This is a genomic window from Streptomyces sp. CNB091 (genome assembly GCF_000377965.1).
In genome coordinates this window covers 1-56030 of the sequence record NZ_KB898991.1, presented here as the reverse complement: position 1 = coordinate 56030, position 56030 = coordinate 1, and the positions used below count along the sequence as shown (strand labels likewise).

Here is a 56030-nt window from a genome sequence, read left to right as displayed (position 1 = left end):
CACATGAGGTTTCCTCCGGGTGGAGCCACGATCGGCCGTCGTCCGGCCGCACGACGTCGAAGCTATGCCCGCCCCGGCGCGGGAAGCCCTCCCGCCTTACGCGATGTTGACGGGCATCGCCCGGTTCTTACGCATCGCTGACGCTCACCTCCCCCGGACCGCCCTTCAATGGAATTCCGGAACGGGACGAGGCGGGAGGCCGGACGGTGCGGCAGAGAATCGTGGTCGGCGTGAGCGGCTCCCCGGGGAGCCTGGCAGCCCTGCACCAAGCCGCCGCCGAGGCGCGGGAACGCCATGCGGATCTGTACGCCGTGCTGGCCTGGCAACTGCCCGGCGGAGGTCTGGGCGGCCGTGCCACCTATGGCACCGCCGCGCTCCGGGAGCACCGGGAAGCCGCTGTCGAGGAGCTGCGCACCCTTCTTGACGGTGCGTTCGCCGTGCGGAGGCCGGGTGTCGCACTGTCCGGGCTCGCCGTGCGCGGCGAGCCGGGACCGGTTCTCGTCGAGGCGGCCGGGTCGGCCGACGGCCTCCTGGTCGTGGGTGCGGGCTCACGCGGCAGATGGCTGCCCGCCCTGCGCCCGTCGGTGGCGCGTTACTGCCTGGCGCACGCGGCCTGCCCCGTTCTCGCGGTGCCCCCGAACCCGCTCGAAGCCGAGCTCGCCGCCGTACGGGGCGACAACTGGACCCTGCCGCCCGGGCGGTAGGGGACGCCGGGGTGGTGGGAACGCCCCGGCCCTGAGGAACAGCCGGGCCTCGCTGTCAGGCCTCGCCGTCAGCCCCGGCCGCGGGCCCGGCGTGACATCACCGCGCGCAGGACCCGGCGGCCCTCCGTGGACAGGTCCAGCGCCTTGCGGAGTCCGGCGCCGCTGCCGGCCGTGCCGGTGGTCTCCGCCAGGATCTCCAGGATGCGGACCTGCCGTTCCAGCTCCCCGGCGACCAGGGGCCCCACGGCGGCCGGTTCACCGCCGCGGGCCGCCTCGATCAGCCGCTCCTCGTCCGGCGGCGTCTCCCCGTCCGGGGCGTCGAGCCGCCCGTGGATCCGCAGGGCGACCAGCGAACAGGCGTCCGCCCACCCCCGCAGCGGTACGGCGTCGAAGTCGGAGGGGGCGGCGCCGAGCATGGTCCGCACGAGCGCGGCCGGGCCGTCGGTGACGGGCTCGTGCTCCATCCCCGTCCGCACCGCCGCGAGCCGGACGGCCCAATCCTGTCCGTTCTCGCAGCTCGCCCAGAGCGGGCGCAGCGGCTCCGCCCCGGGCTCCGCGAGCAGCGGCAGGCACCGGTCCAGGCAGGCCAGCGCCCCGGCGGCCAGCGCGCGCTCGTCGGCTCGTTCGATCAGTTCCAGCAGACTCATCGACGTCTCCCTCGGTCTACCGGATACTGCGCCGAATGGCCGAAAATCGTCACTATGGGGCGGCGGGCTCCGGGGCGGTCACGGCCTGTCGGATGCCGGCCCGCTCCCCCCTGCATCCGGGTCACCGCACGCACGAAGAGGACGGCGAGCACCGCGGCCACGAGGTCCAGCGCGTCGGCGGCCGCGACGAGGGCCGCCGCGTCGGCGACCTGCTCCGGCTTCTGGGCCCGGTTCCACTGGCTCACGGCGATCCGGGAGGCGAGGACGGAGACGATCCAGCCGCCCCGCCACAGGTTCAGCACCGTTCTGGGCACCGTGCGCCACCCCAGGAGCGCGCGGTCGGCGGACCGTAGCCCGTGGGACAGCGACGCTGTCCCACGGGCTACGGTCCGCCGCCGGGGAACGCCCCCGGCCTCACCCCGCGCTGCCGGTCCGTTCCGCCAGGTCCTGGAACCGCGCCCAGCTCAGCGCCGGTTTCCGCGGATCCCACAGCTTCTGCGAGGTCGCCACCAGCGGCATCCTGATGCCGTCCGCCACCTGCTGGGTGGTCTGGGCGTTCGCCAGGTCGCCCCAGACGGCGAACCGGCCGCCGAGGATCTGCTGCGAGTAGCGCTCCGCCACGGGCTCGGTGCCGCGCATGACCAGCGGGGTCCACTGCTCGTAGATCCGCTCGCCGGTCGGGTAGACGAACTCGTTGGGCTCGCCGAGCACGTAGTAGAGGAACTCGTCGTTGAGGTTCAGCATCTTGTAGCCCGCGGCGAGGTACTCCAGCGGCGGGCGGGCGCCGATCTCCTTGCCGGTCCAGTACTCGATCTCGATGTTCTCGTCGGCCTTGACCTTCGTGTCCCGGAAGAGCCCGTCGTTCCAGGCCTTGGCGGTCCGGCCCTTCGGGACGACGACGGCCGCGCGGTCGTTCAGCCAGCCGGTGGCCAGGTCCTCGATCGAGGCTCCGGCGCCGTGCTTCTCCTCCGCCGCGCGCTGGAGCTGCGGATAGGAGGCGGCCGGGTTCTGGACGGTCAGCGCCTGGTACTCGTCCGCGCCCAGGTGCCAGAAGCGCCCCGGGAACAGCTCGGTGTACTCGTCGAGGAGTTCGTCGATCAGCTTGGCCGCGCCCGGCTTCGAGATGTCGATGGAGCCCTTCGACTCCACGCCCGCGGTGTTGCGCAGCTGGAGGTCGGGGTGGGCGGCCAGCACCGCGCCGAGGTGTCCGGGCGAGTCGATCTCGGGGACGACCTCGATGTGCCGGCTGTTGGCGAGGGCGACGATCCGGCGGACCTCGTCCTGGGTGAGGGCCTCGTCGGAGACCACCTCGGGGTGCGACTTCGACTCGATCCGGAAGGCCTGGTCGTCGGAGAAGTGCAGGCCGAGCTGGTTGAGCTTGAGGTCGCCCATCTCCCGTATGCGGTCCTCTATCCACTCCGCGCTGTAGTGCTTGCGCGCGATGTCGAGGTTGAGTCCGCGCTGTGGCCGGTCCGGCCGGTCGTTGACGACGCCCTCGGGGAGCGTGCCGTCCGCCTTGACCGACTGCTTCAGGGTGCGGGTGCCGTAGAAGACGCCCGACTCGTCGGGTCCGGTGATCTTCACCTTCCCGTCGCGCACGGTGAGCGTGTACGACTCGGTGGGGCCCGCGTCCTTGTCGCCGAGCGCCAGCTCGACGTCTCCCGTCCGCGCCGGCTCGGCGCCCCGGTAGCGGATCTTCAGCTCCTTGGCGAGCAGCTCCGCCTCGTCGGCGAGCACCTGGCTGCCCTTGGCGATGACGACGGTGCTGTCCTTGCCCGGCTGCCAGCCGGGCCCCCGGGCCGGGGTGTGCTCGCGCACCGCGGGGATCGTGCTCGGTGTGCTGGACATCGGGTAGCTGCGGGAGGGCGACGGGGCGACGGCCTCGGCGGAGGTGCCGGAGGGCGACGCGGTGTCGCCGGACGATCCGTTGCCGGACCCCTCCGGCCAGACGACGACGGTGAGGGCGACGGCGGCCGCGGCCGTGACAGCCGCGCCGGTGACGAGGGCACCACGCGTGGGCGACATCGGGCAGATTCCTCCGTTGAGGGGGCAGGAGCGGGTGAAACGAGTGAAGAGACGATGAAACGAGTGAATAGGGTGCAAGGTTGGCATTTCTGCCGGGGTCTCGCCCATCGAGGGCTCCGGGGGATCGAACAGAGCCCCGGTCGACGCAGGTCAGACACCTGTCACACGTTCCGAAACTCTCCCGTTCGGGTGATTTCCGCGCGGCCCGCCCGACGTCCGCCGATGGATCTCGCTAGCGTTGCGGCACATTCGTCTCTCCCTTCACTCCCGCCCCCGCGGAACTCACCCCCACGTCGGGCAACCTCGGTACGTCCTGATCTGTCTTCCAGGGACAGAAGGTTCCTTTCGGGGCCACGGAGTCATAGCTGTCGTTGATACGAGGAGTCCACGCTGTCCCGGTCCAGCGAGCCCCCCGCCGGCCTGCCGAAGCGATCCGCGCCCCCGGCCGGCCGTCCGGCCGTGCCCGCACAGCCGCGCCATCCGCTCCCGGCCGACGGCCCGGGAGGCCTGGGAGTTCCGAAAGGCCAGGAAGGCCAGGAAGGCCTTGGGGGTCCGGGAGGCCCGGGAGGCCCGGGAGCGCCGCCCACCGTCGCACCGCCGGTTGATCACGCCCTCGGCCTGGCCCATTTCAACAACCTTCCCTTCGCCGCCGCCGAAGCGGCCTTCCTGGAGTGCTGCGGCAGTCTCCGCTGGGCCCACCGGATGGCCGCCCACCGCCCCTACCCGGATCTCGGCGCTCTACTGGCCGCGTCCGACGAGGCGGGCTACGACCTCGCGCCCCGGGACATCGCGGAGGCCCTGGCCTCGGAGCCGGCCCCCTGCCTGCACGACGACGCTCCCCGCGCCGCCCACCTGGCGCTGCGGGCCGCGCACGCGGCGTACGAGAGCCGGTTCGGCCACGCCTTCGTGATCTGCCTGGACGCCTGCCGGCCCTCCCAGCACGTGGACCAGGTGCTGGCCGGGATCCGGGTCCGGCTGGCGCACGACCCGGACGAGGAGCGGTCCGTGACCGCCGAGGAGCTGCGGCGACTCGCCCGGAGCCGGATCGTCGAGCTGCTGGCGGCGGACCCGCGGCGGTAGGGGGTGCCGGAGGCGCGGCGGTAAGGGGCGCTCTAGCCCGTACGTGCCTGTTTGATTGCCACTTTGATCACACGGGAGGCCCCGGCGCGAACGAACCGACAATGCGTCGCTACGATGGCCGGGGCCGGTGGACCGTACCCGGCCGGGTCAGACCGACAGTCAAGCCGGCCGACCCTCATCCCCGCTCCCGGAGGGTTCTTCCGTGCCGGCTGGAACGCTGTACCGCGGCCGGGAAGGCATGTGGTCCTGGGTGGCTCATCGAGTCACCGGTGTCCTCATTTTCTTCTTCCTGTTCGTACATGTCCTGGACACCGCTCTCGTCCGCGTCTCCCCCGAGGCCTACGACGAAGTCGTGGCCACGTACAAGACGCCGATCGTCGCGCTCCTCGAATACGGCCTCGTGGCCGCGATTCTCTTCCACGCGCTGAACGGTCTCCGGATCATCGCCGTGGACTTCTGGGCCAAGGGCCCGCGACTCCAGAAGCAGATGCTCTGGACCGTGATGGGCATCTGGATCGTGCTGATGGTCGGGGCCCTGTACCCCGTCCTCGGTCACGCCGTACGCGACGTCTTCGGGAGCTGAGGCCCATGTCCAGCGAGACTTCTTCCGCAGCCGCGATCGGCGACGTCGAAGGCGTGAGCCTGTTCGACGTCGACCACCCGGCCCCGGTGATCGAGCCCCCGCGCAAGCGCACGGGCAAGACGCCCAAGGGATCGCGCACCAACTTCGAGATGTACGCCTGGCTCTTCATGCGCCTGTCGGGCATCCTCCTGACCGTCCTCGTCATCGGCCACCTGCTGATCCAGCTGGTGCTCGACGGCGGCGTCTCCAAGATCGGCTTCGCCTTCGTGGCGGGCCGCTGGGCCTCGCCGTTCTGGCAGGCCTGGGACCTCATCATGCTGTGGCTCGCCATGCTCCACGGCGGCAACGGCCTCCGTACGGTCATCAACGACTACGCCGAACGGGACAACACCCGCTTCTGGCTGAAGATGCTCCTGTACACCGCCACGGTGTTCACCGTCCTGCTGGGCACGCTGGTGATCTTCACCTTCGACCCGAACATCCGCTAGGCGCCGGGACAGAGGGACCAGAGGAAAACCATGCAGATCCACAAGTACGACACCGTCATCGTCGGCGCCGGCGGCGCCGGCATGCGCGCGGCCATCGAGTCGACCAAGCGCAGCCGTACCGCCGTGCTGACGAAGCTCTACCCCACCCGCTCCCACACGGGCGCGGCGCAGGGCGGCATGGCCGCCGCGCTCGCCAACGTGGAGGAGGACAACTGGGAGTGGCACACCTTCGACACGGTCAAGGGCGGTGACTACCTGGTCGACCAGGACGCCGCCGAGATCCTGGCGAAGGAGGCCATCGACGCCGTCCTCGACCTGGAGAAGATGGGCCTGCCGTTCAACCGGACGCCCGAGGGCCGCATCGACCAGCGCCGCTTCGGCGGTCACACCCGCAGCCACGGCGAGGCCCCGGTCCGCCGGTCCTGCTACGCCGCGGACCGCACGGGTCACATGATCCTCCAGACGCTGTACCAGAACTGCGTCAAGGAGGGCGTGGAGTTCTTCAACGAGTTCTACGTCCTGGACCAGCTGATCACCGAGGTCGACGGGGTCAAGAAGTCCTCCGGCGTCGTCGCGTACGAGCTGGCGACCGGCGAGATCCACGTCTTCCAGGCGAAGTCGGTCATCTACGCCTCCGGCGGCACCGGCAAGTTCTTCAAGGTGACGTCGAACGCCCACACCCTGACCGGTGACGGCCAGGCCGCCTGCTACCGGCGCGGCCTGCCGCTGGAGGACATGGAGTTCTTCCAGTTCCACCCGACGGGCATCTGGCGCATGGGCATCCTGCTGACGGAGGGCGCCCGCGGTGAGGGCGGCATCCTCCGCAACAAGGACGGCGAGCGCTTCATGGAGAAGTACGCGCCGGTCATGAAGGACCTCGCGTCCCGTGACGTCGTCTCGCGCTCCATCTACACGGAGATCCGGGAGGGCCGCGGCTGCGGTCCGGCCGGCGACCACGTGTACCTGGACCTGACGCACCTGCCGCCGGAGCAGCTGGACGCCAAGCTCCCGGACATCACCGAGTTCGCGCGGACGTACCTCGGCATCGAGCCCTACACGGACCCGATCCCGATCCAGCCGACCGCGCACTACGCCATGGGCGGCATCCCGACCAACGTCGAGGGCGAGGTGCTGGCCGACAACACCACCGTCGTCCCGGGCCTGTACGCCGCCGGCGAGGTCGCCTGTGTCTCGGTGCACGGCGCCAACCGCCTGGGCACCAACTCGCTGCTCGACATCAACGTCTTCGGCAAGCGCTCGGGCATCGCCGCCGCCGAGTACGCGACCAAGACCGACTTCGTCGAGCTGCCCGAGAACCCCGCCCAGCTGGTCGCCGACCAGGTCGAGCGGCTGCGCAACTCCACCGGTACCGAGCGCGTCGCGACCCTGCGCCTGGAGCTCCAGGAGTGCATGGACGCCAATGTGATGGTGTTCCGCACCGAGCAGACGATCAAGACGGCGGTCGACAAGATCGCCGAGCTGCGCGAGCGGTACCTCAACGTGTCCATCCAGGACAAGGGCAAGCGGTTCAACACCGACCTGCTGGAGGCCATCGAGCTGGGCAACCTGCTCGACCTGGCCGAGGTCATGGCGGTCTCCGCGCTCGCCCGCAAGGAGTCCCGCGGCGGTCACTACCGCGAGGACTACCCGAACCGCGACGACGTCAACTTCATGCGCCACACCATGGCGTACCGCGAGGTGGCCGCCGACGGCGCTGAGTCGATCCGGCTCGACTACAAGCCGGTCGTGACGACCCGCTACCAGCCGATGGAGCGTAAGTACTGATGGCTACCCCGACCCTGGACAAGACCGACGGGACCGCGAAGCCCGAGGCCGGCTTCGCCGACTCCCCGTTCATCACCGCCACGTTCCGGATCCGCCGCTTCAACCCGGAGGTCTCCGACGAGGTCCAGTGGCAGGACTTCCAGATCGAGATCGACCCGAAGGAGCGTGTCCTCGACGCCCTTCACAAGATCAAGTGGGAGCTCGACGGAACCCTGACGTTCCGCCGTTCCTGCGCGCACGGCATCTGCGGCTCCGACGCGATGCGGATCAACGGCAAGAACAGGCTCGCCTGCAAGACGCTGATCAAGGACATCAACCCGGAGAAGCCGATCACGGTCGAGGCCATCAAGGGCCTCACGGTCCTCAAGGACCTCGTGGTCGACATGGACCCGTTCTTCCAGGCGTTCCGCGACGTCATGCCCTTCCTCGTCACCAAGGGGAACGAGCCGACCCGCGAGCGGCTGCAGTCCGCCGAGGACCGCGAGCGGTTCGACGACACCACCAAGTGCATCCTGTGCGCCGCGTGCACGTCCTCGTGCCCGGTGTTCTGGAACGACGGCCAGTACTTCGGCCCGGCGGCGATCGTCGCCGCGCACCGCTTCATCTTCGACTCGCGCGACGAGGCCGGCGAGCAGCGGCTGGAGATCCTCAACGACCGTGACGGCGTGTGGCGTTGCCGCACCACGTTCAACTGCACGGACGCCTGCCCGCGTGGCATCGAGGTCACCAAGGCGATCCAGGAGGTGAAGCGCGCGCTCATCACGCGTCGCTTCTGACCCGCTCGTAGCACCTGTTACGTCGACAGGCCCCGCCCCCGCAGCCTTCTGCCGGGGGCGGGGCCTGTTGCTGCGCCGGGGCCGCGCGGGGCGGTACGGTTCAGCGGAGCTGATGACCGAAAGAGAACGGGGATCGTCGTGAGCGAGCCGAATCCGTACGCGGACGACGCGTACAAGTGGGGCCCGCCCCAGCAGCCGGGCCACCAGCCGACGGTGGCCGACGGCCCGGGGTACGGCCCTCCGGCGCCGGGCGCCCCGCCCGCGTACGGCTATCCGCAGCCGCTGCCGGAGTCCGCGACCCAACACGGCCCCGGTTACGGGTACCCCAACGCGGCGCAGCCGACGATGCCCGGCCAGTACTTCCCGGTGCCCCAGGGACCGCCCGGCCAGGGCGGGGTCCCGATGCTGTCGATCGGCGACATCACCGTGATGAGCGACGCGGTCGTCACCCCGTCCGGGACGATGCCGCTCAAGGGCGCCGTCTGGACGGCCACGGACATGTCGCGCACGGAGGAGAAGATCCCGACGCACGCGGTCGTGCTGGCGATCGTCTTCGCGCTGTTCTGCCTGATCGGTCTGCTGTTCCTGCTGATGAAGGAGAAGCGGACCACCGGCTTCATCCAGGTCACGGTCACCAGCGGCGGCCGGCACCACGCGACGATGATCCCGGCCATGGGCCCGCACACCTTCCCCGCGGTGATGGGCCAGCTCAACCAGGCCCGCTCCATGAGCGCCTGAGTCACGGGGCCCGCGCGTGGCGCGCTTCGAGCACACGGTCTCCGTCGCCGCCCTGGACCGCGGCTGGTTCGAGGAGGCCGCCGGAACGCTGCTGGACCTCCTGGACGCCTCCCGGGAGGGTGAGGGCGGGGCCGTTCTGCTGGCCGACGGGCGGCCCGTGGACGGCCTCCGGCTGCTGAAGGGGCGTCACCTGCGGCCGGGGGCCCGGTACGGGAGCACGCCGGAGCCCGTCGGGGCGGGTGACGAAGCCCCGGGGTCCGTCCCGGTGTCGGAGGCGACCGTCCTGCGCGCGTGGCGGCCCTCGCGTTCCATCGAGGTGGAGCACGTCCTGGAGGAGGCCTCCTTCTCCGTCCGGACGAAGATACTGTTGCGCGAACCGCTGACGCCCGGGGCCCTGGAGCTCTCCCTGTCCGGCCACAACCCCGAGGGCGGTTCGCTGTACCGCTTCTCCGGACGCGGCAAGGCCGATCCGGCCGCGTGGTGGGCGGCGGTGGACCGGCCCTCCTCCGCACCTCCGGCCGCCCGGCCCCCGGTGTCCGGCCGGGCGGTGCACCGGCTGGGCAAGGCCCGGCTGACCATCACCCCGCGCCCGGCCGAGGACGGTTCCTGGCAGGTCTCCGTGGTGCTGGCCGCCCGCGGGCGATGGCTGCTGCGGCCGGTCGGCGCGGTGGCGCTGTTCTTCGCCCGAGGCCCGGTGACGCGGGGCTTCCGCGAGGCGGTGGACCGTGCGGCCGAGGAGTGGAACACGGCGCTCGCGGAGCTGACGCCGCTGCACGGCGAGGCGTTGCGCGCGGAGATCGCCGAGGCGCTGACGGAGCCGCCGGAGCCGCCCGACCCCGACCTCTCTGGTCCCACCCGATTCGCCCGGCCCGCCTGATCCCACTGATCTGCCTCATCCCGGCTGTTCCCACTGATCTGCCTCATCCCGGCTGATGCCACTGATCCGCCTGATCCCGGCTGATGCCACCCCCTGACCCCTTCTTGAACATGTTCAGGAAGGGGTCTACAGTCACGCCCACAAGCATTTTTGAACGCGTTCAAGGGAGGGTGGGGCATGGACCTCACTGTTGTCGCGTACGTCATCTATCTGCTGATCACCGTGGCGCTCACCGTCTGGGTCGCGCGCACGCTCAGCCGCAACGGACGGATCTTCCTCGCCGACGTGCTGCACGGGAACGAGAAGCTCGCCGACGCCGTCAACCACCTGTTGGTGGTCGGCTTCTACCTGGTCAACCTCGGGTTCGTCACGCTCTACCTGAGATACGCCGGCGGGGTGGCCAACGCCCGTGAGCTGTTCGAGGCCCTCTCGGTGAAGGTGGGCGTGGTGCTGCTGGTGCTCGGCGTCATGCACCTGGGCAATGTCTGGGTGCTCAGCCGCATCCGCCGCCGCAGCGCCCTGGAGCGCGAGCAGACCCCGCCCGTACCGCCGGGGACCTGGACGCCGCCGGCCACCCAGGGACCGTGGGCCGCTCCCGCACCAGGGCGGTGAGCCCGGTGACCGAGGCCGCGCCCGCGGCGCCGGCGGGGCCCGCCTCGTACACCGCCGCCCGGCCCGCGCCCGTACGCCGGCTCACCGTGCTCTACGACGCGCGGTGCCCGCTCTGCGTCCACCTGCGGCACTGGCTCCAGCGGCAGCGGCAGCTCGTCCCGCTGGACCTCGTACCGGCCGGATCGGCCGAGGCGCGGCGGCGGTTCCCGGAGCTGGACCACGCCGCGACCCTGGCGGAGATCACCGTCGTCGGCGACCTGGGACAGGTCTACCGGGAGACCTCCGCCTGGATCGTCTGCCTCTGGGCGCTGGCCAAGTACCGCTCCCGGGCCCACTGGCTGACCACCCCGGCGGGGCGGCCCTTCGCCCGGGGCACCGTCCTGGCCGCCGCCCGCTACCGCTCCCTGGCCCTCCCGCCCTGCGCCCCCGGGGTCCGCGAGTGCGCCGCCCCGCCCGGAGGACCCGGGGGTCCCCGATAACCTTGGGCCCGTGGTGAAGGAAGAGAAGAACGTGCAGGAGACCAAACCGGCCAAGGCCGCGAAGAGCGAGCAGACCCGCACGCTGATTCTCGAAACGGCGCTCCGGCTCTTCGCGGAGCGCGGCTACGACCGGACGACCATGCGGGCCATCGCCCAGGAGGCGGGCGTCTCGGTCGGGAACGCCTATTACTACTTCTCCTCCAAGGAGCATCTGGTCCAGGGCTTCTACGACCGGATCGCCGGCGAACACGCGGCGGCGGTCCGGCCCGTGCTGGAGGGCGACCGGGATCTGACCGTACGCATCAGGGGCGTCCTGCTCGGCTGGCTGGACGTGGCGGAGCCGTACCACCGCTTCGCCGCCCAGTTCTTCAAGAACGCCGCCGATCCGGACAGCCCGCTCTCCCCGTTCTCCGAGGACTCGGTGGCCGCCCGCGACGCGGCGATCTCCATCCACGAGCGCTGCATCGCCGGAGCGGACGTCAAGAGCGACCCGGAACTGGCGCCACTGCTGCCGCAGTTGATGTGGCTGATGCAGATGGGGCTGGTGCTGTTCTGGGTGTACGACCGCAGCGAGGGCGCCGAGCGCAGCCGCCGGCTGGTCGAGCGGACCGCGCCGATCGCCGCCCGGGCGATCTCGCTCTCCCGGTTCCGGGTGCTGCGACCCCTGGTACGGCAGATCCACGGTCTGCTGGTGGAGTTCCTGCCGGGCACGGAGACGGCCGGACCCCAGGGGCGAGACGCCCCCGGGGCCCGGCCGGCCGGCTGACCCGTGCGGATCAGATCCAGCTGAGTTCCCACAGGCGCCAGGTGCCGGTGCCGTCGGAGAGGTACTGGGAGCCGGCGACCTCGGAGTTGGCGACGACGTAGTCCTTCTTCTGCCACAGCGGCAGCAGGGGGACGTCCTCGCCGACCAGCGACTGCATCTCCTTGAAGTCGCTGGAGGTCCGGCTGCGGTCGCTGAACTGCTGCGTGGCGGCGATCAGCTGGTCCATCTTCTTGCTGGAGTAGCCGCTGTGCAGGACGTTCCCGGTGCCGACGAGCGGCTGGCTGAAGGTGTCGGGGTCCGGGAAGTCGGGGAACCAGCCGACGGTGTACATCTCGTACTTTCCGGCCGCGTACCCCTTCTGGTACTTCGTCCACTCCACGGCCTCGACCGTGACGTCGAACAGCCCGTCCTTCTCCATCTGACGGCGCAGCTCGGCGGTCTCCTTGGTGTACATGTCGCCCTCGCGGTAGGCGAAGTGGACGGGGACCGGCGTCTCCACTCCGGCCTCCTCCAGCAGTTGCGCCGCGCGCTTGGGGTCGGAGGAGGGGTAGGCGTCGAAGAAGGGGGTGCTGTGGCCGATGTAGCCGGTGGGGATCAGCGAGTACAGCGGGTCGACCGTGCCCTGGTAGACCTTCCGGACCAGGGGGCCCCGGTCGAGGAGCGTGGCGACGGCCTGGCGGACCTTCTTGTCCGCGAACGGCGATCCCTCGCGCTGGTTGAAGATGATGTTGCGGATCTCGGCGCTGGCGGCCTCGGTGACCCGCACGTCCGGGTCGTTCACGTTCAGTTCGGCGAGCGTCTCGGACGGCAGCTGACGGTGGGCGATGTCCACATCGCCGCTGTCCCAGGACGTCTGCAGTTCCTCGGAGGTCTTGAAGTAGCGGATGGTCACCGCCTCGCCGGTCTTCTTGAGCGCGCCCTTGTACTTCAGGTTCGGCACCAGCTCGGCGCTCTTCCCCGACTCGTACGACTTCAGGACGTACGGTCCGGAACCGTCGACCTGGTTGCCCTTGCGGAGCTTGTCCTTCGGGTACTCGGTCGGGTCGACGATCGCGGCGGCGCCGGTGGCGATCTTCTGCGGGAAGGTCGCGTCCTTGCCGGACAGGTTGAACGTGATCGTGCGACCCTCGGTCGTCACCGTGTCGAGCGTGGGGAAGAGACCCGCGGGGCCGACGTCCGACTTGATCGTGAAGATCCGGTCGAAGGAGTGCTTGACGTCCTCGGCGGTGATCTTGCGGCCGTTGGAGAAGGTCAGGTCGTCACGGAGCTTGCACTGGTACGTCTGGAGCTTCTGCCCGACGAATCCGCAGCTCTCGGCGGCGTCCGGTTCCGGCGTGACCGCACCGGGCTTGAAGGTCATCAGCGACTGGTAGATGTTGCTGTAGATCGCCCAGGAACCCGCGTCGTACGCACCGGCCGGGTCGAGGGAGGTGACGACGTCCGACGTCCCGACAGTGATCGCGTCGGTCTTCGCCTCCCCCGACGGGAGCAGTTGCCAGGCACCGACGCCCGCTATCACCAATACCGCGAGAATCGCGAGAATCCGTACCCGGACCGACCGCATTGCCGTGCTCTCCCTTACCAGCCCCACCTCGGCGGTCGCGTTTGTGACGCGCACATCGCCGCATGTTCGCGCTTACCCAATCACACGATTTTCACATCTGGAAGAGTAAATGGGGCGCTCACAGCCTTTTATTGGACACGCGCCCGAACCTCTGTCCGAAAAGGCTGTTTCGCGCTTCCTACCTGCGGGTTTCCGTAGCTGACGGTGACTCTGCGGTGTGGATTTCATGACGAGGCGCCCAGGGCTCCCGGAACGTCGCACCCGCAACGGAGGCGGACGCGCCCTACGACTACGCCTGACGGGAGGCCAGCTCCACGACGGTGATGTCGGAGGGGGCGCCCACCCGGACCGGCGGGCCCCAGGCGCCCGCACCGCGCGAGACGAAGAGCTGGGTGTCGCCGTAGCGTTCGAGTCCGGCGACGGTGGGGTTGGCCAGCTCGGCGAGGAGGTTGCCGGGCCAGAGCTGTCCGCCGTGGGTGTGGCCGGAGAGCTGGAGGTCGACGCCGTGCTCGACGGCGTCGTGGATGACGACGGGCTGGTGGGCGAGGAGGACGGCGGCCCGGCCGCGGTCCCGGTCGCCCAGTGCGCGGCCGAAGTCGGGCCCCTGCCCCTCGATCTCGCCCGCGATGTCGTTGACGCCGGCGAGGTCGAAACCCTCGATCTCGACCCGGGCGTTCTCCAGCGGGATCAGGCCCAGTTCGCGGACGTGGTCGACCCACTGCTCGGCGCCGGAGAAGTACTCGTGGTTGCCGGTGACGAAGAAGCTGCCGTGCCGGGCGCGCAGGGCGGCCAGCGGTTCGGCGGCGGAGCCCAGGTCCGCGACGGACCCGTCGACGAGGTCGCCGACGACGGCGACCAGGTCGGGCGAGGTCGCGTTGATCGTGTCGACGATCCGGCGGGTGTGGGCGCGGCCGAGGATCGGCCCGATGTGGATGTCGCTGACCACGGCGATCCGGAAGCCGTGGGCGGAGCGGGGCAGTTTGGCCAGCGGGACGGTGATCCGCCGGACGCTGGGCCCGCGCAGCACGCCGTACGTGCCGTACCCGACGGTGGCGAGTCCGGCGGCGGCGGCCGCGCCGCCGACCACCCGGGAGACGAAGAGCCGCCGGGAGGAGCCGGGAGCAAGGACGGGAGAGGTGGCGCCCTGGGCTTCCGCGGAGGGTTCCGCTTCCGGTTCCGCCACGGGCTCCGGGGCCGTACGCGCGACGGCTTCCGAGCCGTTGGGGGCACCACCCGACCGGGACGGCACCAGCTCTTCGGCACGAGGACGGGTCTCGCCCGGGACGTCGACGAGGACGCCGGAAGCCGTTCCGCTTTCCGCCGCGCCCGCCCCTGCGTCACGCCGGGCGAGGAGCCGCCGGAGAAGGGGGCGTACCGCCTCGCCCACGAGCAGCGCCAGCGTCAGGTAGAGCAGACAGGCCAGCCAGAGGAAGCCCGGCCAGGCCAGCACCTGCTGGAGCCAGAAGGGGGCTCCCACCCGGCCGGACGTCATGGCGCCGACGGTCAGCAGGGGCAGGACGAAGGCCGCGACGGTGCCCGCCCGGCGCAGCGGGCTGCCCGGCGCGGTCGTGTCACCGACGAAGCGGCGCCACAGATACCGGTGCACGGCGCCGAGCAGCGCCAGCACGAAGAGCCCCACCAGAGCGAAGACCACTGCTGCCATCCGAGCTTCCCCACGTTCCCGTCGTCATGCGCGGTCGTCCGTCATGCGCGGTCGTCGCGCAAAGCCCTCACTCCGCGCAACCCGATCACGCCGACCGCCGTCCCCAGAGACAAGGACGTGATGGCGAGCAGCAGGTGCACCCAGAAGTACCCGGTCGGCTCGCCCGCGTCGTCGAAGGCGAGCCCGCTGCCGTCCTGCCACAGGTTCTTGAGAGACCCTGCCGCAGGCTCGTGGCAGGCCCGTTCGATACTGGCAGGCACGGCCACCCCACTCCGAAGGACACCTCATGAAGCTCAGCCGCCGCGTCTCCTGGTTCCTGCTCACGTTCGGCGTCTGGTCTTGGGTGATCTGGGTGACCTTCGCGAAGAACCTCTGGAAGGACGGGAGCGGTCTCGCCTTCGACGACGCGGGAAACCCGACCGCGTACTTCTGGGTCCACCTCGCCCTCGCTGTCACGTCGTTCATTCTAGGGACGGCCGTCGGAGTGATCGGCTTCCGGGGTGTCCGAGCGAGCAAGAAGTAAGGCCCCGCCGATGCGCCACGGGGGGAGACGCACAGGCGGGGCGGGCTTGCGGGTCAGCCGGTGAGGGGAACGGGCTGACCGGGATTGTCCAGCCACGCGGACTCTCCCGTGGTGGTCACGGTCAGACCGAACCGCTCGGGTCCGGGACGTCCGTGCAGCAGCCACCACGTGTACGCGGCTTCCGCTTCGTTCCAGAGCCGCCGTGGTCCGTGCTGCCACACCGTGTACTGGTCGTCCGACTTTTCGTCCCAGTCCTCGGCTGACCACGAGGTGGCGTCCGTCGTGGCGAGCCACAGTCGGGATGCCACGCCTTCTACGTCGGGCTTGTCGTGCCATGTCCACCACACGTCACGGAGCTGTAGCCCCATGGCGAACTGCGCGGCGTGATCGTCACCAGCTACCCGCCACGGCGGCAGGGTGGTGGTCGACTCGTCGGGCTGGTGGTCGTCGCGCACGACGTCCCGGAAGATCCGTAGGTCGGCCCGCTGGTTCCGCATGAGCATGAACGCGGAGTGCGGCGAGAATCGGCCCGACGCGCCTCCGGGCTCATCCACGGTCAGGTGAAGCAGCCCGTAGCAGAGCCAGGGCGAATCCCACGGCGTGAGGATGACACCCCCGGGCTTCACCTGTTCGAGCCATGGGCGGGGGACGGAGCGCACGGAGCACGTGGCAACGAGTCGGTCGTACGGGGCGTGGTCCGCGTACCCCTCGGCCCCGTCTCCGGTCACCACGTGTGCGGTGATTCCCTCCTTCCGCAGCCGGTCCCGGGCTTCGGACGCCAACGCGGGGTCCACTTCGACGCTCGTCACGTTCTTCGGGCCGGCGACGTAGGCCAAGAGACCCGCGTTTTACCCGGTTCCGGTACCGATCTCCAGGACCCTGTATTCCGGGGCCACATCGAGCATGTGCAGCATCCGGAACACGATGGACGGAGCCGAAGCGGACGACGACGCCCACCGCTCCCCGTCCTTGGGGTCCTCGCCGTCGTTGATCTGCGTCACCACGGAGTCGTTGGCATAGACCATGCGGAGCCAAGTTTCCGGGGCGTTGGCGCGGTCGCACGGCTTCAGCTCGTCGCCCAGGTAGACACGTTCGGGAACGAACGCGGATCGGGGAACGGCCCATGCCGCGCGCTCCCACTCGGGGCGCATCGGCGCGTCTGTGTCGGCTTTCACTGCGCCGAGCAAACCGCGGATGGCGATCTGCTCGGACGCTGCGAGATTCGGTGTCGTCACCGGCGCTAGTCCTTCTTGTGCTTCGGCGGGTCCTTCGGCTTGGCCGTGTCGCTCGACGGTTTGGACGTGCCCGGGTCCTTCCCTCCGGAGTGCTGTCCGCTGCCGCCGCTTCCGCCCTTACCCGTTCCCCATCCCATGGTGTTGCTCCTGTCGGTTACGGACTTTCTGCGAAACCCGCCCGATGGTCTTCCGTCCCCACGGAAGTCCCATCGGGCGGCGTGCTGCTCCCGGACGCGAGGGTGTGAGTCGGACAGGCTGCGTCCGGGGCGTTCGGTTCCGAGACCCGGCGGGACGCCGGTCTGATTCGTCGCGTCCGCCCGCTGCCGGGGGTCGGACTCCGCCGAGTCTCGGAAGTCTTGAGGTGCGCGGGGAAATGCGCCGCCGCGTCCCGACGGGACCACTGGTGGCAGGGCCTCACCGGGGGTCGGGGGTCTCAGACGGGCGTCAAAGCGTCCGGCGGGACCGGCCACTCACGGCCCCCGCCCTCGGGCCAGACAAACGCCGTGGGTAGCTTCCTGCGTTCCCCTGGCAGGTCGGCCGGGTCCTCGTAGTCCCGGATCACATCGCGCAGGATGCCGACCCTTCCCGCGTCGTCTCCCACGCGACGGCCGACATCCTTGGAGCTGACCACTACGGGCACTTCGGCGCGTGCCGGTAGACGACGACCGGGGGGCCCGACACACGCCCCAGAGAGCCCCGGCGTACCGGCTCAAGCGTCCTGATCGCCTTCATGCACACCGGGCACGTCTCACCCGCCGGCGCAAAGGTCCCGTACTCGTCATTGCTCGCGTCTGTGTCGATCACTGTGGCCATCGATGCTGTCCCCTCGGTGTCGGCGATGCGTATCGACGCTAGGAGGACGCCCATTCGGGGCTCTACAAAGTTGCATGAGTTTGCACATCAATTCCCACGAGTGATAGCGGTATTGACGCTGTCTCTACTGTTCAGCGAAGCTTGTGCAAGCCCGAGCAAGCACCTAGACCAGGGAGCCAGCCATGGCCGTAGAGTTCGTCGGCATCGACCCGAACACCGATCGGGATCACTGCCCGACGGTGTGGGCGGACGCGGAAGCTCAGGAGATCTTGTTGCAAGGATGGAAGCCGGACGCCAGGACTCAGACCCGGTGCGAGGCGACCAGCCCGGCGAACGGATCGGTCCCTGAGAGCGAGGCCGTCGTGCGGATCCCCGCCCGCATGATTCCGATGATCAGGGAGGCCTGCGATGCCGTCGAGCGCGCCCAGCTTCGCTGAGCTGCTCGGGCGGTGCGAGCGGGTGGCCGTCCACCTGGAGATGCGTGACTCCTACGCGTCTACCGACCGGTTCGACGCATGGAAGCGGGGCGAGCGAATCAACTGGGAAGACCGCGAGTCCTGGTGGCACCCGTACGACCAGTTGATCACGGACACCGTGGCGCGGGGTGTGTCGATCCGGCGGGCCCGCATCGTCTCCGAACCGGTGACGGAGTACATCCACTGGGAGCACTACGTGACACAAGCAAACGTCACGGCGGGGGAGGAAGTCCGATGGCTACCGCGACGACGGGCCACGGACATCCCCCTCCCGGGAAACGACTTCTGGCTCTTCGATGGCGAGCTCCTGCGAGTGCACCACTTCTCAGGGGACGGCGCTGTGGTCGAGGATGAGATCACCTCGGACGCGGAGATCGTGAAACTCTGCTCGTCGGCCTTCGAAGCCGTCTGGGAGCGATCAGTCCCGCACCACCTGTACGCGATCTGACGAAAGCCAGCTTCATGCCCCCGCACCCCTCATCGAGTGTTCAGCAGGCCCGGGAAGAACTGGCGGGCCTGCTGCGCAATCTCCGCAGGGATGCCGGAATCAGCGGGCGGGAGCTGGCCGTCAGGTGCGGCTGGTCGGATGCGAAGGCGTCGCGCATCGGAAACGCCAGGACGCCACCCTCCGACGCCGACATCCGAGCGTGGTGCCGAGCCTGTGATGCCGCCGACCAGGCGCCGGACCTGATTGCGACGAACAGGCAATCCGCGGAGGCCCACATTCAGTGGAGACGGCTCCAGCGCACCGGCCTCCGTCGGGTTCAGGAGTCCACCGAGAGCCTGTACCAGCGAACCCGTCTGTTCCGGGTCTACGTCTCCGACGTGATCCCCGGATTCCTCCAGACGCCCGGGTACGCTACGGCACTTCTGTCTTCCATCGCGGAGTTCCGAGGGGCACCCGACGACGTGACCGATGCCGTCAAGGTCCGCATGAGACGTAATGCGGTGCTGACCAACGGTGCACACCGGTTCTCGTTCGTTCTGGAGGAATCGGTCCTGCGCTATCGGCTGTGTACGGTCGAGACCATGGCTGCGCAGCTAGGCCACCTCTTGGGGGTCATGGATCTCCAGAACGTGGCCGTGGGAATCGTGCCGTTCTCGGCCCAACGGACCGTATGGCCCATGCCGACGTTCACGATGTTCGACGATGCCAGGGTGCACGCGGATACTTTGGACGCCGCATCCACCCTCACACAGCCGAGCCAAGTGGACCTGTATGCGCAGGCATTTGGACGCCTCTCGCAGGGTGCGGTGCGGGGAGGCGCCGCACGTTCTCTCGTGGCCTCTGCCCTGGCTGCCCTTGGGTAGCCCGAGGTCGGCAGCGGGCGCATGACAAAGCCCCCGCACTCGTCGCCCTGGTGTGGCTGACGAGTGCGGGGGGGGCGCGGCATCAGCCGTTCAGTACACCCGTAAGGCGGGGCTACCGCCCTGCCGCCGAAGAATGCGCCACCGACGCTACGAACGCAAGGCCGACCACTTCCTCGCCTTCACCAGCATCGCCTGCACCCTCATCTGCTACCGCAGGCTCGCCAAATGAGACGACTTCTAAGCCTCCGTCGGTCCGTGAGGTCACGTCGTACCGTCATGGCTCCGCCCGCTGGTCACCCCGCTGCGGACACAGCAAAGCCCCGGCGGCCCGCAAGGGACAACCGGGGCTCGGCTCGGGCGTCAGAGGGCGGCCAGCGTCTCTTCGTCGTCCTGGTCCCCATCCGACTCAAGGCGACGCCAGTTGAGCGTCACCCGGTTATCGACAGCGATGTACTTCCGGGTCTCCGGGTCCCGGCCGGGACCGACGGAGACACCCTCAAGGAAGAGGTCGAGGAACTCGCGGCGCTTGAACACGTCCCACGCCGCCCACGGGGAACCGGGGCCCAACGGGTCCTCCCCCGGTTCGCGCCAGTCCGACGGAACCTGAATCGCTGCGGCGGCCATCTCGTTCAGTTCTTCCAACTTGGCCGAGCACTGGTCCTCGAAGCTCCGGTACTGCTCCATCGTCGCCCGCCACGTGGCCAGTTCGTCCCGCCCTCGGTAGAGCCCCGCCGTGCGGTTTGCCTGAAGTTCGGCGATGGAGTTGCGGACGTGCTCAAGGTGGGCTTCCGCCTCTCGTCGTTCCTCCTGGACTCCGGACAGGTCACGCTGGAGCGCGAACCGGAGTGCCGCCTGCGCGAGCCACTCCCTGTCCTCGTCGTCATCGGGGTCCGCGCCGGTAAGTCGTGCCCAAACGCAGCGGGCCACGTGGTCGTCGGCGTCCTTGCGCTTGATGCTCAGGCCACCGTGCCCCTTGGGGTTGGCGCACATGTAGTAGTCCTGTCCGCCGTTGTTCTTGCTCTGCCCCAGAGAGCCCGTGCAGATCTCGCAGGTCGCGAAGCGCCATCCGCTCAGGAGGGTGGGCGTGGCCTCCCCGCCGGGCTGTCTGTTGGTCTTCGTGCGCTTGCTGCGCTTCTCCTGGAGCTCCAGCCACCTGGCCCCCACGACGACACCTCTGTGAGGGGCAAGGAGCGCCCCGCCCTCGTCCCGGGCGATGACGTTCACGTACGCCTTGCCCCGCTTCACTCGTTCGCTGGCAAAGCCTCCTACGGCCGGGTGGGAGAGGATCCAGCGCACTGTCTGCGCGCGCCACCGGATCGGACTTTCCTCGTTCGATACGCGGCGCTTCTTGATGGACTGCATCCGCTTCTCGGTGGCCCGCCGTTCGGCCTCGCCGGGGGCCGGTGCGTCTTCTGACTCCAGTATCGTCGCGATCTTGTTGTCGGAGATTCCGGCGAAGGACATCTCCACCATGCGCTCGACGATCTCGACGTGCTCCGGGTTGTCTTCGTCCGGCTCAAGGACGGACACGACAAGGTTGCCGATCTTCTCCCGGACAGCGCGCATGCCATACGGGGCAGAGCTGGAGTGCCGGCCGCCGACTGCCCTGATCTCGTCCTTGGCTCCGCGCAGGCGCTCCGCCTTGATGTCGCTGTCCTGCTTCGCAAGTGCCGCGATCAGCGTGAAGATCGCGACGCCGATCGGATTCGACGTGTCGAGGAACGGTTCGAGTACGGAGACGAAGCGGACGCCGTACTTCTTGAACTCCTTGTCGATCTCCAGCGCGTCGTGGGCACCCTTGCGGGTCAGCCGGGACAGTTCGTTGACCACCACCACGTCGACCTCGCCCGCGCGCACAGCGGACATGAGGTCTTCGAACGCCGGGCGGATCGCATGTGGATCCCAACCGGACCTTCCGACGTCTTTGAAGGCGTGAACGACCTCCCACCCTCGGCTCGCCGCCAGTGCCTCACCGGCTGCCATCTGTGCTTCCGGCGACGCCTCGGACGAGTCCGGGCGGGCCTTGGACTGTCGGGCGTACAGGGCCACTCGCACCGTGTCGAGCTGCTCGGCACCCACGGCCGAAACGAAGAAGGTCAAGGCCTCTCACCTGCTCTTTTCTGTCGTTGAAACTCTGCCGGTTAGTTACATATAGAAAGTGAGTCAGATGAACCAGCTCCACACCCCGAACGCGAGCAGGAACCAGGACACGCGGCGGCTGAGCTTCATGGGTCCAGTATCGCCGCCGCCTCCCGGTCCCCTCCCCCGGGGTGGCGTCCGAACGGGGCCGTCCCGGCGTTCCCTGCGGCGGGTCAGCCGGTCCGGGTCCGCATCCACACCCTCGCCCTGTACGTTTCCGACCGTGCCTGCTCTGAAAAAGATCGCCCTCACGGTCACCTCCGCCGCCTTGTTGTCCGGTTTCGTCCTGAGTCCCGCCGCGGCGGCCGACAAGGACAAGAGCGACGGCAAGCAGCCCAAGCCGCCGAGCACGATGTCCAGCCTCGGCGGGGAGCAGCTCGCCAAGGCCGGCACCCAGGTCAATCTGGGCCCGGGGGCGCCGGTGCTGCCCAAGAAGCTGACCGGCCGGTCCTGGATCGTCGCGGACGCGGAGAACGGCGACGTCCTGGCGGCGCACAACTCGCACTGGCGGCTGCCGCCCGCCTCCACGATGAAGATGCTCTTCGCGGACACCGTCCTGCCCGCGCTCCAGCCCACCTCCCTGACCCACAAGGTGACGGAGGGCGAGCTGTCCGGGGTCGGCGAGGGCAGCAGCCTGGTCGGGATCAAGGAGGACCACACCTACACGGTCCACGACCTGTGGCTCGGGGTGTTCCTGCGGTCGGGCAACGACGCGGTACACGTCCTGTCGGAGATGTACGGCGGCATCCCGCAGACGGTGGCCGCGATGCAGAAGCACGCCGAGGAGCTCCAGGCCCTGGACACCCGGGTGGTCTCGCCGGACGGGTACGACGCGCCGGGCCAGGTCTCCAGCGCCTACGACCTGACCCTGATCGCCCGCAGCGGACTCCAGAAGAAGGACTTCCGTGAGTACGCGGCGACCGCGTCGGCCGACTTCCCCGGCGAGGAGAAGAAGGGGAAGAAGCGCGACTCCTTCGAGATCCAGAACACCAACCGGCTGATCACCGGGGACCTCGGCGTGGACCCGTACCAGGGCATCGCGGGCGTCAAGAACGGCTACACCACCCAAGCGGGCAACACCTTCACCGGCGTCGCCGAGCGCAACGGCAAGGTCCTGCTGGTCACGGTCATGAACCCGTCGGCGGAGGAGAGCCACGCCGTCTACAAGGAGGCCGCCCACCTGCTCGACTGGGGCTTCGCCGCGAGCGGCAAGGTGACCCCGGTCGGCGAGCTGGTACCGCCGAAGTCCGTGGACACCGGCACCGGCACCGCGACCGGTGGCAAGGGCGCGGCGCCCGCCGCCGGAGCCGACCAGGGCTCGGGGGGTCAGGCGGAGGCCACGCACGCGTCGGCGGCCTCGGACGGTTCCAGCGGGGTCGGGATCGCCCTGGCGATCATCGGCGGTCTGCTGGTGTTCCTGGCCGGCGGGGTGTTCCTCGTCAACCGTCGCTGGCCGCTGACCGGCCTGGCCCGCCGCACCCCGCAGGCGGCCGACCCGGCGGAACCCGTCGAGCCGACCGAGCCTGTCGCGCCGACGGCCTCGGCCGCCCCGACCGACAAGTCCTAGACGACCTCAAGTCCTGGACGGCCGACGAGTCCCAGGGCGTGTCCGGCGGATCTTGACCGGGTCCGCCGGACAGGGGCCTAGACGCGGGTGGAGCCGCCGGGTCCCGTAGCGGCTCCACCCGGTCCCGGCCCGACCGCCCCCGGGCCCTCCGCGCCCGGGCCCTCCGCGCCGGGGGCCTGTTCGGTCTCCGCGCGGACCTCCTCGTCCTTGCTGCCGGTCGCCGTCCAGGCGGCGCAGAACAGCAGCAGCTTCGCGGTGAAGTTGATCCACAGGAGCAGCGCGATCGGCACGCCGAACGCGCCGTACATGCTCTTGCCCGCGACCTCCCGCATATAGCTGCCGAGCAGCAGCTTGAGAAGTTCGAAGCCGACCGCCCCGAGCAGGGCAGCGACCACCAGCCGCCGCCGGGGCGGCTCCACCCCGGGCAGCAGCGTCAGCAGGTAGAGCAGCAGCAGGAAGCCGGCGACGACCGCGACCGCCAGGGCGGCCACCCGCAGCAGGACGCCGCCGGCCCCGTCCTCGGGGATGCCGATGAGGTCGGCGGTCCAGCCGACCGCCGTCGAGCCGATGGTGGAGACCGCCAGGGTGGCGAGCGCCGCGCCGCCGAGGCCGACCAGCAGCACGGCGTCCTTCACCTTGGCGACGACGGGGTTGGCCTCCTGGACCTCGTCCAGCTCCCAGACCGCGCGCAGGCACTCCCGCATGGAGCCGACCCAGCCGACACCGGTGAACAGCAGCAGCGCGCCGGCCACGAGGCCGACCGTGCCCGCGTTGGCGATCAGCCCGTCGATGCCCAACTGGTCGGAGATGCCCGGCACCTGGTCGGCGAGCTTCTCCTTGACGGTGTCGACCTGCTGGTCGCTCAGCAGGGCGGCGGCGACGGCCGCGCCGACCGCGATCAGCGGGAAGAGCGCCAGGAAGCTGATGAAGGTGATCGCCGCCGCGAGCCTGGCCCAGTGGACCCGGTCCAGCCGCTCGTAGGAACGCCACACGTGCGTCTCCATCAGCCGGGCGACCAGGGGCCCGATCACCGGGAGTTTCTTCAGCCAGTCCATGACGTCACGCGTACCCTCCTGGGCCCGGAACATCGGCGGCCCGCCCCGGACTCTCCCGGACCCTTCCGGCGGAACTCCGCCACGCTCCGCCGACACTCACTCCATCACCCGTTCCGGTGAGCGAATTCACCAATGCCGCGAAGGGGATTTCCCGGACGATACGGTCACCCTCATGTCCGTCGACACGGTGTCCTTGACCGGCTGGGGCCGCACCGCCCCGACGACCGCCGTGCGGTTTCGCCCCCGCACCCACGAGGAGGCGGCCGCCGTCGTCCGGGGGCGTGGGCCCCGGGGTGTCATCGCGCGCGGGCTGGGGCGGTCGCCCGGGGACGCGGCGCAGAACGCGGGCGGCTCGGTGCTCGACCTCACGGGCCTGGCCCGGGTCGGCGGCGTCGACGCCGCCGCCGGCGTGGTGCGCTGCGACGCGGGGGTGAGCCTGGAGCGGCTGCTGCGGGTACTGCTGCCGCTCGGCTGGCTCCCGCCCGTCGTGCCGGGGACCGGCAGGGTGACGGTCGGCGGGGCGATCGGCTCCGATCTGTCCGGCCTCGACCACCGCCGCTCCGGCTCGTTCGCCCGGCACGTGAGCGCCCTGGAGCTGCTCACCGCCGACGGCGAGGTGCGTACGGTGCTGCCGGGCACCGCCCTCTTCGACGCGACCGCCGGGGGCCTGGGGCTGACCGGGGTGATCCTGGGCGCCACCCTGCGCCTGCGGCGCGTGACGACCGGGCTGATGTCCGTCTCCACCGAGCGCGCCGGGGACCTGGACGATCTGCTGGCCCGCTTCACCGCGGGCGGCGACCGGCTGCCGTACGCCTCCGCCTGGATCGACCTGATGGCCCGGGGCCGGGCGACCGGACGCGGGATCCTCACCCGGGGGGAGCACGTGACCTCGGATATGCGCCTGGCGCACGTGGGGCGCACTCCACTCCCCTCGCGTTTCGGAGGGTCCCGGGGGCGGTTCCGGCTCCCCGGCTTCCCGCCGGTGCCGGGCGGGCTGCTCGGCCCGGCGTCGGCCGCCCTGTACAACGAGGTCCGCTACCGGGGCGCACCCCGTGCGCGGACCGGTGAGCTCCGGCCGGTTTCCGCCTTCTTCCACGGCGCGGACGCCTTCCCGGACGCGAACCTGCTGTACGGCCGGGGCGGCCTGGTGCGCTACCGGTTCGCCGTCGGGTACGGCCGGGAGGAGACCCTGCACCGGGTCGTGCGGCGGATCGCGGAGCGCCGGAGCCCCGCCGTGCGGGCCGTGCTCCAGCGGTTCGGGGCGGCGGACCCCGGCGGGCTGTCGTTCGCCGCGCCCGGCTGGTCCCTGGCCCTGGATCTGCCCGCGGCCCTGCCCGGCCTGGCTCGTTTCCTCGACGACGTCGACGAGGAGGTGGCCGCCGCCGGGGGCCGGGTCTGCCTGGCCAAGGACTCCCGGATGCGGCCGGAGACGGCGGCCGCGATGTACCCGGGTCTCGCGGACTTCCGGGAGCTGCGGGCACGGCTGGACCCGACGGAGGCGTTCCGCTCCGACCTATCGCGCCGGCTCGGGCTGTAGGCCCCAGCGCTGCCCGCGTATCTCCCCCACCCCCCTCTGATCAGGAGATTTCCGTGAAGGATGCCTTCGGCGCCCCGCAGTCCCTGCTCGTCCTCGGCGGCACCTCCGAGATCGCCCTGGCCACCGCGCGCCGGCTGGTCGCCCTGCGCACCCGCCGGGTCTGGCTGGCCGGGCGCCCCTCCCCGGCCCTGGAGTCGGCCGCCGTCGAGCTGCGCGGCCGGGGGGCGGACGTGCGGACCGTCGACTTCGACGCGCTGGACTCCGCCTCCCACGAGGTCGTCCTCGGCAAGGTCTTCGCGGAGGGCGACATCGACGTGGTGCTGATGGCGTTCGGGGTCCTGGGCGACCAGGCGCGGGACGAGGAGGAGCCGATGGCCGCGGTCCGGGTCGCCCAGACCAACTACACGGGGGCGGTCTCCGCCGGGCTGGTGTGCGCCGGCGCACTGCAGGCGCAGGGGCACGGTTCGCTGGTGGTCCTGTCGTCGGTGGCCGGGGAGCGCGCCCGGCGCGCGGACTTCATCTACGGCTCCAGCAAGGCGGGCCTCGACGCGTTCGCGCAGGGGCTCGGCGACGCGCTCCAGGGGACCGGGGTGCAGGTGATGGTCGTCCGCCCCGGCTTCGTCCGGACCCGGGCCACGGCGGGACGGCCGGAGCAGCCGTTCGCGACCGGCCCGGATGAGGTCGCGGAGGCGATCGTCACGGGGCTGCGGCGGCGCTCGGAGAGCGTGTGGGTGCCCGGTTCGCTCCGGGTGGTGATGGCGGCGCTGCGGCACGTCCCGCGCCCGCTGTTCCGCCGGCTGCCGGTCTAGGCCGTCTCGTCAAACGGCCGTCGTCGCCCGCAGGGCGCTCAAGGCCGCAGCGACGAGGCCGACGGCGCGTCGATCGTGTAGCCGCCCTGGGCCGGGACGGCGGGCGTGCCGCCGCCCGCTCCGAACGGGAAGTCCCGGAGCTTGCGCCAGACGGCGTCCGGGCCCTGCTCGTACAGCGCGAAGGATCCGCAGGTCCAGGCGGCCTCGTACTCCGCGAGCTCCTCGTAGGCCCGGTCCATGGCCTCCTCGGCGATGCCGTGGGCCACGGTGACGTGCGGGTGGTAGGGGAACTGGAGCTCGCGCACCAGGGGGCCCGAGGCGTCCCGGACCCGCTTCTGGAGCCAGGAGCAGGCCGAGGCGCCCTCGACGACCTGGACGAAGACGACCGGCGACAGCGGGCGGAAGGTGCCGGTGCCGGAGAGCCGCATCGGGAACGGGCGGCCGGCCGTGGCGATCCGGTCGAGGTGTTCCTCGATCGCCGGGAGGTCGGCCGACTGCGCCTCGGTCGGCGGCATGAGGGTGACGTGCGTGGGAATGCCGAAGGCGGCAGGGTCCCCGAAGCTCGCGCGGCGGTCCTGGAGCAGGCTGCCGTAGGGCTCCGGGACCGCGATCGAAACGCCGAGCGTTACGGTCCCCACGTCGTTCTCCTCCACCGTCGATGGTCGATTTTCGGTCATGCCGCGTGGGCCGGGTTTCCGGCCCACGCGTTCCGTCGCCGCAAGTGTGACCCCTGCGGCCATGATCTCGCCAGGGTCCTTGGACTCAGTGCTTCGCGGGCAGGAAGCCCATCCGGTCGTATGTCTGTGCCAGGGTCTCCGCGGCGACGGCCCTGGCCTTCTCCGCTCCCTTGGCCAGGATGGCATCCAGCGTCTCCGGGTCGTCCAGATACTGCTGGGTGCGGGTCCGGAAAGGAGTGACGAATTCCACCATGGCCTCGGCCAGATCGGTCTTCAGCGCACCGTAGCCCTTGCCCTCGTAACTCCGCTCCAGGTCCTCGACGGGGCTGCCGGAGAGGGTGGAGAGGATCGTGAGGAGGTTGCTGACGCCCGGCTTCTTCTCGGCGTCGAAGCGGATCACCGTGTCGGTGTCGGTGACCGCGCTCTTCACCTTCTTCGCCGTGACCTTCGGGTCGTCGAGCAGGTTGATGAGGCCCTTCGGCGTGGAGGCCGACTTGCTCATCTTCACCGCCGGGTCCTGGAGGTCGTAGATCTTCGCCGTCTCCTTGAGGATGTACGGCGCGGGGACGGTGAACGTCTGTCCGTACCGGCCGTTGAACCGCTCGGCGAGGTCGCGGGTCAACTCGATGTGCTGGCGCTGGTCCTCGCCCACCGGGACCTGGTTCGCCTGGTAGAGCAGGATGTCCGCGACCTGGAGCACCGGGTAGGTGAAGAGGCCGACGGTGGCCCGGTCGGTCCCCTGCTTGGCGGACTTGTCCTTGAACTGCGTCATCCGGGAGGCCTCGCCGAAGCCGGTGAGGCAGTTCATCACCCAGCCGAGCTGGGCGTGCTCGGGCACATGGCTCTGGACGAAGAGCGTGCAGCGCTCGGGGTCCACACCGGCCGCCAGCAGCTGCGCCACGGCGAGCCGGGTGTTGGCCCGCAGCTCGGCGGGGTCCTGCGGGATCGTGATCGCGTGCAGGTCCACGACCATGTAGAAGGCGTCGTGGCTCTCCTGGAGCGCCACCCACTGGCGCACCGCGCCCAGGTAGTTGCCGAGGTGGAACGAGCCCGCGGTGGGCTGGATCCCGGAGAGCACGCGCGGACGGGCGGCCGCACCGGTGCGGCCCGTCTGCGGCTGGTCGGTGGGGAGGTCAGAGGCCATGGCTCCATTGTCTCAGGTACGGGGGCGATCTCCGGCAGCCGGTGCGGGGCGAAGAGGGCGCGTACCCGCGGGGGCTCGGAGCACGGGAGCGCACGCCCGAGATGAACCGCACATTTCGGCTGCCCGGCGTGCGACGGCGGGCGCGCCGGGCGATGGAGGTTTCCCGGCGCGGGTTCCGACCGACGATACAAAGTGGGCACCACCCCCGCCCACGCCGCACGACGAACGGAGATCCCGTGTCGATCACGGAAACCGCAATCGCCTCCGCCGAGGCGCACAGCGCGCACAACTACCACCCGTTGCCGGTCGTCGTGGCCTCGGCGGAGGGCGCCTGGATGACGGATGTCGAGGGCCGCCGGTACCTCGATCTGCTCGCCGGATACTCGGCACTCAATTTCGGCCATGGCAACCGTCGGCTCATCGACGCGGCCAAGGCCCAGCTGGACCGGGTGACGCTGACGTCCCGGGCCTTCCACCACGACCGGTTCGCCGACTTCTGTACGGAGTTGGCGGCGCTGTGCGGCATGGAGACGGTGCTTCCGATGAACACCGGCGCGGAGGCCGTGGAGACCGCGGTGAAGACCGCCCGCAAGTGGGGCTACCGGGTCAAGGGCGTGCCGGACGGCATGGCGAAGATCATCGTGGCCTCGGACAACTTCCACGGCCGCACGACCACGATCGTCAGCTTCTCCACCGACCCGGAGGCGCGGGCCGACTTCGGCCCGTACACCCCCGGCTTCGAGATCGTCCCGTACGGGGACCTCACCGCGATGCGGGAGGCCATGACCGAGAACACCGTGGCGGTGCTGATCGAGCCGATCCAGGGCGAGGCCGGGGTGCTGGTGCCGCCGGCCGGCTACCTCCCCGGCGTACGGGAGCTGACCCGTGAGCGGAACGTGCTGCTCATCGCGGACGAGATCCAGTCGGGGCTGGGGCGTACCGGGAAGACGTTCGCGCTGGAGCACGAGGGCGTGGTGCCGGACGTGTACCTGCTGGGGAAGGCGCTCGGCGGCGGGGTGGTCCCGGTGTCGGCGGTCGTCTCATCGGCGGACGTCCTCGGCGTGTTCCGGCCGGGCGAGCACGGCTCCACGTTCGGCGGGAACCCGCTGGCCTGCGCGGTCGCGCTGGAGGTGATCGCGATGCTGCGGACCGGTGAGTACCAGCAGCGGGCGGCCGAGCTGGGCGACCATCTGCACCGGGAGCTGGGCCTGTTGACGGGCGGCGGCGCGGTGCGGGCGGTGCGCGGCCGGGGTCTGTGGGCGGGCGTCGACATCGCTCCGGCGCTGGGCACCGGCCGGGAGATCTCGGAGAAGCTGATGAAGCTGGGGGTGCTGGTGAAGGACACCCACGGCTCCACGATCCGGATCGCCCCGCCGCTGGTGATCAGCAAGGAGGACCTGGACTGGGGCCTGGACCGGCTGCGGGCGGTACTGGGCGCCTGAGGGGGCCGGGGGCCGGGCAGCGGCCCCGCAGCGGCCCCTGCCCGCCTGAAGGGGCCGGGGGCCGGGCAGCGGCCCCTGCCCGGCCCCCGGCTCTCAGAGGATGACGTGGGGCAGGAAGCGGGCGTACTCGTCCGTGACCGGCCCCGCCGACTCCCGGATGCCGAGCCCCGCCGCCTCGTCCTCGACGACCCACGCGCCGAGCACCACCCGGTTGCCGTCGAAGTCGGGCAGCGGGGCCGCCTCCTGGTAGCAGCACGGCTCGTCGCGCGTCACGGGCGGCGAGCCGGGGCCGTACAGCTCGACGCCGGCGCCCTCGCGGCCGAGCAGCGGCTTGGACACGTATCCGGCCCCGCCGGGACCGGCCAGCCCGCGCGGGCCGTCGAGGTAGGCGGGCAGCAGGTTGGGGTGGCCGGGGTACAGCTCCCAGAGGACCGCGAGCAGCGCCTTGTTGGAGAGGAGCATCTTCCAGGCGGGCTCGATCCAGCAGGTGGTGCCGGAGCCGCCGCCGTTGTCGAGGGTGTCCAGCACCTGCGGGCCGAAGCGGTCGGTGGCCAGCCACTCCCAGGGGTAGAGCTTGAAGCAGCTGCGGATGAACCGCAGCCGTTCGTCGACGAACCGGCCCGACAGCCGGTCCCAGCCGATCTCCTCGACGGACAGCGCCTCGGTGTCGAGCCCGGCCTGCTGGGCGGTCTCGCGCAGGTACGCGACCGTCATCAGGTCCTCGCCCAGTTCGTCGCCGTCGGAGTGGACGAAGTGCAGCGGCCCCGGCGGCAGCAGGGGCGCCTGCCGCTTCCAGGCGTCGACCAGCCGCTCGTGCAGGGAGTTCCACTGGTCGGCCCCGGGGAACCGGTCCTCCATCCAGAACCACTGCGCGCTCGCGGCCTCCACCAGCGAGGTCGGGGTGTCGGCGTTGTACTCCAGCATCTTCGCCGGGCCCCTCCCGTCGTAGCGCAGGTCGAACCGCCCGTACACAGAGGGCAGTTCGGCTCGGCGGCGCCAGGACTCGGCGACCAGCGCGGCGAGCCGGGTGTCGGTGATGCCGAGGTCGGCCAAGCGGCCCTGCTCGACGATGTGCGCGGCGGCGGCCAGGCACATCGTGTGCAGCTCCTCGACGGTCTCCTCCAGCGCCTCGACCTCCGGCAGCGAGAAGACGTAGTAGGCGCTCTCGTCCCAGTACGGGCGCAGCGAACCGTCCGGGTAGCGGGTGAGCGGGTAGACGACGCCCTGCGCCTCGACGGTCTCCTGCCAGCCGGGGCGCGGCTCGATCGTGCGGCGTTCCACGGCGGTCAGCCGCCGCCGGAGCCGGAGCAGCCGAAGCCGCCGCGGTCGACCGCCGACTTGTCGAAGCTGCCGCCCTGCACCTTGCCGCTGTCGCTCTTGCCGCCGTAGTAGTACGAACCGTTGCCGCCGCTGCGGCACTCGGAGCTCGGCAGGGTCCGCTGCGTCGTGCGGTCGGCGCAGCGCTTGTCCGGCTCCGAGCCGCAGGACGTGATCGTCAGGGCGAGCAGCCCCATACCGCCGAGCACGACCGTGCTCGACCTCAGCCTTCGTGTGGACATGTTCGGTTCTCCCCCGTGGTACGTGATCGGATCCGGCGTCCCTTTTCCGCCACCGGACCTCTTGTCAGATTACTGGGAGGGGGGTGCTGTTCGGAACCTGGCCCTCACGGGAGCACCCGGCACAGGGCGTCGAGCGCGCCCGCCCAGGCGCTCTCCGACGGCGAGCCGTAGCCGATCACCAGGGCGTCGCGGGCGGCCGGGGCGTCCGGGTGCCGGTAGCGGGCGAGACCGTCCAGCGCCAGGCCCTGGAACGCCGCCGCCTGGATCACCGAACGCTCGGCGCCCGGCGGGAGTTCGAGGACCGCGTGCAGCCCGGCCGCGATGCCGCTGACCTCGATGCCCGGCGCGCGCTCGGCGAGCGCCGCGACGAGCTGGTCGCGGCGGCGGCGGTAACGCAGCCGCATGGAGCGCACATGCCGGTCGTACGCCCCCGAGGCGATGAACTCCGCGAGCGTCAGCTGGTCGGGCGAACCGGACATCCAGTCGGAACCGCCCTTCGCCGCCACCACCTCCCCCACCAGGCCCCGGGGCAGCACCATCCAGCCGAGGCGCAGCCCCGGGGCCAGCGACTTGCTGGCGGTGCCGAGATGGACGACCCGCTCCGGGTCGAGGCCCTGGAGCGCCCCCACCGGCTGCCGGTCGTACCGGAACTCCCCGTCGTAGTCGTCCTCCAGGATCAGCCCGCCGGTGGACCTGGCCCAGTCGACGGCGGCGGCGCGCCGGTCCGGGTGCAGCGGTACGCCGGTGGGGAACTGGTGCGCCGGGGTCAGCAGGACCGCGCCCGCGCCGCGCAGCGCGGCCGGCTCGCCGGTCCGGGACCCGTGCTCGTCCAGGGGCAGGCACGGGGTGCGCAGCCCGGCCTCGGTGAGGAGGTCTCTGTGGACGTCGAGGCCGTACGACTCGACGGCGATCTCCCGGACCCCGCGCCGCCGCAGCACCCGGCCCAGCAGGGTCAGCCCGTGCGCGAAGCCGGCGCAGATCACGATGCGCTCCGGGTCGGCGTACACCCCGCGCGCCCGCGCCAGGTACTCGGCCAGCACGGTGCGCAGTTCGACGCGGCCGTGCGGATCGCCGTAGCCGAAGGCCTCGTCGGGCGCGGTGGTGAGCGCCTTGCGGGCGGCCTTGAGCCAGGCGGTGCGCGGAAAGGCGGAGAGATCCGGCGAGCCGGGCTTCAGGTTGTACCCGGCCCCGGACCGCGCCGGCCGGGGCCGGGCCGCCACGGGGTCGGCCCGGCGCGGCGCGGACCGCTGGGCGACCCGGGTCCCCGAGCCCTGGCGGGCGGTGAGCCAGCCCTCGGCGACCAGTTCGGCGTAGGCGTCGGCGACCGTGTTGCGGGCGACGCCCAGGTCGGCGGCGAGCACCCGGGAGGACGGCAGCCGGGTGCCGGGGGCCAGGCGGCCGGTGCGCACCGCCTCCCGCAGCGCCTCCATCAGCCCGCTGCGGAGCCCCTGGCCGACCGGTTCCAGATGCAGGTCCGCGCCGAAAGTGGCCCAGGAATCCGTCATGCCAATGGACCATACTGGGGTGCCATCGGGGCCGTAGCGTCGTCCTCATGACCTCGACACACGAGCACCACCACGCCCCGGCCGACCTCTCCCCCGAGGAACCGCACCGGATCTCCGTCTCCCAGCTTCTCCCGGACGTCTACAAGGCGATGGTCCGGCTCGACATCGCCGCCCGCAAGGGCCTGGACCCCGTCCTGGTCGAGCTGGTGAAGATCCGGGCCTCGCAGCTCAACCACTGCGCGTTCTGCCTGGACATGCACAGCAAGGACGCGCTCGCGGCGGGCGAGTCCGTCGAGCGGATCGTCCAGCTCAGCGCCTGGGGGGAGTCGCGGCACTTCTACACCCCGAAGGAGCTGGCGGCGCTGGCCCTGACCGAGGCGGTCACCGTCCTGACCGAAGGCTTCGTCCCGGACGAGGTGTACGAGGAGGCCGCCAAGCACTTCGAGGAGACCGAGCTGGCCCAGCTGATCGCCTCGATCAGCGTGATCAACGTCTGGAACCGCTTCGGCGTCACCGGCCGTCTGGGGCCCGGCCACTACACGCCCGGCGACCACAGCGGCTGACCGAGGGCTCCGCGGGGAGCATGCGTGAGCGCCCCCGGCAGCGGCTGCCGGGGGCGCTCGACGTGTCGCGGGGGCGGGTCTCAGATGAGGCCGAGCTCGCGGACCGCGTCGCGCTCCTCGGTGAGCTCCTTGACCGACGCGTCGATGCGCGCACGGGAGAAGTCGTTGATGTCCAGACCCTGGACGATCTCGTACTTTCCGTCCTTCGTGGTGACCGGGAAGGAGGAGATGATGCCCTCGGGGACGCCGTAGGAGCCGTCCGACGGGATGCCCATCGAGGTCCAGTCGCCGGCGGCGGTGCCGTTGACCCAGGTGTGCACGTGGTCGATGGCGGCGTTGGCGGCCGAGGCGGCCGAGGACGCGCCACGGGCCTCGATGATCGCGGCGCCGCGCTTGGCGACGGTCGGGATGAAGGTGTCGGCCAGCCACGCCTCGTCGTTGACGGTCTCGGCGGCGTTCTTGCCGGCGATCTCCGCGTGGAAGATGTCCGGGTACTGGGTGGCCGAGTGGTTGCCCCAGATCGTCAGCCTCTTGATGTCGGAGACGGCGGCGCCGGTCTTGGCGGCCAGCTGCGAGATCGCGCGGTTGTGGTCCAGACGGGTCATCGCGGTGAAGCGCTCCGCCGGTACGTCCGGGGCGGCGGCCTGAGCGATGAGCGCGTTGGTGTTGGCCGGGTTGCCGACGACGAGGACCTTGATGTCGTCCGCGGCGTTGTCGTTGATGGCCTTGCCCTGCGGCTTGAAGATGCCGCCGTTGGCGGCGAGCAGGTCACCGCGCTCCATGCCCTTGGTGCGCGGGCGGGCGCCGACGAGCAGGGCGACGTTCGCACCGGCGAAGCCGACGTTCGGGTCGTCGGTGATCTCGATGCCGCGCAGCAGCGGGAAGGCGCAGTCGTCGAGCTCCATCGCGGTGCCCTCGGCGGCCTTGAGGCCCTGAGGGATCTCCAGGAGGCGCAGGTTGACCGGCACGTCCGGGCCGAGAAGGTGGCCGGAGGCGATGCGGAAGAGCAGCGCGTAGCCGATCTGGCCGGCTGCGCCGGTCACGGTGACATTCACGGGAGTGCGGGTCATGGCGGTCTCCGTTTAGACAGCTGGCGGTGGGGGTCCCGGCCCCTGGTGCCGGACCCTGGTGCTGGACGCCCTCCCCGCCCCGACGAATCTTGACGTGAAGAGATATCCAGCGGTCAGGCTATCGGACCCGGCCCGGCCCGGCCGCCCGCCCCCCTGTGGCACCGCACACAACCGGTCACGCACCGCACCGATGGGCCCGGCCACGGGGCTCCTGGCTTCCGCCGCCCCGGGCCCGCCGTCACTCGCCCGGGTCGGTGCACCCCTTCGTGCCGGAGGTGAGCGTCGCGCAGGCCTTCGCGTCGGCCGCCTTCTTCACCGCGACCATCGGGGTGTACGCGTCGGTGTCCCCCATGACTTCGCTGTTCTGCGCTCCCTCGCCGGCGGTGATCCGCACGGTGTCGCCGATGGCCGCCTCGGAGAGCCGGGCCCAGGAGGCGGAGCAGACCTCGCTGTAGCGGACCTCGATCTTGCTGCCGCCGACCACGGCGCCGGCCACCGTACGGGCGAACTCGCCGCCGCAGCCCATCGCCTCGGGGTCCTTCCCGGCGCACTCCGCGCCGCTGCACTCGACGCCCACGGGCAGCTCCGGGGCGGCCTCGGTGGGAGCCACCGACGGGGTGGGGGTGGCCTTGGCCGCGTCGTCGCCCGGTGCGAGCAGCACCGCGCCGACCACGACGATCAGGGCGCCGACGGCCCCGACGGCGAGCATGGCGGCGCTGGGCCCGCGGCCGCCGGAGGCCCTGCCCGGTCGGGTCCCGCGCGTGTCCCGGCCGGAGCCGGGGCCGCGGCCGGTGCTCCCCGCCGCGTTCCGCTCCCGATGCTGCCCGCCCTGGTTCGGTCGCTGCCCGCCCTGGTTCGGCCCGCCGTCGTACGGTCGGTCCGGGTGGTGGGCGGGGTGCGGTGCGGTGCCGCGCTGAGTCGGGACGAGGAGTTGGCGTGTGTCGTCGTCGCCGGGCTCGTGGGCCCCGCCGCCGTACGGGTCCTTGCCGTAGGCGTCGCGGGGCGGGGCGTCCGTGCCGGCCGGGGCCGCGGCGGCCTGGCCCGCGGCGGCGGGAACCCGCGCGCCGGCGCCGGACGCGCTGTGCCGGCCGCCGGTGGAGGGCCGGCGGGACCGGCCGGCCGCCGGAGCGTCGGAAGCCGTCGTGCCGAGCTCGCCGAGCGCGGCACGGGCCTGCGTGATCCGGATGGCCTCCATCGTCATGTCGTGGCGCATCTCGGCCCGGCTCCACGCCCGCTCCGCCAGCTCCCACATGGTCGTGAGGTGGTGCTGCGGTGTGCCCGTCACCTCGGCGAGGGCCACGACGGCTCCGCGCGGGGCGAGCAGCCGCCCGTTGAGATACCGCTCCCAGGACGTCTTGCTGTAACCCGTGCGGTCGGCCACGGCGTTGATGTTCAGCCCGCTGCGGTCGACGAGCCTGCGCAGCTGGCTGGCGAACTCCCTGATCTGCGGGTCGAGCTCTTCGGGCAGTGCCTTCCAACGAGGCATCGCGTTTCCCCCCTCTTGTCCCCCGGACGTCATTGCTGTGCCCCGCTACGGCCGGTCCCCCGGTCCGCGCATCCCCGGCCCGTCCGCCGCCGTCCGGTCCGGACCGGACCGTCAGCTGGACTACCCACGAGGATGCGCGGAGCCAGGGTGTCAGTTCCTGACGAGGAGGCGCACGGAAGCGTTCGGGACGGATGCGTGTGTTCTCACGCGCCCCGAGTCCGCGCCGGCCACTGCTCCGCCTGCTCCGTGCCGCTCTGTGCGCCGTGCCAGTCTGCCATCGTTGCGCGGCGATCACACCGTGCCGGAATGGTCACTTCCGTGCCACAGGCCACAGTGGGCGCTTGTTCCGGTCCTCCCTGTCCATGACGCTGGAGTCGGGACGGGGCAAGGCCGCCCATCTCGCCGCATACCGGTGTTTCCTGCCCGGTTGTCCCGTTCCGCCGTGGTGTCCGTCCCTCCTCGGGGGTGGGGACGGGCACCACGGATCTGATCGGGACGGGCCGCCCGTCGGCGGAATCGAGGCGGACGCCCGCTACGACAGGGCCTAGCGGATCGTGAAGCGGACCGCGTCCTCCAGGACCGGGACGTCGAGCCACGGCTCGGGCTGTGCGACGAGCGCGAGCAGCACGATCAGCGTGCCCATCAGCCCGTACGTGACCAGGTCGGTGAAGCGGGAACGTACCGCCAGCATCCCGACCGAGGGCACCACCCAGCGCAGCACGGCACCGGCGATCAGCGCGCCGCCGATCAGGATCGTGCCGATGCGGAATGCCTGGTCGAACGGGTCGAGCACCACGATCAGCAGGCCGAGGCCCGCCGCGCAGAGCACGGTGAGCAGCGGCCACTGCCGGGCCGGGGCGGGTGCGTCGCCCGACGCCGCCCTGCCGCCGCCCTCGGGCCGGGCCGTGTCCCGGGTGAACCGCGGGAACCGCCGCGACCGGCGAGGCCGCCCGTCGGCCGCGTCCGGGGCCGGGGCCGGGGCGGTGTCCGTGGCCGTGGCCGTGCCCGTGTCCGGGGCCTCGTCCGTGTCCGTGGACGTGGACGTGGACGGGGCAGTGTCCGTGCCCTGGGCGGTCGTCTTTGTGACATCCGCGACCGGGACCCGGTCCGGGCCCGGTCCCGTGGACCCGGCGGACCCGTCCCGCTCTTCCCGCTCGTCCGGTTCGCGCGGCTCGTGCGCCGCCCGGCCGGTGGGGGCGGGGTCGGCCGGACTCGTACCAGCACCCATGGGGTTCCCTCCGGATCCGGCCGTCAGCCCGTTGCCGCGGCGTCGGCGGCCTCGGCGGCGGCCCGCTCGGCGGCCTCGACCACGTTGACCAGCAGCTGCGCGCGGGTCATCGGGCCGACGCCCCCGGGGTTCGGGGCGACCCAGGCGGCCACCTCACGGACCCCCGGGTGCACATCGCCGACGATCTTGCCGTCCGCGTCCCGGCTGACGCCGACGTCGAGCACGGCCGCGCCCGGCTTCACGTCCTCCGGCTTGATCAGGTGCTGCACCCCGGCGGCGGCGACGATGATGTCGGCCTGCCGCAGGTGGGAGGAGAGGTCCCGGGTGCCGGTGTGGCACTGGGTCACCGTGGCGTTCTCCGACTTGCGGGTCAGCAGCAGCGGGATCGACCGGCCGATGGTGACACCGCGTCCGACGACCACGACATGCGCCCCGTTGATCTCCACGCCGTGCGCGCGCAGCAGCTGGACGACGCCCTGCGGGGTGCAGGGCAGCGGGCCGGTCTCGTTGAGGACGAGACGGCCGAGGCTCATCGGGTGCAGCCCGTCGGCGTCCTTCTCCGGGTCCATCAGCTCCAGGATCCGGTTGGTGTCGATGCCCTTGGGCAACGGCAGCTGGACGATGTAACCGGTGCACTCGGGGTTGGCGTTGAGCTCCCGGACGACGTCCTCGATCTCCTCCTGCGAGGCGGTGTCGGGGAGTTCGCGCTGGATGGAGCCGATACCGACCTGGGCGCAGTCACGGTGCTTGCCGTTGACGTACCACCGGCTGCCCGGGTCGTCCCCGACGAGCAGGGTTCCGAGGCCGGGAGTGATCCCCTGGGCCTTGAGGGCCGCCACACGGACGGTCAGATCGGATTTGATCGCGGCAGCGGTGGCCTTGCCATCGAGAATCTGGGCAGTCATGCGCCCATCCTCGCGGATGACCCCGCCCGCATACCAATTGCCGGTGCCGCCCCCGTACCGCACATTGCACTTGCACAACATCCGGGGCTCCGGACTGGACAAACATATGTTCCGCTTATAACGATGAAGGCCGCGGTTGTACGGGGGGCGGGCCGCTGATCGATGTCCTTCCTCCGTGTGGCCATCTCGTCCCCACACGTCTGTTGAAGGAACACCCCTTATGAGCTTCGGCGACCCGAACAACCCGTACGGGCAGCAGCCCGGCCAGCCGCCCCAGGGCCCGCCGCAGGGACAGCCCGGTTACGGCTACCCGCAGCAGACTCCGCAGGGTGTCCCGCCGCAGGGCTACGGCTACCCGCAGCAGCAGCCGGGGTACCCCCAGCAGCCCGGCTACCCGCAGCAGCCGGGCCAGCCCTACGGCGGCGGCTTCCCGCAGCAGCCCGGCCAGGGCGGCATGCCGGAGCTGGCCCACTGGGGCCTGCGGTTCGGCGGGACCATCATCGACGGGATCATCATCTTCATCCCGTACGTCGTCTTCATCGCCATCGGCGGCGCCATGGGCGACTCGGCCGGCGGCGTGATGGTCATGATCGGCGCCCTCCTGGCGCTCGGTCTCGGTATCTGGCAGGTGTACCAGGAAGGCACCACCGGTCAGACGATCGGCAAGAAGGCCGTGGGCATCCGCCTGCTGCGCGAGGCCGACGGCCGCCCGATGGGTTTCGGCATGGCCTTCGTGCGCCGTCTGGCCCACATCCTCGACTCCCCCTGCTACATCGGCTTCCTGTGGCCGCTGTGGGATGCGAAGAAGCAGACGTTCGCGGACAAGGTCTGCTCGACGGTGGTTGTCAAGGCCGCCTGACGCTCCCTTACGGACATGCCGCGAGGGCTGCACCCGTCACGAGGTGCGGCCCTCGCGGCATGTCCGGCGATGGCACGGCCCGCTCAGTCGCTCCGGACGCCCGGGATCTCCGCCGGCTCCGGTGACGTGCGCTCCATCACCACGAAGCTGCCGCCCCGGTGCTTGAGCCGGTAGGACGCCTCGGGGTGCAGTTGCTGGGCGTACGCCACCGGGTCCTGGATCGGACGGGACCAGCCGAAGTCCAGGTTGATGGCGACGATGTCGGGTGCGGTGCCCGGGGCTCCGCCGACCCAGTAGACGGTGCGGTCGGAGGTGAGGTGGGCCATCAGCGTGATGTCCGTCTCGACCCGCGCCCCGGCCGGGATGGCGTCGAGCGCCGCCCGGGCCGCCTGGCTGCGGGCGTCGTCGGTGCGGTAGGTCTCCGGGCGCAGCAGGTCGCGCAGCGGCAGGTGCTGGGTCATCGCGACGGCGATCGCGGCGGCGACGGGCACGGCGACCTTCGCGTACGAGGCGAGCCAGGGCCGGTGCGAGTCGCGGCTGCGGCGGACGCCGTCGGCCAGCGCGAGGAAGAGCACCGGCATGAGGATCGCGCTGTAGTGCCAGACCATGCCCCAGTGGTTGCTGTCCTGCGAGAGCAGCCGCCAGCCGAGCGTGGGAACGATCAGCAGCGTCAGCGGTGAACGCAGCGCCATGAACGCGGTGATGCCGATCAGGAAGACCAGCATCTCGATCTTGACGGAGGAGTTGAGGACGCCGAGGACGGAGTCCAGCATCGAGATGTCCTGCTCCCCGTTCTTGTCGATCTTCTTCCAGTAGTCGTAGGTGCCCGCGCTGCTGGCCGCCGGGATGAGGACCATGAGCGTGACGACGAAGGCGGCGACCCCGAAGGCGGCGAGCAGCGCGCCCTGGAGGCGGCGGCCGTACACGAAGAGCAGGAAGCCGACGACCGCCACGGTGGCGCCCAGGTCCTCCTTGACCAGGACCAGGGGGAGCGACCACAGGAGCGCGGCCGTGTACCGCTTCAGGAGCAGGGCCCGGCAGACGAGGGCCAGCAGCGGTACGGCGAACGCGATCTCGTGGAAGTCGGCCTTCACCGCTTCCTGGATGCCCCAGGAGAGCCCGTACGCGACGGTGACGCAGAGCCCCGAGCGCCCGCCGAGGAGCTGCTGGGCGGTGCGGCCGACGATGACCGCTCCCAGCGCGAACAGCGCGGCCTGCGCGAACAGCAGGGACTCGGCGGACGGCCAGAGCCAGTACAGCGGGGCCAGCAGCGCCACGATCGGGGAGAAGTGGTCGCCGAGGATCAGATAGCCGGGGCCCTTGATGTCGACGACCGGGGCGTCGAACCCGGCGTACGCCCGGACCTCCTGCTCGAAGATCCCCAGGTCCCAGGAGGGTGAGCCGAAGCGGCTGTACTGGAAGTACGCGTAGAGGAAGTAGAGCGCGCACAGGATCGCGCCGGCGACGAGGTACGGGCGCAGGGGTACGCGTTCGGCGGCGGCGTCGCCCGTACGCGGCGCGTCGTCGGCCGGACGGGTGTCCGGCCCCGGGCCCTGGGCGGGCAGGCGTCCCGGTCCGGACCGGTCCGTTCCACTCTTGTTCAGCTCAAGCACGGTGACTGCCCCCGCTAGGGATTTCCACGGCCGTTCATTAGAACAGAGCGGCGCGCCCATTCGGCACGACGGACACGGCCGAGGCCGCACCCATGTCGGGGTGCGGCCTCGGGGCGGGTCGGGCCGGGCCGGATCGGCCCGGATCGGTGAACTGGTGGAAGAGATCCGGGTCAGTGGTCCGGATCAGTGATCCGGATCAGTGGTCCCGTTGGGCGCCCCGGCCAGTGGCCCCGGCCAGTGGCCAGGGTGCCCCGGCCAGTGGTCCCCGTCAGTGGAAGAAGTGGCGCGTGCCCGTGAGGTACATGGTCACGCCGGCCTTCTTCGCGGCCTCGATCACCAGCTCGTCGCGGACGGACCCGCCGGGCTGGGCGACGGCCTTGACGCCGGCGGCCGTGAGGATCTCCAGACCGTCGGGGAACGGGAAGAACGCGTCGGACGCGGCGTACGAACCGGCTGCCCGCTCCGCGCCCGCCCGCTCGACGGCGAGCTTCGCGGAGTCGACCCGGTTGACCTGGCCCATGCCGACGCCGACCGAGGCGCCGCCCTTGGCGAGGAGAATCGCGTTGGACTTGACGGCGCGGCTCGCCTTCCAGGCGAAGGCCAGCTCCTTCAGCTCGGCCTCGGAGAGCGCGTCGCCGGTGGCGAGCGTCCAGTTGGCCGGGTCGTCGCCGTCGGCCTGGAGGCGGTCGGCGACCTGGAGCAGCGCGCCGCCGTCGATGGCCTTGACCTCGAACGCCGTGGCCGGGGCCTCGGGGGCGAGCAGCACCCGGATGTTCTTCTTGCGGGCCAGCACCTCGACGGCGCCGTCCTCGTACGCCGGGGCGACGATGACCTCGGTGAAGATCTCCGCGACCTGCTCGGCCATCTCGACGGTCACCGGACGGTTGACGGCGATGACGCCGCCGAACGCGGAGAGCGGGTCGCAGGCGTGCGCGTTGCGGTGGGCGGTGGCGACGTCGTCGGCGATGGCGATGCCGCACGGGTTGGCGTGCTTGATGATCGCGACGCACGGCTCGGCGTGGTCGTAGGCGGCTCGGCGGGCGGCGTCGGTGTCCGTGTAGTTGTTGTAGGACATCTCCTTGCCGTGCAGCTGCTCGGCCTCGGCGAGACCGCCGTCGCCGGAGGTGTAGAGCGCGGCGGGCTGGTGCGGGTTCTCGCCGTAGCGCAGGACGTTCTTGCGCGTGTAGGTGTCGCCGAGGAACTCGGGGAGGCCCGAGGCGTCGGCGGCCGCGTAACCGTCCGCGAACCAGGAGGCGACGGCCACGTCGTAGGCGGCGGTGTGCTGGAAGGCCTCGCCGGCGAGCCGCGCGCGGGCGGTGAGGTCGAAGCCGCCGGCCTTGACGGCGGCGAGGACGTCGGCGTACCGCTCGGGGCTGGTGACGACGGCGACCGAGGGGTGGTTCTTGGCGGCGGCGCGGACCATCGAGGGGCCGCCGATGTCGATCTGCTCGACGCACTCGTCGTCGGAGGCGCCCGAGGCGACGGTCTCCTTGAACGGGTAGAGGTTCACCACGACCAGGTCGAACGGCTCGACGCCGAGCTCGGCGAGCTGCTCGCGGTGGGAGTCGAGACGGAGGTCGGCGAGGATGCCGGCGTGGACGCGGGGGTGCAGCGTCTTGACGCGGCCGTCCAGGCACTCGGGGAAGCCGGTGAGCTCCTCGACCTTGGTGACCGGCACCCCGGCGGCGGCGATCCTCCCGGCGGTGGAGCCGGTGGAGACGAGCTCGACGCCCGCCTCGTGCAGACCGCGGGCGAGGTCTTCGAGCCCCGTCTTGTCGTAGACACTGACCAGAGCGCGGCGGATGGGCTTATTCACCGACATGACCGAGATGAACCTTTCGTCCCTCAATGCGATAGCCGTCACGGGCGATCCGCCCCACGGCCTCGACGAGCAGCGAGCGCTCGACTTCCTTGATGCGTTCGTGGAGGGCGGCTTCGCCCTCCGGGGTGTCCTCCTCGGTCACCTCGACCACGCCCTGCGCGATGATCGGACCGGTGTCGACGCCGTCGTCGACGAAGTGGACGGTGCAGCCCGTGACCTTGACGCCGTACGCGAGTGCGTCACGCACTCCGTGGGCGCCGGGGAAACCGGGCAGCAGGGCGGGATGGGTGTTGACGGTCCGGCCGCCGAACGCGGCGAGGAACGCCGGACCGACGATCTTCATGAAACCGGCGGAGACGACGAGGTCCGGGCGGTGCGCGGCGACCTGTGCGGTGAGCGCCTCGTCCCACTCGGCGCGGGTCGAGTGGTCCTTGAGCTTGCACACGAACGTGGGGATTCCGGCCCGCTCCGCGCGCTCCACGCCACCGGTCCCGTCGCGGTCCGCGCCGACGGCGACGATCCGTGCCCCGTACGCCGCCGGGTCGTCGCCGATGGCGTCGAGCAGTGCCTGGAGATTCGTACCGGATCCGGAGACCAGCACGACCAGCCGGGCAGGAGAGGCGGAGGGGGGCGGGGAGGCCACGTCGGGGCCCTTTCTCACGTGATGACCGCAGGGTGACGCAGGTGCGGCACGCTCTTTGTAGGGTCGTACGAAAGTATCGCTTCGCCCGATACGGGGAACCCTACGAACGGGCCGACCGTCAGCAACGATACCGGCACACCCGACGGCCCCCACGGGACGGGGGCGTGACCGGGAGGTAGCGTCAGGGGACAGCGAGCCGTCCACCGGGCGGACGAACCGTCCTACGGGCGGACATGACGAGATGGGGAAGACGTTCACCACATGCCGGACCGACGCCGTCGCACCGCCTTCCGCCTCCCCCTGCCCGAGCGGTCCGCTCCCCTGATGCGGGAACGCCTGCCCTCTTCGCCGGACTCCTCGTCCCCGGGCTCCTCGTCCCCGGGGCACTCCTCGCCTGATTCCTCCTCGGGATCCGCACCGGCCTCCGGGTCCGCCGCGAAGCCCCAGGAGGACAACCCGTTCGCCGCGCCGCCCTCGGACCGCCCGGACCAGCCGTGGCAGCCGCGCCGCCCCGCCGGGTCCGACGGGTCGGATGGGTCGAACGGTTCGGACGGGAACGGTGGGCCCGACGGGGACGGCTCCGCCGGGGGCCGCCCGTCGTGGGGCAGCCAGTGGAGCAGCAAACAGCCCGGCCGGGGCAACGGCGGCTTCGGCGGCGGGAACGGCTCCGGCGGCCCGGGAGGCAAGGGCGGATCCGAACGCGGCGGTCCGGGCGGACTGCGCTGGGACCCCACGGACCCCGCACAACGGCGCGCCCGCTACGCGGTGCTCGGCGGTATGTGGGCCTTCTTCTTCGCCCTCTTCGACCTCCCGGAGCTCGCCCTCCTCCTGGGCGCGCTCTCGACGTACTGGGCGATCAGCGCGCTCCGCACCCCGATGAAGAACGCCTCCGCGACGGACCGCACGGCCGCGGGCGGCACGGAAGCGGCCGGGACCGCTGCGGGGACCGGGACCGGGACCGGGACCGGGGCGAGGGCCACGGCGGGCGACGTCTCCGGAGCCTCGCCCACCGCGCCCACGCACTCCGCACCGCCGAACGTCAGCAGCAGGCAGCAGACCACGGCCGCGGTGAGCGGACTGGTGACCGCCCTGCTGGCGCTGCTCATCGTGGCGACCACGTTCACTGTGCAGCTCGTCTACCGCGACTACTACACCTGCGTGAACGACGCCCTGACCAAGACGGGCGCGCTGTCCTGCAACGACCAGCTGCCGAAGCCGCTGGAGCCGTTCTTCGGCGTCAAGGAGTAGGCCCCGGGCGCTCCGCTTCCGGCGCGGAACGGCCTACGGCGGAACCGGCGGCATCGGCAGAATCGGCGGGGCCGGCCTGACCAGCGGGGCCGCCGGGACCAGCGGGGAAGTCGGCCATCAGGCCGCCGGACCCCCGCTTCAGGGAGGCCCAACGGGCCTCCCTGAAGTCTTTCTCGTGCCAGTCCCTCTCCTGCTGGTCCTTCTCCTGCCGGTCCTTCTCCTGCCGGTCCTTCTCCTGCCGGTCCTTCTCGTGCCGGTCTTGCTCGTGCCACGGGTCGGTCGGCAGGAAGTCGTACGGCTCGAACCCCGCGTCGCCCCTCTCCACCCCCGGCCCGGCCCCGCCGAGCAGTGCGCCGGAGGCCGTTCCGGGGCCCGCCCCGGGGACCGGAACGGCGGACGCGGCGGAACGGTCCTGCGCAGCGACCGCCGCCCTCCCCCGCCCGGGCCACGACGCCCACCAGCGGCGCGGACGCCCGATGGCGGCCTGTGCCTCCGCCCCCGCCTTCTCGTCGGGCGCCTTCGCTGTCGCTTTCGTCGGCGTCGGCGTCGGCGTCGGCGTCGGCGTCGGCGCTGTCGCCGGGGTCTCGTCCGCTTCCGGTACGTCCCTGCGCCAGGCCCAGCCCGGGGTGCGCAGGCGCCACAGCCGCAGCAGCAGGACCGCGGGTACGCCGACGCCCGCGGTCCACGCCAGTGCCGCCGGCCCGGCCAGCCACCACACCGGGCCGAACTCCCTCAGCGCTCCGGTGCCGAGCGGCCCGCCGGCCACCGCCATGAGCAGCCCCGTCGCGGCACCGCAGGCCAGCGCGGCGAGCAGCGTCACCAGCGCCGTCTCGCGCCGGCTCCACGCCTGAGCACGGGGTGCGTCGGCGGGCGCGGCCCTGCGGGCGGTGAACCAGGCGACCGCCAGCGCGGCCGCCACCGGCACCGCCAGGGACGCCCCGCTCAGCAGGGAGCCCGGCCCCTGGTCCGGCACGGCCGCCAGCAGGGGGAAGTGGGGCGCCGCCGGAGTCCCGTCGAGGCCCAGCGGGGTGGCGGTGGCTCCCGTACCGAGCGAGAAGCCGGGCCCGAGCCCGTACGAAGCTCCCCACAGTGCGGCGTTCGGCACGAGCGAGGCGGCCAACAGGAGCACGGTGAACCGTCCCGGCCAGTCGCCCGCGAGCCCCAGGAACGCCTCCTGCGCCGCCCCCGCGTTCCGGCCGAGCGCCACCGCGACCAGCAGCGCACCACCCCCGAGCAGCACCGTCACGCCCACCGCCGCCGACCGGCACGCCGCCTCGGCCCGGTCCCGGAAGAGTGTCCGCGCGATCGCCTCCTGAAGCACCAGGGGAGACCAGGACGGCAGGGGCCCGAGTGGCCGGCCGGCCGCCGTCCACACCCCGGCCGCCGCCGCACCGGCCACCACCAACGCCACCGGGAACACCAGCGTGTCCGGGTCCGGGCGCAGCGAACCGCCCCGCGCACCGGCCGCCGCCCCCGCCACGACCAGCAGGTATCCCGCGGTCACCGCGCAGAACGCGCCCGCCTGCGAAGGCCTGGGCCGCCCCTCCTCCGGTTCCGCCGCATCGCGCGCCGCGCGGTGCGCCAGCCAGATCGGGCCCACCACGAGCAGCAGCGGCACCAGGGACACGGGGGCGGGAACGCCGCTCAGGGTGTCGGGCCGCACGAGTCCCGCGCCGTGCGCGAGCAGCCAGACCCCGGCCGCCGCGCGCAGCGCACCGCCCGGCCCGCTGTCGGGATACGGGGAGCTGATCCACAACACCATGACCAGCACCGTCAGTGCCCCGAGGCCGAGCCCGGCGGCGACGGCTCCCCGCACCAGGGCGGAGGCCAGGGCCAGGGTGCGGTTCCGCTCGACCGTCACCTTCGGGCTGCTTTGCGTCATTTGGGTCACGCGGCCCATGCTGCCAACGACACGCGCTTATTCCGCGTAACGCGCGAACAGCCGTTGTGTCGCCCAATATACGTTTATGTACTTTTTCACTCAGTGTGGCGCTGCCGGGGGTCGTCCATGACCCGGAGCACGACCGACGAGGCCGCCGCACCGCAGCTGCCCTCCCCCAAGGAGCGCCGCAGACTGCGCGAGGCGAAATCGCTGAGCGAGGAACAGGTAGCGGCGGCGGTCGGCGTCACGCGCGCCACCGTGCGCTCCTGGGAAACGGGGCGCACGAGCCCGCGCGGGCGCAAGCGCGCGCTGTACGCGAAGCTCATCGCCCTCGAACCGGCGGCGCCCACCCCCGAACCGGAGGCACCTACCCCCGAACCGGACGCGCCCACCACAACCCCACCAGCGGCTGCGGCTGCGGCAACGCCGGAGCCCACACCCGCCCCTCCCGAAGCCCCTCCGGAGGTACAGGTGCCGGTGGTGGCGGACACGGAGGCGGAGACTGGGGCTGAGGGCGAGGCGAAGGCTGAGGCTGAGGGCGAGCGGGAAGGGGCGGAGGCGGTCGGCGAGCGGCGTCTCTCCCCCGCCGAGGCGTTCGACGAGCTGTACGCCCGGACCGCCCCCGGCCTCGTCCGGCAGGCCTATCTGCTGACCGGCCGCCGCGCCCTGGCCGCCGAATCCGTAGAGCGCGCCTTCCAGCTGGCCTGGCACCGCTGGCCGGAGGTGGCCGTCGACCGCGACCCGGCCGGCTGGGTGCGCGCGGCGGCGTACGAGTACGCGATGTCCCCCTGGCACCGGCTGCGCCGCGCGCACCGGCATCCCGACGCCCCGCCCACGGAACCGGGGAAGCAGGCGCTGTTCGACGCGCTGCTCGACCTGCCCCCGGCCTACCGGCGCACGCTCCTCCTGTACGACGGGGTCGGCCTGGACCTCCCGGAGACCGCGGCCGAGACGGAGGCCAGCACCCCGGCTGCGGCAGGCCGTCTGATGACCGCCCGCGCCGCCGTCGCCGAGCGGCTCCCCGAACTCGCGGCCGCCGGCACACCTGCCGAGCAGTCGGCCCTGCTGCACGACCGGCTCGGCGGGCTCGCGCGCGCCGAGCACGTCCCCGTACCGCAGCCGGCCCGTGCCGTGCGCACCGGCAGCGAGGACAAGGCCAGGCTGTGGACCCGGACCGCCATCGCGGGTGTCGCGCTGCTCATCGCGGTGACCGGACTGACCCTGCACACCGCGCCCACCCACTACGAGCCGCCGATCGCCCCCGCCGAGCGGGTCGGGGGCGTACCGCCGCGCGGTGGTCCCCTGAAGCTCACCGCCCAGGATCTGAAGCTCCAGAAGTCGCTGCGCGAGCAGCTGTCGCACGGTCCGGAGCGGCTGATTCCGCAGCTCCGGTGAGCCGTCACGCGAACTTAGCCGTCACCCGGACGGCGGGCGCGTACGCGAACGGCAGACGCGAACGGCAGACGCGTACGAACGCCGTTCGCGTACGCGTACGCGAACGGCCCGGGCCCGCACCCCTGCATCACAGGGAGTGCGGGCCCGGGCCGTTCGCAGCGCGTCTCCGCCGCCTGACCGACCGCGTCAGGCGCCGAGGATCTCGCGCGCCAGCTTGGCGGTCTCGGTCGGCGTCTTGCCGACCTTGACGCCGGCGGCCTCAAGGGCCTCCTTCTTCGCCTGGGCGGTGCCCGAGGAGCCGGAGACGATGGCGCCGGCGTGGCCCATGGTCTTGCCCTCCGGGGCGGTGAAGCCCGCGACGTAACCGACGACCGGCTTGGTGACGTTCTTCGCGATGAAGTCGGCGGCACGCTCCTCGGCGTCGCCGCCGATCTCGCCGATCATCACGATGAGGTCGGTCTCCGGGTCCGCCTCGAACGCCGCGAGGGCGTCGATGTGCGTGGTGCCGATGACCGGGTCGCCACCGATGCCGACGGCGGACGAGAAGCCGATGTCACGGAGCTCGTACATCATCTGGTAGGTCAGCGTGCCGGACTTCGACACGAGACCGATGCGGCCGGGCTTGGTGATGTCGCCCGGGATGATGCCGGCGTTGGACTGGCCGGGGGTGATGAGACCCGGGCAGTTCGGGCCGATGATCCGGGTCTTGTTGCCCTTCGCGCCGGCGTACGCCCAGAAGGCGGCCGAGTCGTGGACGGCGATGCCCTCGGTGATCACGACGGCGAGCGGGATCTCGGCGTCGATCGCCTCGACGACGGCGGCCTTGGAGAAGGCCGGCGGCACGAAGAGGACGGACACGTTCGCGCCGGTCTTCTCCATCGCCTCGGCGACGGAGCCGAAGACCGGTACCTCGGTGCCGTCGAAGTCGACGGAGGTGCCGGCCTTGCGCGGGTTCACGCCACCGACGATGTTGGTGCCGTCGGCGAGCATGAGCTTGGTGTGCTTCATGCCCGTCGCGCCGGTCATCCCCTGGACGATGACCTTGCTGTCCTTGGTGAGGAAGATAGCCATGGTGGTCTGAGTCCCTCTTCCTTACTTCGCAGCCGCGGCGAGCTCGGCGGCCTTGTCGGCCGCGCCGTCCATGGTGTCCACACGCTGCACGAGCGGGTGGTTGGCGTCGGAAAGGATCTTGCGACCCAGCTCCGCGTTGTTGCCGTCGAGACGCACGACCAGCGGCTTCTCGACCTTCTCGCCCTTGGACTCGAGCAGCGCGAGCGCCTGCACGATGCCGTTGGCGACCTCGTCACAGGCGGTGATGCCACCGAAGACGTTGACGAAGACGGACTTGACGTCCGGGTCGCCGAGGATGATCTCCAGGCCGTTCGCCATGACCTCCGCGGAGGCGCCGCCACCGATGTCGAGGAAGTTGGCGGGCTTCACGTTGCCGTGGTTCTCACCGGCGTACGCGACGACGTCCAGGGTCGACATGACCAGACCGGCGCCGTTGCCGATGATGCCGACCTCGCCGTCGAGCTTGACGTAGTTGAGGTTCTTGGCCTTGGCGGCAGCCTCGAGCGGGTTGGCTGCGGCCTTGTCCTCGAGCGCCTCGTGACCCGGCTGACGGAAGTCGGCGTTCTCGTCGAGAGACACCTTGCCGTCCAGGGCCAGGATCCGGCCGTCCTTGGTCTTCACCAGCGGGTTGACCTCGACGAGGAGCGCGTCCTCGGCGACGAAGGTGTCCCACAGGGTCACCAGGGCCTCGGCGACACCCTCGGCCACGTCGGCCGGGAACTTCGCCAGGGCCACGATCTCGCGGGCCTTGACGATGTCGACCCCGTCGACGGCGTTGACGGGGACCTTCGCGAGGGCCTCGGGGGTCTTCTCCGCGACCTCCTCGATGTCCATGCCGCCCTGCACCGAGGCCATGGCCAGGAAGGTGCGGTTGGTGCGGTCGAGGAGGTACGAGACGTAGTACTCCGCCTCGATCTCCGGGGACAGCTCGGCGATCATCACCTTGTGGACCGTGTGGCCCTTGATGTCCATACCGAGAATGTCGGTCGCCCGGGCGACCGCCTCGTCGGGGTCGGCCGCCAGCTTGACGCCGCCGGCCTTGCCTCGGCCACCGACCTTCACCTGCGCCTTGACGACAGACTTGCCGCCCAGCTTCTCGGTCGCCTCGCGGGCTGCCTCAGGCGTGTCGATGACTTCACCGGCCAGCACCGGTACACCGTGCTTGGCGAAGAGGTCCCTCGCCTGGTACTCGAACAGGTCCACGCGCGTCCGTCCCTTTTAGTGGTATCGCGGTTCGTTCTTCTGCGTGGGCGTGCCGCGACGGGCAACGTGACTGCGCGGTCACAAGGAAGGCGTACACGGTGTCCCGGGTACGCGGCATGTCCATCCGGCAGGTTATCCCCGCGCTCCGTGTGACCCTAAATCGCAGATCACACCTGAGCGGTGATAACGGTCACAGGGGGTGGCCCTCCGGCTCCCGGGCGGGGCCGGGGAACGGTCGCGCAAGTCCCCGGTTACTGTTGGGTCTCCTTGTCCGGTATGGGCAGTGGCCTCTTCTCGATCGCCGCCGCCATGACGTCCGGGAAGAGATCCGGCGTACAGGCGAACGCCGGTGCGCCCAGCGCCCCGAGTGCCGCCGCGTGCTCGTGGTCGTACGCGGGTGCGCCCTCGTCGGAGAGCGCGAGCAGCGTCACGAACTGCACGCCGGAAGCCTTCATCGCGGCGACCCGCTTGAGCATCTCGTCGCGTATGCCGCCCTCGTAGAGGTCGCTGACGAGGACGACGACGGTGTCCGCGGGGCGGGTGATCTTCGACTGGCAGTAGGCGAGCGCCCGGTTGATGTCGGTGCCGCCGCCGAGTTGGGTGCCGAAGAGGACGTCGACCGGGTCGTCGAGCTGGTCCGTGAGGTCGACGACCGCCGTGTCGAAGACGACGAGCCGGGTCGAGAGGGTGCGCATGGAGGCGAGCACCGCACCGAAGACCGAGGCGTGGACGACCGACGCGGCCATCGAGCCCGACTGGTCGATGCACAGGACGATGTCCTTCTTGACGGACCGGGAGGCGCGCCCGTGGCCGATGAGGCGCTCGGGAACGATCGTGCCCGTCGGCGGCACGCCGTCGGCCCCCGGGACGGGGAGGTAGTTCTTGAGGTTGGCCCGGATGGTGCGGTTCCAGTCGATGTCCCGGTGGCGGGGCCGGCTGATGCGCGCCGAGCGGTCCAGGGCGCCGGTCAGGGTGGCCCTGGTGCGGCTCTCCAGACGCCTCTCCAGGTCCTCGACGACCTTGCGGACGACAATGCGCGCGGTCTCCTTCGTCGTTTCGGGCATCGCCTTGTTGAGGGAGATCAGGGTGCCGACGAGGTGGACGTCCGCCTCGACCGCCTCCAGCATCTCCGGTTCGAGGAGCAGGGCCGCCAGGCCGAGCCGGTCGATCGCGTCGCGCTGCATGACCTGGACCACGGAGCTGGGGAAATAGGTCCGGATGTCGCCGAGCCAGCGGGCGACGGAGGGCGCCGACGCGCCGAGGCCCGCCGAACGGCCACCGGAGCCCCGGCCGCCGGGCTTCTTCCCCGCGCCCCGGCCGTACAGCGCCTCCAACGCACCGTCCATCGCGGCGTCCTGGCCGGTGAGGGCGCGCCCGGCGCTGTCGGCACTGTCCGCGCCCAGCACCATCCGCCAGCGCCGCAGCCGTTCGGCGTCGGGCACGTGCGGGGCGGTGGGCCGCGCCGTCCCGGAGGCCTGTGCCGCCGTCCTCTCCATCGTCTCCCCCGTCGGGTCCATCGGGTCCGTCGCGTCCGTCGCGTCTGTCGTGCCGTGGCGCCTCGTGCCCGGGCCCGTCGCGCTGTGGCCTGTCGTGCCCGGGTCCGTCGTGCCGTGGCCCCTCGTGCACGGGTCCATCGCGCCCGGGTCCATCGCGCCCGGGTCCGTCGTGGTCGGGTCCGTCGTGGTCGGGTCCGTCGTGGTCGTCGTCATCCGGCTGCCTCCCCGGGCTCCGGTCGGCGGCCCATCAGCAGGCGCAGCAACGGCTCCACCGCGTCGGCCCGGACCCGGTCGAGACCGGGTCCGAAGCCTCCGGGCGCCCGGGCGGCGTCGTCCCGGCGGGTGCCCTCGGGGACGGGCCCGCGCCGGACCAGCTCGCCCAGAGTGCGCCGTACACCAGGGTCGTACGCGGAGAACGTGCGGCGCAGCAGCGGCAGCACATCGGTGAACATCTCGGCGGGGACACCGGTCAGCCAGGCGTCGACGAGGCCGAGCAGCCGCTCGTCGTGGACCAGCAGCATGCCGCCGCCCGACGCTCCGCCGACGAACCCCTCGATCCAGGCGGCGGCGTCGGCGGGCGGCGTTCCGGGCGAGAGCGCCAGGCCCATCAGCCGGGCCGCCTCGTCCTCGGCCAGCCGTCCCCCGTCCAGGAGCAGCCGGGTGGCCCGGCCCCGGATGACCCCGGCGACCGCGACCCGGGCCGCCAGCCTGTGCAGAACGGCGTCCCAGCGCTCCCGCAGTCCTTCGGCGGGGGCCGTTCCGGCGAGCAGGAGCCCGATCGCACCGTGCACGGCCTCCACCTGACGGCGCAGCGCCTCGGCCCCGTCGGCGTCGAGGCCGGTGCAGGCGGGCGGCAGACCGACGCAGATCCGCTCGGCGAGTCCGGCGGCGACCTCCGCGAGCGCCGCCGTGTCCGTGGAGCGCACGTCCCCGTACCGCAGGGAGCGGGCCAGGGCGGGCAGCGCGTCCGCGAGGTGGCCGACGTCCGCGTCGAGCGCGGCCCGGTCGGCGAGGGCCCTCATCACGACGGGCAGCGCGTCGGGCAGCCCGGCCAGGAGGCAGCGCTCGGCGAGTGCGGTGACGTCGGCCAGCGCGGTCGCCGCCACGGCCCCCGACTCGGCCTTCGCGGTGGCGGCGGTGAGCACGGTGGTACCCCACACGCCCGCCTCCGCGACCCGGACGTGCAGTTCCGGTTCCCAGCTCAGCCGCCAGCTCTCCCGGAAGGTGCCGGTGCTGCCCCGGCCCTCGACCGGGTCGCCCCAGCCGACGTCGAGGAGGCGCAGCCGGTGCAGGAGGCGGCTACGGGCGGCGTCGGTCTGCTTTCGCAGGTCGAGGTCCAGCTCGCGTTCCGACGCCTCCGGCTTGAGACGGAGGGTGCGCTGGTTGCGGGTCAGGTCCCGTTGCAGCGGGACGGCAGGGGCGGCGTCCGGCACCTCACCGAGGGTCTCGCCGACGATCAGCCGGTCCCGGACAAGGGCGAGCGGGACGTCGGACCCCTCGCACATGACGGCCCGCACCGCGTCGGTCGTCTCGCCGAGGCCGGCCAGTGGGCGGCCCCGGAGGGCCGCGAGGGTCTCGGCGAGCCGGACGGCCTCGATGACATGGGCGGTGGAGACGGACCGGTCCTCCTCGCGCAGCAGTCCGGCGACCTTGGTCATCCATCGCTCGATCGGCCGGTCGGCGACGTCGAAGAGGTGCCCGTACCAGCCCGGCGAGTCGATCCCCGCCCCGTATCCGCTGTGCCGGGCGAGCCTGCGGTGGGTCCAGGGCACCCAGGTGAGGTCGGCCTTGACCTTCGGGAGGCCCTTGAGAAGGGCGCGGTCGGCGGCGAGGGCGGTCCGCGCGGCGAGGGCGGGCACGTGCCAGGCGCCGCAGACGACGGCGACGTCCTCCCCGAACTCCTTGCGCGCGGTACGCAACTGGATCCGCATGTACGCCTCGCGCACCGCGTCCCGGGGCTGCCCACCGTCGCCGTACGCCTCGCGGAGAGCGCTCATGGCCTCCGCCAGCGCGACGAACGGCGCGAGCGCGTCGCCCCCGTCGCCCACCTTGTCCCCGTCGCTCTCGTCCACCGCGGCTCCGGGCGGGCCGCCGGTGGGCGTCGCTCCGGTGGGTGTCGCTCCGGTGGGTGTCGCTCCGGTGGGTGAGCGGTGCTCGACGACGTCCTCCCACCAGCGTTCGGGATCGTCGTATCCGGCGGTCTCGGCGAGGATCCGGATCGGGTCGACGACCGGCGTGGCTTCTCCCTCGGCCCGCTCTCCCGCCGCCGACTCCTCGCTCCCGATGCCCGGCGCGGGTTCCTTGAGCGCGAGGGAGTGGGCGGCGGGGAGGTCGATGAAGCGGACCGGGACGCCCTGGTCGAGAGCCCAGCGGATGGCCACCCACTCCGGCGAGAACGCGGCCATCGGCCAGAAGGAGGCCCGCCCCGGGTCGTCCACGGCGTGCGCGAGCAGCGCGACGGGGGGACGCATCCGCGGGTCGGCGGCGAGGGGCAGCAGCGCGTCGCCCTCGGGCGGCCCCTCGATGAGGACGGCGGCCGGACGGGCCGCCGCGAGCGCGGCGAGGACCGCGCGGGCCGACCCGGGGCCGTGGTGCCGCACTCCCAGGAGCCAGGGCCCGGCGGCCACGCGGGGCCCCGGCCCGCCCGTTCCGGTGGTGACCGGGGCCCCGGTCACCACTGCCGCCCCGGTCGTGGCCGGCGCCCCGGTCGTCGTGGGAGCCCCGGCCATGAGGGGCGCTCCGGTCGTGGTCGGCGCCCCGGTCGTCGTCGCCGCCGTCCCGGCGGGGCTCGTCATGCGGATACCTCGCGGCAGGCGCGGTAGAAGTCCTTCCAGCCGTCCCGCTCGCGGACCACGGTCTCCAGATACTCCTGCCACACCACCCGGTCCGCCGCCGGGTCCCGGACGACCGCGCCGAGGATGCCGGCCGCGACGTCGCCGGGGCGCAGGACGCCGTCGCCGAAGTGGGCGGCGAGTGCGAGACCGTTGGTGACGACGGAGATCGCCTCCGCCGTGGAGAGCGTGCCGGAGGGGGACTTGAGCTTGGTGCGCCCGTCGGTGGTCACTCCGTCGCGCAGTTCGCGGAAGACCGTCACCACGCGGCGGATCTCGGTCAGGCCCTCCGGCGCCGCGGGCAGGTCGAGCGAGCGGCCGATCTGGTCGACGCGCCGGGACACGATGTCGACCTCGGCGTCCGGGGTGGCGGGCAGGGGCAGCACGACGGTGTTGAACCGGCGGCGCAGCGCGCTGGACAGCTCGTTGACGCCGCGGTCCCGGTCGTTGGCCGTGGCGATGAGGTTGAACCCGCGGACGGCCTGGACCTCCTGCCCCAGCTCGGGGACGGGGAGCGTCTTCTCGGACAGGATCGTGATGAGCGAGTCCTGCACGTCGGCGGGGATGCGGGTCAGCTCCTCGACCCGGGCGGTCATGCCCTCGGACATCGCCCGCATCAGCGGACTGGGCACCAGGGCGTCGCGGCTGGGGCCGTGGGCCAGCAGCTGTGCGTAGTTCCACCCGTAGCGGACGGCTTCCTCGGGCGTCCCCGCCGTGCCCTGCACGAGCAGGGTCGAGTCACCGCTGACGGCGGCGGCGAGATGCTCGGACACCCAGGTCTTGGCCGTGCCGGGGACGCCGAGCAGGAGCAGCGCCCGGTCGGTGGCGAGCGTGGTCACGGCCACCTCGACCAGGCGGCGCGGGCCCACGTACTTCGGCGTGATCACCGTGCCGTCCGGCAGCGTCCCGCCCTGCAGGTAGGTGGCGACGGCCCAGGGCGACATCCGCCAACGGGCGGGCTTCGGGCGGTCGTCGGCGGCTTCGAGCGCCTTCAGCTCGTCGGCGAACGCGTCCTCGGCGTGCGGGCGGAGCGCCTCGGCGCCCGCCTCCGGCTCGACGGCCGCGGTGGTTTCGGACACGGTCATGGATCCCCCTCCAGATCGTTCGACCTGATGTGGTTCCCACCGTGCACCATGCCACTGACAACGGGCCCTGACCGCAGGTCAGGACCCGTTGGGAGGTGCGCGGGACCAACTCGGCCGCGCCCCCGCCGGGCCCGCGCTCGACCAGTTACTCAGGCGCTCGGCCGGTCAGGCGGTCAGCCGGTCAGCCGGTCAGCCGGTCAGCCCACGATCGGGGACACGGCGACACAGCCGCCCGCCGTGAGCATGCCCTCCCCCTTCGCCTCCTTGATGACCTTGCCCTTGTACGTGATGGTGCAGGTGACGTCGGCGCCGCCCGCGTCCAGGGCCATCGGCATGACGGCAGGCGGCATGATGCCGCGCAGCTCGACGGTCTTCTTCCACGGCAGAGTCGGCGCGGTGACGGTCTCCAGCTTGGGCTCCATGGCCTCCCCGCCGCCCCCGTGGTACGTGATCTCGTCGACGCTCTTGCCGGTGACCTCGTACGTGACCTCGTACTTCTCGTCCACGGTCGTGTCGACCGCCTTGCCGACCGCCTCGTCCACCGACTCGGCCGAGCAGGCGCCGAGGCCGAGCACGAGACCGGCGATCGCGAGGGCGTGGGCAGCGGCGCGTACCGGGCGGGTGGTTCTGGCGGTACGTGCGGTGCGGATGGTGCGGTTCATTCCGGGATCCCCCCTGGATCGGACCGGGCACGGATTCTTCCGTACGCGGAGATCGCAGAGAAACGCAAGGGATTGACAAAGTCAAATCCCACTCGGGCCGGCTGCTTCGCAGGTCGGAGGGGTTTGATGCTCCTATTGGCTGTCAAGCGCCGGTGAGCCAGTCGCGGTAGGTGTTGGCGAGGTGGTCGTCACGGCGGATTCCTCGTTCGAGGGTGGAGATCGTGGCGGGCCAGACGCCGAAGTGGCGGGCCGCTGTGGTGAGGGTGATGTTCTTCGACTGTCGCAGGGGGCGCAGGTCGGCGATGTCTGGGATGGTGACCGTGGTGGTCAGGCAGCGGAACATCTCCCGGGCGATGGCCCGTTTCAGCAGCCGGATGGTCTCCTTCTTG

55 protein-coding genes and 1 pseudogene (1 of these 56 running past the window's edge) are annotated in these 56030 nt (G+C 71.6%); 23 read left to right on the top strand and 33 right to left on the bottom strand.

Annotated features, from left to right (window positions below):
* Nucleotides 1-5, bottom strand: partial view of an SAV_915 family protein gene (locus D581_RS0104200; RefSeq protein ID WP_018955981.1) — the beginning only. 331 nt of this gene lie to the left of the window's left edge; 5 of the gene's 336 nt are visible here — the first part of the coding sequence; it begins with the start codon at nucleotides 3-5; its stop codon lies off the left edge, out of view.
* 201 nt (nucleotides 6-206) lie between these two features.
* Here D581_RS0104200 and D581_RS0104195 point away from each other — a divergent pair, with 201 nt between their 5' ends.
* On the top strand, nucleotides 207-704 hold the full coding sequence (locus tag D581_RS0104195) for a universal stress protein (RefSeq protein ID WP_018955980.1): 498 nt from the start codon (nucleotides 207-209) through the stop codon (nucleotides 702-704).
* A gap of 68 nt (nucleotides 705-772) precedes the next feature.
* Here D581_RS0104195 and D581_RS0104190 read toward each other — a convergent pair whose 3' ends face one another.
* The 3 genes from D581_RS0104190 to D581_RS0104180 all read right to left on the bottom strand — a co-directional run bounded on the left by D581_RS0104190 (nucleotide 773) and on the right by D581_RS0104180 (nucleotide 3376).
* On the bottom strand, nucleotides 773-1351 hold the full coding sequence (locus tag D581_RS0104190) for a hypothetical protein (protein ID WP_018955979.1): 579 nt from the start codon (nucleotides 1349-1351) through the stop codon (nucleotides 773-775).
* Entirely contained in the window at nucleotides 1348-1665 is a 318-nt protein-coding gene (locus tag D581_RS1000000138915) for a DUF4328 domain-containing protein (RefSeq protein WP_486585792.1), read from the bottom strand. The genes D581_RS0104190 and D581_RS1000000138915 overlap by 4 nt, the downstream gene beginning before the upstream one ends.
* A 100-nt stretch (nucleotides 1666-1765) precedes the next feature.
* Nucleotides 1766-3376 carry a family 20 glycosylhydrolase gene (locus D581_RS0104180; protein WP_018955977.1) on the bottom strand — a complete coding sequence of 537 codons (1611 nt, stop codon included), beginning with the start codon at nucleotides 3374-3376 and terminating at the stop codon, nucleotides 1766-1768.
* 459 nt (nucleotides 3377-3835) lie between these two features.
* On the opposite strand from D581_RS0104180, the gene D581_RS01000000136835 reads away from it, so the two are divergent.
* The 10 genes from D581_RS01000000136835 (at nucleotide 3836) to D581_RS0104130 (ending at nucleotide 11560) form a co-directional block, all read left to right on the top strand.
* Nucleotides 3836-4456, top strand: a complete 621-nt coding sequence (locus D581_RS01000000136835; protein ID WP_032752528.1) for a 2-oxo-4-hydroxy-4-carboxy-5-ureidoimidazoline decarboxylase — start codon at nucleotides 3836-3838, stop codon at nucleotides 4454-4456.
* Nucleotides 4457-4658: 202 nt separating this feature from the next.
* Entirely contained in the window at nucleotides 4659-5039 is a 381-nt protein-coding gene (gene sdhC / locus D581_RS0104170) for a succinate dehydrogenase, cytochrome b556 subunit (protein WP_078625614.1), read from the top strand.
* A 5-nt stretch (nucleotides 5040-5044) separates the two neighbouring features.
* Nucleotides 5045-5527 (top strand): succinate dehydrogenase hydrophobic membrane anchor subunit, encoded by a 483-nt coding sequence (locus D581_RS0104165; protein ID WP_018955974.1) that lies wholly within the window; start codon nucleotides 5045-5047, stop codon nucleotides 5525-5527.
* Between the two features lie 30 nt (nucleotides 5528-5557).
* Nucleotides 5558-7312: a succinate dehydrogenase flavoprotein subunit gene (gene sdhA, locus D581_RS0104160; protein WP_018955973.1), complete on the top strand. Its 1755-nt coding sequence runs from the start codon at nucleotides 5558-5560 to the stop codon at nucleotides 7310-7312.
* Nucleotides 7312-8088: a succinate dehydrogenase iron-sulfur subunit gene (locus D581_RS0104155; RefSeq protein WP_018955972.1), complete on the top strand. Its 777-nt coding sequence runs from the start codon at nucleotides 7312-7314 to the stop codon at nucleotides 8086-8088. The genes sdhA and D581_RS0104155 overlap by 1 nt, the downstream gene beginning before the upstream one ends.
* A gap of 138 nt (nucleotides 8089-8226) precedes the next feature.
* Nucleotides 8227-8826 (top strand): hypothetical protein, encoded by a 600-nt coding sequence (locus tag D581_RS0104150; RefSeq protein WP_018955971.1) that lies wholly within the window; start codon nucleotides 8227-8229, stop codon nucleotides 8824-8826.
* 16 nt (nucleotides 8827-8842) lie between these two features.
* Complete coding sequence (locus tag D581_RS0104145) at nucleotides 8843-9703, top strand: hypothetical protein (protein WP_018955970.1); 861 nt, start codon at nucleotides 8843-8845, stop codon at nucleotides 9701-9703.
* Nucleotides 9704-9880: 177 nt separating this feature from the next.
* A complete protein-coding gene (locus D581_RS0104140; RefSeq protein WP_018955969.1) occupies nucleotides 9881-10315 on the top strand; it encodes a hypothetical protein in 435 nt (144 codons plus the stop codon).
* Complete coding sequence (locus tag D581_RS01000000136830) at nucleotides 10288-10794, top strand: thiol-disulfide oxidoreductase DCC family protein (RefSeq protein ID WP_018955968.1); 507 nt, start codon at nucleotides 10288-10290, stop codon at nucleotides 10792-10794. The genes D581_RS0104140 and D581_RS01000000136830 overlap by 28 nt, the downstream gene beginning before the upstream one ends.
* 10 nt (nucleotides 10795-10804) lie before the next feature.
* The gene (locus tag D581_RS0104130) at nucleotides 10805-11560 is read left to right on the top strand and encodes a TetR/AcrR family transcriptional regulator (protein ID WP_018955967.1); all 756 of its coding nucleotides are present in this window, start codon (nucleotides 10805-10807) and stop codon (nucleotides 11558-11560) included.
* Between the two features lie 10 nt (nucleotides 11561-11570).
* On the opposite strand, the gene D581_RS0104125 is transcribed toward D581_RS0104130, so the two are convergent.
* The 3 genes from D581_RS0104125 to D581_RS01000000136825 form a co-directional block, all read right to left on the bottom strand.
* Entirely contained in the window at nucleotides 11571-13124 is a 1554-nt protein-coding gene (locus tag D581_RS0104125) for an ABC transporter substrate-binding protein (RefSeq protein WP_018955966.1), read from the bottom strand.
* 289 nt (nucleotides 13125-13413) lie between these two features.
* Entirely contained in the window at nucleotides 13414-14778 is a 1365-nt protein-coding gene (locus D581_RS0104120; RefSeq protein ID WP_018955965.1) for a metallophosphoesterase, read from the bottom strand.
* A gap of 50 nt (nucleotides 14779-14828) precedes the next feature.
* Nucleotides 14829-15047 carry an SCO4848 family membrane protein gene (locus tag D581_RS01000000136825; protein WP_469221618.1) on the bottom strand — a complete coding sequence of 73 codons (219 nt, stop codon included), beginning with the start codon at nucleotides 15045-15047 and terminating at the stop codon, nucleotides 14829-14831.
* 26 nt (nucleotides 15048-15073) lie between these two features.
* Here D581_RS01000000136825 and D581_RS0104110 point away from each other — a divergent pair, with 26 nt between their 5' ends.
* On the top strand, nucleotides 15074-15310 hold the full coding sequence (locus D581_RS0104110) for an SCO4848 family membrane protein (RefSeq protein ID WP_018955963.1): 237 nt from the start codon (nucleotides 15074-15076) through the stop codon (nucleotides 15308-15310).
* A 53-nt stretch (nucleotides 15311-15363) separates the two neighbouring features.
* Here D581_RS0104110 and D581_RS1000000138495 read toward each other — a convergent pair whose 3' ends face one another.
* From D581_RS1000000138495 to D581_RS1000000141915, 3 genes are all read right to left on the bottom strand, one after another.
* Nucleotides 15364-16146 carry a hypothetical protein gene (locus D581_RS1000000138495; protein ID WP_018955962.1) on the bottom strand — a complete coding sequence of 261 codons (783 nt, stop codon included), beginning with the start codon at nucleotides 16144-16146 and terminating at the stop codon, nucleotides 15364-15366.
* 12 nt (nucleotides 16147-16158) lie between these two features.
* Nucleotides 16159-16485: a hypothetical protein gene (locus tag D581_RS1000000141920; protein ID WP_486585791.1), complete on the bottom strand. Its 327-nt coding sequence runs from the start codon at nucleotides 16483-16485 to the stop codon at nucleotides 16159-16161.
* Nucleotides 16486-16550: 65 nt separating this feature from the next.
* Nucleotides 16551-16682 carry a hypothetical protein gene (locus D581_RS1000000141915; RefSeq protein WP_018955960.1) on the bottom strand — a complete coding sequence of 44 codons (132 nt, stop codon included), beginning with the start codon at nucleotides 16680-16682 and terminating at the stop codon, nucleotides 16551-16553.
* Between the two features lie 858 nt (nucleotides 16683-17540).
* Between D581_RS1000000141915 and D581_RS0104085 the strand changes: the two genes are divergently transcribed.
* Genes D581_RS0104085 through D581_RS0104075 form a run of 3 tightly spaced genes read left to right on the top strand, consistent with a single transcriptional unit; the run spans nucleotide 17541 to nucleotide 19145 of the window.
* Nucleotides 17541-17795, top strand: a complete 255-nt coding sequence (locus D581_RS0104085) for a hypothetical protein (protein WP_018955957.1) — start codon at nucleotides 17541-17543, stop codon at nucleotides 17793-17795.
* Nucleotides 17767-18282, top strand: coding sequence for a DUF6879 family protein (locus tag D581_RS0104080; RefSeq protein WP_018955956.1), 516 nt, complete (start codon nucleotides 17767-17769; stop codon nucleotides 18280-18282). Before D581_RS0104085 ends, D581_RS0104080 begins: the two co-directional genes overlap by 29 nt.
* Nucleotides 18283-18296: 14 nt before the next feature.
* Nucleotides 18297-19145 carry a helix-turn-helix domain-containing protein gene (locus D581_RS0104075; protein WP_018955955.1) on the top strand — a complete coding sequence of 283 codons (849 nt, stop codon included), beginning with the start codon at nucleotides 18297-18299 and terminating at the stop codon, nucleotides 19143-19145.
* A 360-nt stretch (nucleotides 19146-19505) separates the two neighbouring features.
* On the opposite strand, the gene D581_RS0104065 is transcribed toward D581_RS0104075, so the two are convergent.
* Complete coding sequence (locus tag D581_RS0104065) at nucleotides 19506-21194, bottom strand: recombinase family protein (protein ID WP_486585807.1); 1689 nt, start codon at nucleotides 21192-21194, stop codon at nucleotides 19506-19508.
* A 117-nt stretch (nucleotides 21195-21311) separates the two neighbouring features.
* Nucleotides 21312-21374: pseudogene (locus tag D581_RS1000000141910) on the bottom strand (SCO4848 family membrane protein); the annotation flags it as partial.
* A gap of 133 nt (nucleotides 21375-21507) precedes the next feature.
* Here D581_RS1000000141910 and D581_RS0104060 point away from each other — a divergent pair.
* A complete protein-coding gene (locus D581_RS0104060) occupies nucleotides 21508-22851 on the top strand; it encodes a D-alanyl-D-alanine carboxypeptidase family protein (protein WP_018955952.1) in 1344 nt (447 codons plus the stop codon).
* A gap of 77 nt (nucleotides 22852-22928) precedes the next feature.
* Here the strand turns inward: D581_RS0104060 and D581_RS0104055 are convergent, their stop codons facing one another.
* Entirely contained in the window at nucleotides 22929-23906 is a 978-nt protein-coding gene (locus D581_RS0104055; protein ID WP_026290183.1) for a YihY/virulence factor BrkB family protein, read from the bottom strand.
* A 172-nt stretch (nucleotides 23907-24078) separates the two neighbouring features.
* Between D581_RS0104055 and dprE1 the strand changes: the two genes are divergently transcribed.
* Together dprE1 and dprE2 are read left to right on the top strand one after the other, a co-directional pair.
* Nucleotides 24079-25443 (top strand): FAD-binding oxidoreductase, encoded by a 1365-nt coding sequence (gene dprE1 / locus D581_RS0104050; protein ID WP_018955950.1) that lies wholly within the window; start codon nucleotides 24079-24081, stop codon nucleotides 25441-25443.
* Nucleotides 25444-25496: 53 nt separating this feature from the next.
* On the top strand, nucleotides 25497-26252 hold the full coding sequence (gene dprE2 / locus D581_RS0104045) for a decaprenylphospho-beta-D-erythro-pentofuranosid-2-ulose 2-reductase (protein WP_018955949.1): 756 nt from the start codon (nucleotides 25497-25499) through the stop codon (nucleotides 26250-26252).
* A gap of 38 nt (nucleotides 26253-26290) precedes the next feature.
* Here the strand turns inward: dprE2 and D581_RS0104040 are convergent, their stop codons facing one another.
* On the bottom strand, nucleotides 26291-26890 hold the full coding sequence (locus D581_RS0104040) for a 2'-5' RNA ligase family protein (RefSeq protein ID WP_026290182.1): 600 nt from the start codon (nucleotides 26888-26890) through the stop codon (nucleotides 26291-26293).
* Between the two features lie 124 nt (nucleotides 26891-27014).
* Nucleotides 27015-28007: a tryptophan--tRNA ligase gene (trpS, locus tag D581_RS0104035; RefSeq protein ID WP_026290181.1), complete on the bottom strand. Its 993-nt coding sequence runs from the start codon at nucleotides 28005-28007 to the stop codon at nucleotides 27015-27017.
* Between the two features lie 302 nt (nucleotides 28008-28309).
* Between trpS and rocD the strand changes: the two genes are divergently transcribed.
* The gene (gene rocD, locus D581_RS0104030; RefSeq protein WP_018955946.1) at nucleotides 28310-29515 is read left to right on the top strand and encodes an ornithine--oxo-acid transaminase; all 1206 of its coding nucleotides are present in this window, start codon (nucleotides 28310-28312) and stop codon (nucleotides 29513-29515) included.
* A gap of 93 nt (nucleotides 29516-29608) precedes the next feature.
* Here the strand turns inward: rocD and D581_RS0104025 are convergent, their stop codons facing one another.
* The 3 genes from D581_RS0104025 to pdxR form a co-directional block, all read right to left on the bottom strand.
* Nucleotides 29609-30796, bottom strand: coding sequence for a glutathionylspermidine synthase family protein (locus D581_RS0104025; RefSeq protein ID WP_018955945.1), 1188 nt, complete (start codon nucleotides 30794-30796; stop codon nucleotides 29609-29611).
* Between the two features lie 5 nt (nucleotides 30797-30801).
* A complete protein-coding gene (locus tag D581_RS0104020) occupies nucleotides 30802-31074 on the bottom strand; it encodes a hypothetical protein (protein WP_026290180.1) in 273 nt (90 codons plus the stop codon).
* A 104-nt stretch (nucleotides 31075-31178) separates the two neighbouring features.
* Nucleotides 31179-32579: a MocR-like pyridoxine biosynthesis transcription factor PdxR gene (pdxR, locus tag D581_RS0104015; protein WP_018955943.1), complete on the bottom strand. Its 1401-nt coding sequence runs from the start codon at nucleotides 32577-32579 to the stop codon at nucleotides 31179-31181.
* A 47-nt stretch (nucleotides 32580-32626) separates the two neighbouring features.
* Between pdxR and D581_RS0104010 the strand changes: the two genes are divergently transcribed.
* Nucleotides 32627-33142: a carboxymuconolactone decarboxylase family protein gene (locus D581_RS0104010; protein ID WP_018955942.1), complete on the top strand. Its 516-nt coding sequence runs from the start codon at nucleotides 32627-32629 to the stop codon at nucleotides 33140-33142.
* Nucleotides 33143-33222: 80 nt separating this feature from the next.
* Here the strand turns inward: D581_RS0104010 and D581_RS0104005 are convergent, their stop codons facing one another.
* The 4 genes from D581_RS0104005 to D581_RS0103990 form a co-directional block, all read right to left on the bottom strand.
* A complete protein-coding gene (locus tag D581_RS0104005; RefSeq protein ID WP_018955941.1) occupies nucleotides 33223-34212 on the bottom strand; it encodes a malate dehydrogenase in 990 nt (329 codons plus the stop codon).
* A 238-nt stretch (nucleotides 34213-34450) separates the two neighbouring features.
* Nucleotides 34451-35698, bottom strand: coding sequence for a helix-turn-helix domain-containing protein (locus D581_RS0104000; protein WP_018955940.1), 1248 nt, complete (start codon nucleotides 35696-35698; stop codon nucleotides 34451-34453).
* A gap of 544 nt (nucleotides 35699-36242) precedes the next feature.
* Nucleotides 36243-36926: a DUF3017 domain-containing protein gene (locus D581_RS0103995; RefSeq protein ID WP_018955939.1), complete on the bottom strand. Its 684-nt coding sequence runs from the start codon at nucleotides 36924-36926 to the stop codon at nucleotides 36243-36245.
* A gap of 23 nt (nucleotides 36927-36949) precedes the next feature.
* The gene (locus D581_RS0103990; RefSeq protein ID WP_018955938.1) at nucleotides 36950-37831 is read right to left on the bottom strand and encodes a bifunctional methylenetetrahydrofolate dehydrogenase/methenyltetrahydrofolate cyclohydrolase; all 882 of its coding nucleotides are present in this window, start codon (nucleotides 37829-37831) and stop codon (nucleotides 36950-36952) included.
* A gap of 220 nt (nucleotides 37832-38051) precedes the next feature.
* Between D581_RS0103990 and D581_RS0103985 the strand changes: the two genes are divergently transcribed.
* The gene (locus tag D581_RS0103985; RefSeq protein WP_018955937.1) at nucleotides 38052-38690 is read left to right on the top strand and encodes an RDD family protein; all 639 of its coding nucleotides are present in this window, start codon (nucleotides 38052-38054) and stop codon (nucleotides 38688-38690) included.
* An 83-nt stretch (nucleotides 38691-38773) separates the two neighbouring features.
* Here D581_RS0103985 and D581_RS0103980 read toward each other — a convergent pair whose 3' ends face one another.
* The 3 genes from D581_RS0103980 to purN all read right to left on the bottom strand — a co-directional run bounded on the left by D581_RS0103980 (nucleotide 38774) and on the right by purN (nucleotide 42768).
* Nucleotides 38774-40303, bottom strand: coding sequence for a DUF2079 domain-containing protein (locus D581_RS0103980; RefSeq protein WP_018955936.1), 1530 nt, complete (start codon nucleotides 40301-40303; stop codon nucleotides 38774-38776).
* A gap of 268 nt (nucleotides 40304-40571) precedes the next feature.
* Nucleotides 40572-42125: a bifunctional phosphoribosylaminoimidazolecarboxamide formyltransferase/IMP cyclohydrolase gene (gene purH / locus D581_RS0103975; protein WP_018955935.1), complete on the bottom strand. Its 1554-nt coding sequence runs from the start codon at nucleotides 42123-42125 to the stop codon at nucleotides 40572-40574.
* Nucleotides 42112-42768 carry a phosphoribosylglycinamide formyltransferase gene (gene purN, locus D581_RS0103970; RefSeq protein WP_018955934.1) on the bottom strand — a complete coding sequence of 219 codons (657 nt, stop codon included), beginning with the start codon at nucleotides 42766-42768 and terminating at the stop codon, nucleotides 42112-42114. The genes purH and purN overlap by 14 nt, the downstream gene beginning before the upstream one ends.
* Before the next feature lie 261 nt (nucleotides 42769-43029).
* Between purN and D581_RS0103965 the strand changes: the two genes are divergently transcribed.
* Nucleotides 43030-44016: a hypothetical protein gene (locus D581_RS0103965; protein ID WP_018955933.1), complete on the top strand. Its 987-nt coding sequence runs from the start codon at nucleotides 43030-43032 to the stop codon at nucleotides 44014-44016.
* Here D581_RS0103965 and D581_RS0103960 read toward each other — a convergent pair.
* Nucleotides 44006-45898, bottom strand: a complete 1893-nt coding sequence (locus D581_RS0103960) for a cell division protein PerM (protein ID WP_026290179.1) — start codon at nucleotides 45896-45898, stop codon at nucleotides 44006-44008. The genes D581_RS0103965 and D581_RS0103960 overlap by 11 nt on opposite strands.
* A 126-nt stretch (nucleotides 45899-46024) precedes the next feature.
* Here D581_RS0103960 and D581_RS0103955 point away from each other — a divergent pair, with 126 nt between their 5' ends.
* The gene (locus D581_RS0103955; protein WP_018955931.1) at nucleotides 46025-47293 is read left to right on the top strand and encodes a helix-turn-helix domain-containing protein; all 1269 of its coding nucleotides are present in this window, start codon (nucleotides 46025-46027) and stop codon (nucleotides 47291-47293) included.
* Nucleotides 47294-47479: 186 nt separating this feature from the next.
* Here the strand turns inward: D581_RS0103955 and sucD are convergent, their stop codons facing one another.
* The 7 genes from sucD to D581_RS0103920 all read right to left on the bottom strand — a co-directional run.
* Nucleotides 47480-48364 carry a succinate--CoA ligase subunit alpha gene (gene sucD / locus D581_RS0103950; protein ID WP_018955930.1) on the bottom strand — a complete coding sequence of 295 codons (885 nt, stop codon included), beginning with the start codon at nucleotides 48362-48364 and terminating at the stop codon, nucleotides 47480-47482.
* Between the two features lie 21 nt (nucleotides 48365-48385).
* Nucleotides 48386-49567 (bottom strand): ADP-forming succinate--CoA ligase subunit beta, encoded by a 1182-nt coding sequence (gene sucC, locus D581_RS0103945; protein WP_018955929.1) that lies wholly within the window; start codon nucleotides 49565-49567, stop codon nucleotides 48386-48388.
* 251 nt (nucleotides 49568-49818) lie between these two features.
* Entirely contained in the window at nucleotides 49819-51063 is a 1245-nt protein-coding gene (locus D581_RS0103940) for a VWA domain-containing protein (protein ID WP_486585806.1), read from the bottom strand.
* A 209-nt stretch (nucleotides 51064-51272) separates the two neighbouring features.
* A complete protein-coding gene (locus tag D581_RS0103935; RefSeq protein ID WP_018955927.1) occupies nucleotides 51273-53858 on the bottom strand; it encodes a DUF5682 family protein in 2586 nt (861 codons plus the stop codon).
* Nucleotides 53855-54979: an ATP-binding protein gene (locus D581_RS0103930; RefSeq protein ID WP_018955926.1), complete on the bottom strand. Its 1125-nt coding sequence runs from the start codon at nucleotides 54977-54979 to the stop codon at nucleotides 53855-53857. Before D581_RS0103930 ends, D581_RS0103935 begins: the two co-directional genes overlap by 4 nt.
* A gap of 197 nt (nucleotides 54980-55176) precedes the next feature.
* Nucleotides 55177-55641, bottom strand: a complete 465-nt coding sequence (locus tag D581_RS0103925; RefSeq protein WP_018955925.1) for a hypothetical protein — start codon at nucleotides 55639-55641, stop codon at nucleotides 55177-55179.
* Nucleotides 55642-55783: 142 nt separating this feature from the next.
* A partial coding sequence (locus D581_RS0103920) for a hypothetical protein (protein ID WP_486585790.1) occupies nucleotides 55784-56030 on the bottom strand: 247 nt, incomplete at its 5' end.

Bases quoted from the DNA above. Each gene is read 5' to 3' on its own strand.
- D581_RS0104000 (WP_018955940.1), bottom strand. From the start codon at position 35,698: ATGCCTCGTTGGAAGGCACTGCCCGAAGAGCTCGACCCGCAGATCAGG.
- D581_RS0103990 (WP_018955938.1), bottom strand. From the start codon at position 37,831: ATGACTGCCCAGATTCTCGATGGCAAGGCCACCGCTGCCGCGATCAAA.
- D581_RS0103940 (WP_486585806.1), bottom strand. From the start codon at position 51,063: ATGGAGAGGACGGCGGCACAGGCCTCCGGGACGGCGCGGCCCACCGCC.
- D581_RS0104085 (WP_018955957.1), top strand. From the start codon at position 17,541: ATGGCCGTAGAGTTCGTCGGCATCGACCCGAACACCGATCGGGATCAC.
- D581_RS0103935 (WP_018955927.1), bottom strand. From the start codon at position 53,858: ATGACGAGCCCCGCCGGGACGGCGGCGACGACGACCGGGGCGCCGACC.
- D581_RS0103930 (WP_018955926.1), bottom strand. From the start codon at position 54,979: ATGACCGTGTCCGAAACCACCGCGGCCGTCGAGCCGGAGGCGGGCGCC.
- D581_RS0104180 (WP_018955977.1), bottom strand. From the start codon at position 3,376: ATGTCGCCCACGCGTGGTGCCCTCGTCACCGGCGCGGCTGTCACGGCC.
- D581_RS0104010 (WP_018955942.1), top strand. From the start codon at position 32,627: ATGACCTCGACACACGAGCACCACCACGCCCCGGCCGACCTCTCCCCC.
- D581_RS0104190 (WP_018955979.1), bottom strand. From the start codon at position 1,351: ATGAGTCTGCTGGAACTGATCGAACGAGCCGACGAGCGCGCGCTGGCC.
- pdxR (WP_018955943.1), bottom strand. From the start codon at position 32,579: ATGACGGATTCCTGGGCCACTTTCGGCGCGGACCTGCATCTGGAACCG.
- purH (WP_018955935.1), bottom strand. From the start codon at position 42,125: ATGTCGGTGAATAAGCCCATCCGCCGCGCTCTGGTCAGTGTCTACGAC.
- D581_RS0103960 (WP_026290179.1), bottom strand. From the start codon at position 45,898: ATGACGCAAAGCAGCCCGAAGGTGACGGTCGAGCGGAACCGCACCCTG.
- D581_RS1000000141915 (WP_018955960.1), bottom strand. From the start codon at position 16,682: ATGGGATGGGGAACGGGTAAGGGCGGAAGCGGCGGCAGCGGACAGCAC.
- D581_RS0104140 (WP_018955969.1), top strand. From the start codon at position 9,881: ATGGACCTCACTGTTGTCGCGTACGTCATCTATCTGCTGATCACCGTG.
- sucD (WP_018955930.1), bottom strand. From the start codon at position 48,364: ATGGCTATCTTCCTCACCAAGGACAGCAAGGTCATCGTCCAGGGGATG.
- D581_RS0103955 (WP_018955931.1), top strand. From the start codon at position 46,025: ATGACCCGGAGCACGACCGACGAGGCCGCCGCACCGCAGCTGCCCTCC.
- D581_RS0104020 (WP_026290180.1), bottom strand. From the start codon at position 31,074: ATGTCCACACGAAGGCTGAGGTCGAGCACGGTCGTGCTCGGCGGTATG.
- D581_RS0104075 (WP_018955955.1), top strand. From the start codon at position 18,297: ATGCCCCCGCACCCCTCATCGAGTGTTCAGCAGGCCCGGGAAGAACTG.
- D581_RS0104125 (WP_018955966.1), bottom strand. From the start codon at position 13,124: ATGCGGTCGGTCCGGGTACGGATTCTCGCGATTCTCGCGGTATTGGTG.
- D581_RS0104155 (WP_018955972.1), top strand. From the start codon at position 7,312: ATGGCTACCCCGACCCTGGACAAGACCGACGGGACCGCGAAGCCCGAG.
- D581_RS0104005 (WP_018955941.1), bottom strand. From the start codon at position 34,212: ATGACCCGCACTCCCGTGAATGTCACCGTGACCGGCGCAGCCGGCCAG.
- D581_RS0103995 (WP_018955939.1), bottom strand. From the start codon at position 36,926: ATGGGTGCTGGTACGAGTCCGGCCGACCCCGCCCCCACCGGCCGGGCG.
- D581_RS0103965 (WP_018955933.1), top strand. From the start codon at position 43,030: ATGCCGGACCGACGCCGTCGCACCGCCTTCCGCCTCCCCCTGCCCGAG.
- sdhA (WP_018955973.1), top strand. From the start codon at position 5,558: ATGCAGATCCACAAGTACGACACCGTCATCGTCGGCGCCGGCGGCGCC.
- D581_RS0104055 (WP_026290183.1), bottom strand. From the start codon at position 23,906: ATGGACTGGCTGAAGAAACTCCCGGTGATCGGGCCCCTGGTCGCCCGG.
- D581_RS0103925 (WP_018955925.1), bottom strand. From the start codon at position 55,641: ATGAACCGCACCATCCGCACCGCACGTACCGCCAGAACCACCCGCCCG.
- dprE1 (WP_018955950.1), top strand. From the start codon at position 24,079: ATGTCCGTCGACACGGTGTCCTTGACCGGCTGGGGCCGCACCGCCCCG.
- D581_RS0104110 (WP_018955963.1), top strand. From the start codon at position 15,074: ATGAAGCTCAGCCGCCGCGTCTCCTGGTTCCTGCTCACGTTCGGCGTC.
- D581_RS0104080 (WP_018955956.1), top strand. From the start codon at position 17,767: ATGCCGTCGAGCGCGCCCAGCTTCGCTGAGCTGCTCGGGCGGTGCGAG.
- D581_RS0103985 (WP_018955937.1), top strand. From the start codon at position 38,052: ATGAGCTTCGGCGACCCGAACAACCCGTACGGGCAGCAGCCCGGCCAG.
- D581_RS0104165 (WP_018955974.1), top strand. From the start codon at position 5,045: ATGTCCAGCGAGACTTCTTCCGCAGCCGCGATCGGCGACGTCGAAGGC.